The sequence below is a fragment of the Nonomuraea sp. KM88 genome (assembly GCF_052245635.1).
Classification (GTDB): domain Bacteria; phylum Actinomycetota; class Actinomycetes; order Streptosporangiales; family Streptosporangiaceae; genus Nonomuraea.
Window position 1 is genome coordinate 1 of sequence record NZ_JBQQCC010000033.1, and the last position, 56,382, is coordinate 56,382.

58 protein-coding genes, 1 tRNA gene and 1 pseudogene (1 of these 60 only partly in view) are annotated in these 56,382 nt (G+C 69.2%); 37 read left to right on the forward strand and 23 right to left on the reverse strand.

Annotated elements, in window-relative coordinates; translation table 11 throughout:
* Positions 1–140 (forward strand): annotated as a pseudogene (locus tag ACTWPV_RS47420) (inositol-3-phosphate synthase); the annotation flags it as partial.
* A gap of 79 nt (positions 141–219) precedes the next feature.
* Here ACTWPV_RS47420 and idi read toward each other — a convergent pair.
* On the reverse strand, positions 220–804 hold the full coding sequence (gene idi, locus ACTWPV_RS47425) for an isopentenyl-diphosphate Delta-isomerase (RefSeq protein ID WP_347647519.1): 585 nt from the start codon (positions 802–804) through the stop codon (positions 220–222).
* Positions 805–907: 103 nt separating this feature from the next.
* On the opposite strand from idi, the gene ACTWPV_RS47430 reads away from it, so the two are divergent.
* Complete coding sequence (locus ACTWPV_RS47430; protein ID WP_347647518.1) at positions 908–2,194, forward strand: MFS transporter; 1,287 nt, start codon at positions 908–910, stop codon at positions 2,192–2,194.
* On the opposite strand, the gene ACTWPV_RS47435 is transcribed toward ACTWPV_RS47430, so the two are convergent.
* Positions 2,174–3,637 (reverse strand): CCA tRNA nucleotidyltransferase, encoded by a 1,464-nt coding sequence (locus ACTWPV_RS47435; RefSeq protein WP_443156886.1) that lies wholly within the window; start codon positions 3,635–3,637, stop codon positions 2,174–2,176. The genes ACTWPV_RS47430 and ACTWPV_RS47435 overlap by 21 nt on opposite strands.
* Before the next feature lie 80 nt (positions 3,638–3,717).
* On the opposite strand from ACTWPV_RS47435, the gene ACTWPV_RS47440 reads away from it, so the two are divergent.
* The 8 genes from ACTWPV_RS47440 to trxA all read left to right on the forward strand — a co-directional run bounded on the left by ACTWPV_RS47440 (position 3,718) and on the right by trxA (position 12,684).
* A complete protein-coding gene (locus ACTWPV_RS47440) occupies positions 3,718–4,242 on the forward strand; it encodes an aminoacyl-tRNA deacylase (protein WP_347647517.1) in 525 nt (174 codons plus the stop codon).
* A gap of 50 nt (positions 4,243–4,292) precedes the next feature.
* On the forward strand, positions 4,293–6,389 hold the full coding sequence (locus ACTWPV_RS47445) for a DUF6049 family protein (protein WP_347647516.1): 2,097 nt from the start codon (positions 4,293–4,295) through the stop codon (positions 6,387–6,389).
* Positions 6,386–7,993 carry a murein biosynthesis integral membrane protein MurJ gene (gene murJ, locus ACTWPV_RS47450; protein WP_347647515.1) on the forward strand — a complete coding sequence of 536 codons (1,608 nt, stop codon included), beginning with the start codon at positions 6,386–6,388 and terminating at the stop codon, positions 7,991–7,993. The genes ACTWPV_RS47445 and murJ overlap by 4 nt, the downstream gene beginning before the upstream one ends.
* Before the next feature lie 167 nt (positions 7,994–8,160).
* A complete protein-coding gene (locus tag ACTWPV_RS47455; protein WP_443156887.1) occupies positions 8,161–9,672 on the forward strand; it encodes a protein kinase family protein in 1,512 nt (503 codons plus the stop codon).
* Between the two features lie 15 nt (positions 9,673–9,687).
* Positions 9,688–10,323, forward strand: coding sequence for an RNA polymerase sigma factor SigM (sigM, locus tag ACTWPV_RS47460; protein ID WP_347647513.1), 636 nt, complete (start codon positions 9,688–9,690; stop codon positions 10,321–10,323).
* Positions 10,313–11,287, forward strand: coding sequence for a hypothetical protein (locus tag ACTWPV_RS47465; RefSeq protein ID WP_347647512.1), 975 nt, complete (start codon positions 10,313–10,315; stop codon positions 11,285–11,287). Before sigM ends, ACTWPV_RS47465 begins: the two co-directional genes overlap by 11 nt.
* Positions 11,288–11,425: 138 nt before the next feature.
* Positions 11,426–12,358: a thioredoxin-disulfide reductase gene (gene trxB, locus ACTWPV_RS47470; protein ID WP_443156888.1), complete on the forward strand. Its 933-nt coding sequence runs from the start codon at positions 11,426–11,428 to the stop codon at positions 12,356–12,358.
* An 11-nt stretch (positions 12,359–12,369) separates the two neighbouring features.
* Positions 12,370–12,684 (forward strand): thioredoxin, encoded by a 315-nt coding sequence (gene trxA / locus ACTWPV_RS47475; RefSeq protein ID WP_347647510.1) that lies wholly within the window; start codon positions 12,370–12,372, stop codon positions 12,682–12,684.
* A gap of 108 nt (positions 12,685–12,792) precedes the next feature.
* Here the strand turns inward: trxA and ACTWPV_RS47480 are convergent, their stop codons facing one another.
* A complete protein-coding gene (locus ACTWPV_RS47480) occupies positions 12,793–13,410 on the reverse strand; it encodes a GNAT family N-acetyltransferase (protein WP_347647509.1) in 618 nt (205 codons plus the stop codon).
* Positions 13,411–13,564: 154 nt separating this feature from the next.
* Between ACTWPV_RS47480 and ACTWPV_RS47485 the strand changes: the two genes are divergently transcribed.
* The 3 genes from ACTWPV_RS47485 (at position 13,565) to ACTWPV_RS47495 (ending at position 17,533) form a co-directional block, all read left to right on the forward strand.
* Complete coding sequence (locus tag ACTWPV_RS47485) at positions 13,565–14,911, forward strand: aminotransferase-like domain-containing protein (protein WP_443156889.1); 1,347 nt, start codon at positions 13,565–13,567, stop codon at positions 14,909–14,911.
* A 145-nt stretch (positions 14,912–15,056) separates the two neighbouring features.
* Positions 15,057–16,025, forward strand: a complete 969-nt coding sequence (locus ACTWPV_RS47490) for a D-alanine--D-alanine ligase family protein (RefSeq protein WP_347647508.1) — start codon at positions 15,057–15,059, stop codon at positions 16,023–16,025.
* A gap of 464 nt (positions 16,026–16,489) precedes the next feature.
* Positions 16,490–17,533, forward strand: a complete 1,044-nt coding sequence (locus tag ACTWPV_RS47495) for a threonine aldolase family protein (RefSeq protein ID WP_347647507.1) — start codon at positions 16,490–16,492, stop codon at positions 17,531–17,533.
* A 675-nt stretch (positions 17,534–18,208) separates the two neighbouring features.
* On the opposite strand, the gene ACTWPV_RS47500 is transcribed toward ACTWPV_RS47495, so the two are convergent.
* The 8 genes from ACTWPV_RS47500 to rpmH all read right to left on the reverse strand — a co-directional run bounded on the left by ACTWPV_RS47500 (position 18,209) and on the right by rpmH (position 23,765).
* Entirely contained in the window at positions 18,209–19,171 is a 963-nt protein-coding gene (locus tag ACTWPV_RS47500; RefSeq protein WP_443156890.1) for a ParB/RepB/Spo0J family partition protein, read from the reverse strand.
* 257 nt (positions 19,172–19,428) lie between these two features.
* Positions 19,429–20,364, reverse strand: coding sequence for a ParA family protein (locus ACTWPV_RS47505; RefSeq protein ID WP_347650662.1), 936 nt, complete (start codon positions 20,362–20,364; stop codon positions 19,429–19,431).
* A gap of 137 nt (positions 20,365–20,501) precedes the next feature.
* Positions 20,502–21,173 carry a 16S rRNA (guanine(527)-N(7))-methyltransferase RsmG gene (gene rsmG / locus ACTWPV_RS47510; RefSeq protein WP_347650661.1) on the reverse strand — a complete coding sequence of 224 codons (672 nt, stop codon included), beginning with the start codon at positions 21,171–21,173 and terminating at the stop codon, positions 20,502–20,504.
* A gap of 284 nt (positions 21,174–21,457) precedes the next feature.
* Positions 21,458–21,946: a Jag family protein gene (locus tag ACTWPV_RS47515; protein ID WP_347650660.1), complete on the reverse strand. Its 489-nt coding sequence runs from the start codon at positions 21,944–21,946 to the stop codon at positions 21,458–21,460.
* Between the two features lie 20 nt (positions 21,947–21,966).
* Positions 21,967–22,917, reverse strand: coding sequence for a membrane protein insertase YidC (yidC, locus tag ACTWPV_RS47520; RefSeq protein ID WP_347650659.1), 951 nt, complete (start codon positions 22,915–22,917; stop codon positions 21,967–21,969).
* Positions 22,918–22,921: 4 nt separating this feature from the next.
* Positions 22,922–23,203, reverse strand: coding sequence for a membrane protein insertion efficiency factor YidD (yidD, locus tag ACTWPV_RS47525; RefSeq protein ID WP_132632270.1), 282 nt, complete (start codon positions 23,201–23,203; stop codon positions 22,922–22,924).
* A complete protein-coding gene (gene rnpA, locus ACTWPV_RS47530) occupies positions 23,200–23,544 on the reverse strand; it encodes a ribonuclease P protein component (protein WP_443156891.1) in 345 nt (114 codons plus the stop codon). Before rnpA ends, yidD begins: the two co-directional genes overlap by 4 nt.
* A gap of 83 nt (positions 23,545–23,627) precedes the next feature.
* Positions 23,628–23,765, reverse strand: coding sequence for a 50S ribosomal protein L34 (gene rpmH, locus ACTWPV_RS47535; RefSeq protein WP_043614899.1), 138 nt, complete (start codon positions 23,763–23,765; stop codon positions 23,628–23,630).
* Positions 23,766–24,221: 456 nt separating this feature from the next.
* Between rpmH and dnaA the strand changes: the two genes are divergently transcribed.
* The 13 genes from dnaA to ACTWPV_RS47600 all read left to right on the forward strand — a co-directional run bounded on the left by dnaA (position 24,222) and on the right by ACTWPV_RS47600 (position 38,455).
* Positions 24,222–25,802, forward strand: coding sequence for a chromosomal replication initiator protein DnaA (gene dnaA, locus ACTWPV_RS47540; protein WP_347650657.1), 1,581 nt, complete (start codon positions 24,222–24,224; stop codon positions 25,800–25,802).
* Positions 25,803–26,345: 543 nt separating this feature from the next.
* Entirely contained in the window at positions 26,346–27,485 is a 1,140-nt protein-coding gene (gene dnaN / locus ACTWPV_RS47545) for a DNA polymerase III subunit beta (protein ID WP_347650656.1), read from the forward strand.
* Positions 27,486–27,531: 46 nt separating this feature from the next.
* Positions 27,532–28,476 (forward strand): phosphogluconate dehydrogenase (NAD(+)-dependent, decarboxylating), encoded by a 945-nt coding sequence (gnd, locus tag ACTWPV_RS47550; RefSeq protein ID WP_347650655.1) that lies wholly within the window; start codon positions 27,532–27,534, stop codon positions 28,474–28,476.
* A 73-nt stretch (positions 28,477–28,549) separates the two neighbouring features.
* The gene (recF, locus tag ACTWPV_RS47555; RefSeq protein WP_443156892.1) at positions 28,550–29,794 is read left to right on the forward strand and encodes a DNA replication/repair protein RecF; all 1,245 of its coding nucleotides are present in this window, start codon (positions 28,550–28,552) and stop codon (positions 29,792–29,794) included.
* Entirely contained in the window at positions 29,784–30,284 is a 501-nt protein-coding gene (locus tag ACTWPV_RS47560; RefSeq protein WP_347622925.1) for a DUF721 domain-containing protein, read from the forward strand. The genes recF and ACTWPV_RS47560 overlap by 11 nt, the downstream gene beginning before the upstream one ends.
* Before the next feature lie 359 nt (positions 30,285–30,643).
* Complete coding sequence (gene gyrB / locus ACTWPV_RS47565; RefSeq protein WP_443156915.1) at positions 30,644–32,566, forward strand: DNA topoisomerase (ATP-hydrolyzing) subunit B; 1,923 nt, start codon at positions 30,644–30,646, stop codon at positions 32,564–32,566.
* An 84-nt stretch (positions 32,567–32,650) separates the two neighbouring features.
* The gene (gene gyrA, locus ACTWPV_RS47570) at positions 32,651–35,149 is read left to right on the forward strand and encodes a DNA gyrase subunit A (protein WP_443156893.1); all 2,499 of its coding nucleotides are present in this window, start codon (positions 32,651–32,653) and stop codon (positions 35,147–35,149) included.
* A gap of 2 nt (positions 35,150–35,151) precedes the next feature.
* The gene (locus ACTWPV_RS47575; RefSeq protein ID WP_347650651.1) at positions 35,152–35,826 is read left to right on the forward strand and encodes a DUF3566 domain-containing protein; all 675 of its coding nucleotides are present in this window, start codon (positions 35,152–35,154) and stop codon (positions 35,824–35,826) included.
* A 125-nt stretch (positions 35,827–35,951) separates the two neighbouring features.
* Positions 35,952–36,025: transfer RNA gene (locus ACTWPV_RS47580), tRNA-Ile, on the forward strand.
* Between the two features lie 179 nt (positions 36,026–36,204).
* Complete coding sequence (locus ACTWPV_RS47585) at positions 36,205–37,047, forward strand: class I SAM-dependent methyltransferase (RefSeq protein ID WP_443156894.1); 843 nt, start codon at positions 36,205–36,207, stop codon at positions 37,045–37,047.
* 253 nt (positions 37,048–37,300) lie between these two features.
* Positions 37,301–37,657, forward strand: a complete 357-nt coding sequence (locus ACTWPV_RS47590; RefSeq protein ID WP_443156895.1) for a DUF6082 family protein — start codon at positions 37,301–37,303, stop codon at positions 37,655–37,657.
* Positions 37,620–37,964 (forward strand): DUF6082 family protein, encoded by a 345-nt coding sequence (locus ACTWPV_RS47595; RefSeq protein WP_443156896.1) that lies wholly within the window; start codon positions 37,620–37,622, stop codon positions 37,962–37,964. Before ACTWPV_RS47590 ends, ACTWPV_RS47595 begins: the two co-directional genes overlap by 38 nt.
* A gap of 152 nt (positions 37,965–38,116) precedes the next feature.
* Positions 38,117–38,455 (forward strand): VOC family protein, encoded by a 339-nt coding sequence (locus ACTWPV_RS47600; protein WP_347650645.1) that lies wholly within the window; start codon positions 38,117–38,119, stop codon positions 38,453–38,455.
* 24 nt (positions 38,456–38,479) lie between these two features.
* Here the strand turns inward: ACTWPV_RS47600 and ACTWPV_RS47605 are convergent, their stop codons facing one another.
* From ACTWPV_RS47605 to ACTWPV_RS47620, 4 genes are all read right to left on the reverse strand, one after another.
* A complete protein-coding gene (locus tag ACTWPV_RS47605) occupies positions 38,480–38,707 on the reverse strand; it encodes a hypothetical protein (protein WP_347650644.1) in 228 nt (75 codons plus the stop codon).
* A 104-nt stretch (positions 38,708–38,811) separates the two neighbouring features.
* Positions 38,812–39,237 carry a DUF5980 family protein gene (locus ACTWPV_RS47610; protein WP_443156897.1) on the reverse strand — a complete coding sequence of 142 codons (426 nt, stop codon included), beginning with the start codon at positions 39,235–39,237 and terminating at the stop codon, positions 38,812–38,814.
* Between the two features lie 150 nt (positions 39,238–39,387).
* Positions 39,388–40,767, reverse strand: a complete 1,380-nt coding sequence (locus tag ACTWPV_RS47615; RefSeq protein WP_443156898.1) for a serine hydrolase domain-containing protein — start codon at positions 40,765–40,767, stop codon at positions 39,388–39,390.
* Positions 40,713–41,228, reverse strand: a complete 516-nt coding sequence (locus tag ACTWPV_RS47620) for a twin-arginine translocation signal domain-containing protein (RefSeq protein WP_443156899.1) — start codon at positions 41,226–41,228, stop codon at positions 40,713–40,715. The genes ACTWPV_RS47615 and ACTWPV_RS47620 overlap by 55 nt, the downstream gene beginning before the upstream one ends.
* Before the next feature lie 649 nt (positions 41,229–41,877).
* Here ACTWPV_RS47620 and ACTWPV_RS47625 point away from each other — a divergent pair.
* The 5 genes from ACTWPV_RS47625 to tnpA all read left to right on the forward strand — a co-directional run bounded on the left by ACTWPV_RS47625 (position 41,878) and on the right by tnpA (position 45,724).
* On the forward strand, positions 41,878–43,071 hold the full coding sequence (locus ACTWPV_RS47625) for a sensor histidine kinase (RefSeq protein ID WP_443156900.1): 1,194 nt from the start codon (positions 41,878–41,880) through the stop codon (positions 43,069–43,071).
* Complete coding sequence (locus tag ACTWPV_RS47630; RefSeq protein ID WP_347650631.1) at positions 43,068–43,751, forward strand: response regulator transcription factor; 684 nt, start codon at positions 43,068–43,070, stop codon at positions 43,749–43,751. Before ACTWPV_RS47625 ends, ACTWPV_RS47630 begins: the two co-directional genes overlap by 4 nt.
* A 68-nt stretch (positions 43,752–43,819) precedes the next feature.
* On the forward strand, positions 43,820–44,491 hold the full coding sequence (locus ACTWPV_RS47635; RefSeq protein WP_443156901.1) for a class I SAM-dependent methyltransferase: 672 nt from the start codon (positions 43,820–43,822) through the stop codon (positions 44,489–44,491).
* A gap of 186 nt (positions 44,492–44,677) precedes the next feature.
* Complete coding sequence (locus ACTWPV_RS47640; RefSeq protein WP_347650629.1) at positions 44,678–44,971, forward strand: hypothetical protein; 294 nt, start codon at positions 44,678–44,680, stop codon at positions 44,969–44,971.
* 354 nt (positions 44,972–45,325) lie between these two features.
* Positions 45,326–45,724 carry an IS200/IS605 family transposase gene (gene tnpA, locus ACTWPV_RS47645; protein WP_443156916.1) on the forward strand — a complete coding sequence of 133 codons (399 nt, stop codon included), beginning with the start codon at positions 45,326–45,328 and terminating at the stop codon, positions 45,722–45,724.
* Positions 45,725–46,166: 442 nt separating this feature from the next.
* Here tnpA and ACTWPV_RS47650 read toward each other — a convergent pair whose 3' ends face one another.
* Both ACTWPV_RS47650 and ACTWPV_RS47655 read right to left on the reverse strand, forming a co-directional pair.
* A complete protein-coding gene (locus ACTWPV_RS47650; protein ID WP_347650626.1) occupies positions 46,167–46,622 on the reverse strand; it encodes a GbsR/MarR family transcriptional regulator in 456 nt (151 codons plus the stop codon).
* A 46-nt stretch (positions 46,623–46,668) separates the two neighbouring features.
* Complete coding sequence (locus tag ACTWPV_RS47655; protein WP_443156902.1) at positions 46,669–47,295, reverse strand: FMN-binding negative transcriptional regulator; 627 nt, start codon at positions 47,293–47,295, stop codon at positions 46,669–46,671.
* A gap of 34 nt (positions 47,296–47,329) precedes the next feature.
* On the opposite strand from ACTWPV_RS47655, the gene ACTWPV_RS47660 reads away from it, so the two are divergent.
* Positions 47,330–48,658 (forward strand): aminotransferase class I/II-fold pyridoxal phosphate-dependent enzyme, encoded by a 1,329-nt coding sequence (locus tag ACTWPV_RS47660; protein ID WP_443156903.1) that lies wholly within the window; start codon positions 47,330–47,332, stop codon positions 48,656–48,658.
* Between the two features lie 12 nt (positions 48,659–48,670).
* Here the strand turns inward: ACTWPV_RS47660 and ACTWPV_RS47665 are convergent, their stop codons facing one another.
* The 3 genes from ACTWPV_RS47665 to ACTWPV_RS47675 all read right to left on the reverse strand — a co-directional run bounded on the left by ACTWPV_RS47665 (position 48,671) and on the right by ACTWPV_RS47675 (position 50,949).
* Positions 48,671–49,801 (reverse strand): Dyp-type peroxidase, encoded by a 1,131-nt coding sequence (locus ACTWPV_RS47665; protein WP_443156904.1) that lies wholly within the window; start codon positions 49,799–49,801, stop codon positions 48,671–48,673.
* A complete protein-coding gene (locus tag ACTWPV_RS47670) occupies positions 49,798–50,325 on the reverse strand; it encodes a copper chaperone PCu(A)C (protein ID WP_443156905.1) in 528 nt (175 codons plus the stop codon). The genes ACTWPV_RS47665 and ACTWPV_RS47670 overlap by 4 nt, the downstream gene beginning before the upstream one ends.
* Positions 50,326–50,412: 87 nt before the next feature.
* A complete protein-coding gene (locus tag ACTWPV_RS47675) occupies positions 50,413–50,949 on the reverse strand; it encodes an MFS transporter (protein WP_443156906.1) in 537 nt (178 codons plus the stop codon).
* A gap of 77 nt (positions 50,950–51,026) precedes the next feature.
* On the opposite strand from ACTWPV_RS47675, the gene ACTWPV_RS47680 reads away from it, so the two are divergent.
* Together ACTWPV_RS47680 and ACTWPV_RS47685 are read left to right on the forward strand one after the other, a co-directional pair.
* Positions 51,027–51,740, forward strand: coding sequence for a hypothetical protein (locus tag ACTWPV_RS47680; protein ID WP_443156907.1), 714 nt, complete (start codon positions 51,027–51,029; stop codon positions 51,738–51,740).
* A 116-nt stretch (positions 51,741–51,856) separates the two neighbouring features.
* Positions 51,857–52,375, forward strand: a complete 519-nt coding sequence (locus tag ACTWPV_RS47685; RefSeq protein ID WP_347650619.1) for a universal stress protein — start codon at positions 51,857–51,859, stop codon at positions 52,373–52,375.
* Here ACTWPV_RS47685 and ACTWPV_RS47690 read toward each other — a convergent pair.
* Positions 52,331–53,212 carry an aminotransferase-like domain-containing protein gene (locus tag ACTWPV_RS47690; protein ID WP_443156908.1) on the reverse strand — a complete coding sequence of 294 codons (882 nt, stop codon included), beginning with the start codon at positions 53,210–53,212 and terminating at the stop codon, positions 52,331–52,333. The genes ACTWPV_RS47685 and ACTWPV_RS47690 overlap by 45 nt on opposite strands.
* On the reverse strand, positions 53,158–53,478 hold the full coding sequence (locus tag ACTWPV_RS47695) for a GntR family transcriptional regulator (protein WP_443156909.1): 321 nt from the start codon (positions 53,476–53,478) through the stop codon (positions 53,158–53,160). The genes ACTWPV_RS47690 and ACTWPV_RS47695 overlap by 55 nt, the downstream gene beginning before the upstream one ends.
* 177 nt (positions 53,479–53,655) lie before the next feature.
* Here ACTWPV_RS47695 and ACTWPV_RS47700 point away from each other — a divergent pair, with 177 nt between their 5' ends.
* Positions 53,656–54,816, forward strand: a complete 1,161-nt coding sequence (locus ACTWPV_RS47700) for an MFS transporter (protein ID WP_443156910.1) — start codon at positions 53,656–53,658, stop codon at positions 54,814–54,816.
* Positions 54,817–54,862: 46 nt separating this feature from the next.
* Here ACTWPV_RS47700 and ACTWPV_RS47705 read toward each other — a convergent pair whose 3' ends face one another.
* Positions 54,863–55,075, reverse strand: a complete 213-nt coding sequence (locus ACTWPV_RS47705; protein WP_443156911.1) for a heavy-metal-associated domain-containing protein — start codon at positions 55,073–55,075, stop codon at positions 54,863–54,865.
* Positions 55,076–55,565: 490 nt separating this feature from the next.
* Here ACTWPV_RS47705 and ACTWPV_RS47710 point away from each other — a divergent pair, with 490 nt between their 5' ends.
* Positions 55,566–55,685 carry a DLW-39 family protein gene (locus ACTWPV_RS47710; protein WP_020542320.1) on the forward strand — a complete coding sequence of 40 codons (120 nt, stop codon included), beginning with the start codon at positions 55,566–55,568 and terminating at the stop codon, positions 55,683–55,685.
* A 15-nt stretch (positions 55,686–55,700) separates the two neighbouring features.
* Positions 55,701–56,382, forward strand: the 5' portion of a protein-coding gene (locus ACTWPV_RS47715; RefSeq protein WP_443156912.1) for an HAD family hydrolase. 47 nt of this gene lie beyond the right edge of the window; 682 of the gene's 729 nt are visible here — the first part of the coding sequence; the start codon lies at positions 55,701–55,703; its stop codon lies beyond the right edge, outside the window.

Genomic DNA, 56,382 nt, shown 5'->3' on the forward strand with positions numbered 1-56,382 from the left:
AGATCGCCCTCGACCGCGGCATCGCCGGCCCCATCCTGTCAGCGTCCTCCTACTTCATGAAGTCACCACCCGAGCAGTACTCCGACGACCAGGCCCGCGACTACGTCGAGAAATTCATCCGCGGAGAAGTCGAACGCTGACCCCCTGACCGCCCCCAGGGCGCCGCACCCCCGAACGGGCGCGGCGCCTTCCGCATCTCAGGCAGCCCAGAGAGCGGGCTCAGAGGCGGGCGGCCGGAGGCAGCTCGCCGGCGGCGGCCGGCCGCCAGGTGAGCGGGTCGGAGCCGAGCTCCGCCAGCTGCGGCACCTGCTCCCTGCACCACGGCGAGATCGCCAGCAGGCCGTTCAGCACGCCCTCTGTGAACTCCTTCCACGGCATCCACGACACCTCCCCCACCTCGTCGGGGTTGGGCACGGCGGGAGCGTCGACCGTGACCCGGAAGACCGGGCACAGCTCGTGCTCCACGATGCCGTTGGCCATGACGGCGCGGTAGGCGAAGCCGGGCAACATCAGGTCGGCGCGCTCGGCCTTCAGCCCCAGCTCGTAGGAGAGCCGGCGCATGACCGCGCGATCCAGCGGCTCGCCCGGCAGCGGGTGGCCGCAGCAGCTGTTGGTCCAGACGCCCGGCCAGGTGATCTTGTGGTCGGCCCTCCTGCTGAGCAGGACGCGGCCTTCCCGATCGAAGACGTAGCTGGAGAAGGCCAGATGGAGGGGAGTGTCGCGGGAGTGCACCGACGTCTTCGGCGCGGTGCCGAGCGCGTGGCCACTGCGATCGACCAGCACAACGTGTTCCTCAGTCGTCACGCTTCGAAGCGTACGTGATCATGTGTACTGTGCGGAACCCGGTTCACCTGCTGGACCGGCATCCACGCGTCCCAGGCGGCGGGCACGGGGCTAGGCTGACGGAGTGTCGTTCGTCGCCGATCTCCGCGTGGTCCTACGAGGCCGGGACTTCCGGCGCCTGTTCGGGACCCGGCTGGTCTCCCAGTTCTCCGACGGGATCTTCCAGTTCGGCGTGACCGGTTTCGCCTTCTTCAGCCCCGAGAACCAGACGACCGCGCTCGAGGTGGCCGCCGGGCTGGCCGTGCTGCTGCTGCCGTACAGCGTGCTCGGGCCCTTCGTCGGCGTGTTCATCGACCGCTGGTCGCGGCGGCAGATCCTGGTCGTCGCGCCCTTCGTACGCGGTCTGCTGCTGCTCGTGGCCGCCGGGCTGATCGCCGCCGACGTGCCGGATCCGCTCTTCTACGGCGCGGCGCTGCTGGTGCTCGGCGTCAACCGGTTCTTCCTGGCCGCGCTCGGCGCCTCGCTGCCGCACGTCGTCCCCTCTGAGCGGCTGATCGCGGCCAACGCGGTCACCCCCACCTCGGGGACGGTGGCCACGTTCATCGGCGCGGGCGTCGGATTCCTGCTGCGGGAGATCTTCGGCGGCGGCGACTTCGGGGTGGCGCTGCTGCTGGCCACGTCCGGCGTGGTGTTCACGCTGAGCGCGCTGGTGGCGCGGACGATGGAGCGTCAGCTCCTCGGCCCGTGGCCCGACCCCGACCGGCCGCAGGCGCGCCAGGAGCTGCGCAACGTCGTCACCGGCCTGGCCGACGGCGCCAAGCACCTGCTGCGGCACCGGGTGGCCGCCGCGACGCTCGGCGCGATGGCCACGCACCGGTTCCTGTTCGGCATGTCCACCGCGCTCGGCATCATCCTCTACCGCTACTACTTCGCCGACGGCGACGCCGAGACCGCGCTGCGCGGGGTGAGCCTGGTCGTGGTCGGCGCCGGACTCGGCACCGCCCTGGCCGTGATCGTCACCCCGTACGCGACCGAGTGGTTCGGGATCGAGCGGTGGGTGCAGATCGCGATGGCCGGAGCCGGGGTGCTGACGGCGGTGCTCGTCCTGCCGTTCCAGGAGTGGGGGCTGCCGGTGGCCGGGTTCGTGCTGGGCCTGGCCGGGCAGAGCGTCAAGATCTGCGCCGACACGACGGTCCAGCGCGACGTCGAGGACATCTACCGAGGCCGCGCGTTCTCCATCTACGACATGCTCTTCAACGGCATGTACGTGCTCGCCGCCGCCCTGTCGGCGGTGATCCTGCCTCCCGACGGCAAGTCGTACGCCGCCGTGCTGATCATCTCGGTCGGCTATCCCGCGGCGGCGCTCGCCTACCGGATGATCACCACCACGTCACGTGCCGAGGTGGTTTGACCTGGCCCACTCCAGCAGCGCCTCGGTGGCCGCCTCCTTGCCGATCATGCCCTTGTCGAGCCTGAGGTCGAGCAGGAACTTGTACGCCCGCCCCACGACCGGCCCCGGCCCCACCCCGAGCACGCGCTGGATCTCGTTACCGTCGAGCTCGGGCCGGATCTTGGCCAGTTCCTCCTCCTCGGCGAGCCTGGAGATGCGCTCCTCGAGGTGGTCGTACGTCCGCGACAGCGCCGCGGCCTTGCGCTTGTTGCGGGTCGTGCAGTCGGCCCTGGTCAGCTTGTGCAGCCGGTCGAGCAGGTGGCCGGCGTCGCGCACGTAGCGCCGCACGGCGCTGTCGGTCCACTCGCCCGTGCCGTAGCCGTGGAAGCGCAGGTGCAGCTCGACCAGCCGGGAGACGTCGGACACGACGTCCTTCGGGAACTTCAGCTCGGTCATCCGCTTCTTCGTCATCTGGGCCCCGACCACCTCGTGGTGGTGGAACGACACCCGCCCGCCCGGCTCGTGGCGGCGCGTCTTCGGCTTGCCGACGTCGTGCATGAGCGCCGCCCAGCGCAGGATCCGGTCGGGCTTGCCGTCCTCCTCCTGCGCGATGGCCTGGTCGAGCACCGTCAGCGTGTGCTCGTAGACGTCCTTGTGCCGGTGGTGCTCGTCGATCTCGAGGCGCAGCTTGGGCAGCTCGGGCAGCACGTAGGCCGCCAGCCCCGTCTGGACCAGCAGCCCCAGCCCTTCGCGCGGGTGGGCGCCGCAGAGGAGCTTGTCGAGCTCGTCGCGGATGCGCTCGGCCGAGACGATCTGGATGCGCTCGGCCATCGAGGACATCGCCGCGAGGGCCTCGTCGTCCACCTCGAACCCGAGCTGCGAGGCGAACCTGGCCGCCCGCAACATGCGCAGCGGGTCGTCGCCGAAGGACCGCTCGGGAGGCCCCGGCGTGCGCAGCACCTTGGCGCGCAGGTCGCGCAGCCCGCCGTACGGGTCGGCGAACTCGTGCCCGGGCAGCCGCACCGCCATCGCGTTGACCGCGAAGTCGCGCCGCTCCAGGTCGGCCTCCAGCGTCTCGCCGTACATGACCTCGGGTTTGCGCGACTTCGGGTCGTACGACTCGCTGCGGTAGGTCGTGACCTCGATGAGCGAGGCGCCCTTGCGCAGGCCGACGGTGCCGAAGTCGATGCCGATCGTCCACACGGAGTCGGCCCAGGGTTTGACGAGCTCCAGCACCCGCTCGGGGTGGGCGTCGGTCGTCAGGTCGAGGTCGTTGCCGATGCGGCCGAGGAGGAGATCACGTACGGGCCCGCCGACCAGAGCGAGCTCGTGGCCGTGCGCGGCGAACAGGCGGCCGAGCTCGTCGGCCGCCGGCGCGATCTTGCGGAACAGGCCGTGCATGGCCTTCCGCTGGCTTTCGGTCAGAGTTGAGTCGGACAAACTCAGTGGGTCCTTCCGGAACATATCCCCCGAGCCACACCAGGTCCGGGTTACCTTCGGTCATGGGACCGTCGGGGGCCATGGAACGAGGTAAGGAGGACTATATGAAGGACGCCCTCGCGATCCACCGCTGGCTCCTCGCACACCAGGTCCATCATGAGATCGTACGCCTTCCGCGTCCCATGACATCCGCGGAAGAGCTGCCGAGGACGGTCTCCGCGGCACCCGAGAGGTGCCTGATGGTCACCGTGTTCGACGTGGCCACCAGGGTCGGCCGCGAGGTCGTCGTCGCGGTGACCTCCCCCGTCGCCCTGCCGCCCAGCCCTGGAGCCGTCGGCGGTCTGCTCGCGGCGCGCCAGGTGCGCTACGCCCCGGCCCACGTGGTCAACGCGGCCACCGACTACGCCGACGGGCTGGTGTGCCCGCTGCTGCTGCCGGAGTCGCTGCCCGTCTTCATCGACGACCGGCTGCGCGTGGACGAAGGGCCGGTCTTCATGCCCATCGGCGAACGCCACACCGCGCTCTCCTTGCGCGCCGTCGACCTGCTGACACTCCTGCCGGGAAAGCTGGCCGACCTACGGGGCACACGCCTGAGAGGATCACGTGGGGCGGTCGCGCGGCGGCACTGAACCCGTACCATTGCGGGCGTGCGTCGTCGTACTCCAGCTCGGGCATCCGCGTGATCCGTAAGGCCACGCTGCTCGCCGTGCTCTCCGCCGCGTTGCTCGCCCCCCTGGTGGCCGCGACGCCGGGCGCGGCTGCCACCAGCGCGAGCAGGCAGACCGTCACCGTGTCGCTCGCGTCGATCACGCCTGACGTGCCCACCTTGCAGACAGACGAGATCACGTTCACCGGCACGGTCCGCAACGACACCGGCGCGCCCACGCCGGCCCAGCGCGTACGCCTGCGCTACACGCCGCAGAGGTTCACCGACCGGGCCTCCATGGCCACCTACGCGGCCGACCAGAACACCGCAACGCTCCCGGCCAACGTCTCGAGCTCCTCGGCGACGGACATCCCGCCGCTCGCCGCCGGTGAGGAGGCGCGCTGGGAGTTCACCGCGACGCCGGTGCAGCTCGGCTACCGCTCGTTCGGGGTCTATCCGATCGCCATCGACGTGGCCCAGTACGGCGTTCCTGTCTACGCGCAGCGCACTTTCCTCACCTACGCGCCGCCCACCGTGCCCAAGTTGCCGCGCAACCAGCTGGCCATCGCCCTGCCGGTCATCGACCAGCCGCACCGGGCGACCGACGCGTCGCGGTTCGTGGACGACAAGCTGAGCCAGGCGATCACCGGCAAGGGCCGGCTGGCCGACCTGGCCCGCATCGCGCAGGTCGCGCCCAAGACCGTCAGCTGGTTCGTCGACCCGGCGTTGCTCGACGACGTCAACATGATGAAGGGCGGCTACACGGTCAAGACGAAGGACGGCGACGAGCAGCGGCCGGCCAGCGCCGAGGCCGGCACGTGGCTGACGACCATGCGCACCTCGCTGGCCTCCTCACCCGTGGTCGCGGTCCCCTACGCCGACCCTGACGTGACAGGGCTGGCCCACCGCGGCCTCGACGTGCAGCCCAACAGGGCCATCCAGCTGGCCGGGCAGAAAGCCAGAGAGCTGCTGGGCCGCGAGGTGAAGACCAACGTCAACTGGCCGCCGTCGGGCCGGCTCGACCCGGACGCGCTCGACCTGCTCTCGGTCGCCGAGGCCAAGGTCGACCGGGTGCTGCTCGACGCCGGCAACCTGCCGCCGCAGCCGCCCGTCACCTTCACTCCCGACGCCGCGTCCACTCTCGACTCGGTCAACGGCCCCGTCACCGCGCTGGTCGCCGACCCCCAGCTGAGCGCCCTGTTCGAGCCCAAAGGCGCCACGAGCACGCTGCTGAGCACGCAGCGCTTCATCGCCGAGACCGCGATGATCTCCGCCGAACAGGGGCAGGCCGCGCCCAGGTCGCTGGTCATCGCCCCGTCCCGGCGCTGGGACCCCAACCCGGCGCTCGTCTCCGCCCTGATGAAGACCGCGGGCCGCCTGCCGTGGTTGCAGATGACGACACTCGAGTCGATCAAGCCGGGCAAGGCGTCGGTGCCGCGCGCCGGGCTGACCTACACCGACGCCGACCGCAAGGACGAGCTGAGCGGCAAATACCTCAAGCGGGTCAAGGAGACCTGGGCGGAGGCGCAGCTGACCGCCGAGATCACGACGACCACGACGCAGTCGAGCTTCGACGCGGCCGTGCTCAGGCTCTCCTCCTCGGCCTGGCGCGCCAGCTCGCGGACGGGCCGCGCGCTGACCAAGGTGGTGAGCGCGGAGGTCGAGGACCGCCTGGAGAAGGTCGCGATCACCGGGGCCGGCCCCGACAGGCCGCGCACGCTGGCCGGCAGCAACGGCGTGGTGCCCATCAGCGTGAAGAACTCCACGGGCGCCCCCATCGCCCTCTACATCGACGTCCAGTCCAACAACCGCAAGCTGCTGCAGGTGAAGGATCAGGACGAGCTGCTCAACATCGGCGTCGGGCAGAGCGGCACTGTCCAGGTGCCGATGAGCGCCACCAGCAACGGTGACGCGACGGTCACCGTGCAGCTCAAGACCACCGACGGCAAGGCGTACGGCGAGCCGGTGCGGCTGACCATCCGCACCACGGGCTACACGGGCATCGCCTCGGTGATCGTCGGAGCCGCTCTCACCGTTATGCTCGCCGCCGTGGTGACGCGGGTGCTGCGGCGACGGTCGGAACGCAAGCTCGCCAGGGCCGCCAAGAACCGGGAGGTGAGCACGGCATGAGCCGCATGCTGCGGGCCAGCGCGATCATGGCGGCGGGCACGATGGTGTCCAGGGTGACGGGTTTCGTCAGGACCATGGTGCTGGCGTACGCCATCGGCACGGCTCTGCTCGGCGACGCCTACAACGCGGCCTACGCGATCCCGTACAGCATTCTCGACCTGCTGCTGCTGGGCGTGCTGAGCAGCGTCGTGGTGCCGATGATCGTCCGGGCGCAGCAGCACGACGCCGACGGCGGGCGGGCCTACGAGCAGCGCCTGCTGACGCTCGCCACGCTGGCGCTGGCCGTCATCGCGGTCGCCGCCGCTCTCGCCGCGCCGCTGCTCATCGACCTCTACACGGTGTGGGCACCGGACAGCCGGGAGTTCGAGGTCGCGGTCATGCTGGCCCGCTTCATCCTGCCGCAGCTGGCCTTCTTCGGCATGGGCGCGGTGGCGGGCGCCATCCTCAACACCCGCGACCGCTTCGCCGCGCCCATGTGGGCGCCGGTGCTCAACAACGTCGTCGTCATCTGCGCGTTCCTTCTCTTCGCCCTGGTCAGCACCGCGAAGGGCGACATCTCCAAGGTCACCGACGGTGATCTCGTCCTGCTGGGCCTCGGTACCACGGCCGGCATCGTGGCGCAGGCGTCCGTGTTGATCGTGGCGCTCAAGCGCGCCGGGTTCTCCTTCAAGCCCCGCCTCGACCTGCGTAACGCCCGGCTGGGTGAGATGGCCAAGGCAGGCGTCTGGACGATCGGCTACACCGTCGTCACCCAGCTCGGCTTCGTGCTGACCACCAACCTTGCCAGCGCCGCGGGCTCCGTGGTGGAGGGGCACGGCATCAGCCCGTACACCCTGGCGTTCCAGCTCTTCCAGCTGCCCTACGGCGTCATCGGCGTCTCAGTGATCACGGCCATGCTGCCGCGCATGAGCAGGGCCGTCAGCGACGGGCGGTTCGACGACGTCCGCTCCGAGTTCGGGTCGAGCGTACGCCTCATCTGCTCGTTGATGGTGCCGGTGTCGCTGCTGCTCATGGTGCTCGGCCCGGCGATCACCGTGCCGATCTACGGCCACGGCGCCAACAGCGTCGCCGACGCCGTCTACATCGGCAACGTGCTGCAGGTCTACGGGCTGGCGCTGGTGCCGTTCGCGCTCTTCCAACTGCTGCTCCGGGTCTTCTACAGCTTCGGCGACACCCGCACGCCAGTGTTCGTCGGCGCGGGCACGACAGCGGTCAACGCCCTGCTCATGTGGCTTTTCTTCACGCTGCTGCCGGCGCGCTACGCCGTGATGGGGCTGGCTCTCGCGTACGCGGTCGCGTACGCGCTGGGCGCCCTGACGGCGTGGTGGCTGGCCGGCCGCCGGGTCCAAGGGCTGGGCGGATGGAGCATCGGCATGGCGCTGACGAGGATGTATCTCGCCGCTCTGCCCACCGCCGTGCTGGCACTCGGGGCGGTCTGGGTGGTCACGGGGGTCTTCGACGGGCTAGGGTTCGTCAATTCGCTGATCGTTCTGGCCGTCGGTGGCGGCCTTGGATTGATCCTCTATCTCGGCGTTGCGCACAGAATGCGCATCCCGGAGGTCAACTCCATCGTTGGGATGGTCGCGGGGCGGGTAGGTCGGTAAAGAACGCGGGCGGAATCTACTCGGCACTACCATGGAGCCCGACACGCGGCGAATGGAAGCAGGAGGGGCGTGGGCGGATCCACCCGGCATAGCGTGCCTTCGTGGTACACGACCACGCAGGTGAGTCGAGTCATGAGCACGCCCGATCGGCCCAGCGGAGTGAGCCAGTGAGCACGTCGGCCGTCGAACCCGGCACCCGCCTCGCCGAGCGCTTCCGGCTCGAGGACCGCGTCAGCGAGTCCGACGGCGCCACCCTGTGGAAGGCCATCGACGAGATCCTCGCCCGGCCCGTGGCGGTCCACACCTTCGCCCCCGGCTTCCCCCGGGTCCACGAGGTCGTCACGGCCGCCCGGTCGGCGAGCCGGCTCACCGACCCGCGCCTGACCCAGGTGTTCGACGCGGCGGAGGACGAGAAGGCCTCCTACGTCGTCAGCGAGTGGGTCACCGGCGAGAGCCTGACCGACCTGCTGGCCTCGGGGCCGCTGGAGCCGGAGCGCGCGGCGGGGCTGGTCGCCGAGGCCGCCGAGGCGCTCGCGCACGCCCACGAGGCGCAGCTCTACCACCTGTGCCTGCGCCCGTCCCACCTGGTGTGGACGACCGGCAACACGGTCAAGGTGCTCGGCGTGGCCGTCGACGCAGCGATGTACGGACTCACCACCGACCAGCCGGCCCTCGACGACGCCGAGGGCCTCGGCCGGCTGCTCTACGCGGGGCTGACCGGCCACTGGCCCGGCGACGAGGAAGAGGGCGGCCTGCCCGCGGCGCCGATGACCGACGGCCACTTCTGCACGCCTCGGCAGGTCACCGCGGGCGTGCCCGGCTATCTCGACGCGGTGACCGTGCGGGCGTGCCTGCCCGAGGCGCGCAGGGGCCAGGGCGCGCTGGCCACTCCGGCCGAGGTGGCCGATGCGCTGGCCGACGTCGCCAGGCCGATGCCGATCCCGATCTCCTATCCTTCGACTCCCGCGGTGGCCTCCGCCTCCCACACCGAGGGTCTCGACATCGCCCACCGCCAGAAGCTGGCCGTCCCGCCGCCGCAGGCCATGCCGCACCGCGTGCCCAAGGGCGAGGGCAGCATGGTCAACCGGGTGCTGATGACGCTGGTGGTGCTGCTCGTCATCGCCGCCGTCGGCGTGGGCGCGTGGACGATCGGCAGGAGCCTGGGCAGCCCCACCAATCCTGAGGCGCAGCAGACCGTGCCCAGCACGTCGGCGTCGGCGTCCGCAGAGGCTCAGGCCGTCAAGCCCGAGAGCGCCAAGGGCTTCGACCCGCTCGGCGACAGTGACGAGAAGTCCGACATCGCGAAGCTGGCCATCGACGGCAAGCCCAGCACGTTGTGGAAGACCGAGGCCTACACCAGCGCCGACCTGGGCCGGCTGAAGGACGGCGTCGGCCTGCTGCTCGACATGGGCAAGTCCATGCAGATCAGCGACGTGGTGGCCACGCTGGGCGACGCGTCGGGCGCGAACGTGGAACTCAAGGTGGGCGACTCCGCCAATCTCGACGCGATGAAAACGGTGGCGACCAAGAAGAACGCAGCAGGTAAAACCACCCTCACCCCCGAAGAACCGGCAAGCGGTCAGTACGTTTTGATCTGGTTTACGCGCGTTCCGGCAGATGCGGGCAAGTTTCATGGCACCATCTATGAAGTAGTGGTGCACTCTCCCGGATCGGCATAATCAGGAAACTCTCTTGTGAACTCCCCACCCGAGACACCCTCAGCAGCGGAGCGGCCGGCGGTCACAGACGCCGAGCTGCTGTCTGCCCATATCAACGGGGACCCTCACGCCTTCAGCGAAATCGTCAAAAGGCACCGCGACCGCATGTGGGCGGTCGCCCTGCGTACGCTCGGTGACCCTGACGAGGCCGCCGACGCCGTGCAGGACGCCTTCGTCTCCGCATACCGCAAGGCCGCCACGTTTCGCGGCGAGGCGGCCGTCACCACCTGGCTGCACCGCATCGTGGTCAACGCCTGTCTCGACCGGATGCGTCGCAAGTCCGTCAGGCCGGTCGCCGACGACGAGCTGATCGAGGCCGCGGAGCGCGAGACCCCCCTCCCCGACCAGACCGTGGAGCGTGAGGTCTCCATGGAGGTCTCCGCCGCACTCAAACTCCTGCCCGGCGATCAGCGGGCGGCTCTCGTCCTCGTCGACATGATGGGCTATTCGGTAGAAGACGCAGCTCAGGTGCTCCAGGTGCCGAGCGGCACGGTGAAGAGCCGGTGCGCCCGGGGACGCGCGAAACTTGCCCCGATTCTTTCGCATCTGCGGAACCGAACGGACGGCAATCGCGTCTCATCCGCGAAGGGAGCAGAACTTCGTGACGGGTGATACGCACTACGATCTGGACATCCTGGCCGAGCTGGCCGAGGGTCTCCTAGACGTCGACACGGCACGCCAGGTCCGCGGGCATCTCGCGGTCTGCGACCCCTGCGGGGAGCTACTGGCAGACCTGGCGACGGTTCGCGAGGTGCTCGCGGCGACCCCCACACCGGCCATGCCGATGGGCGTCGCACTGCGCATCGACAAGGCTCTGGCCGCCGAGGCGGAGTCCCGGAAGGGCGGAGGCGTCGGCCTCGCGAACGCACCCGACTGGGACGAGCTCATGCGGGACGCCCCGTGGGAGCGCGCAGCCGAGGTGCCGGAGCCCGCACGCTTCGGCAGGCCCGCAGTTCCTGAGCCGGTGTCGACCGATGGCCCAGGAGAGGAAGTCGCCGAGCCGGTGCGCCTCGGGGTGGTCGCCGACGACGGCACCATCGTCCCGGCCAGGCGCACGCGCGCACGACGACGCGGCTGGGCGTTGCCCGCGGTCGCGGCAGCGGCGGCGGCCGTCGTGGTCGGCACGGCGGTGGCCTCCACCAACCTGCTGGCGAGCGGTGGCGGTAACCAGGGCGAAGCCGTCGCCCCACCGGTGGCGCTGCCCACGCAGTCGAAGCCAGTCTCGACACCCTCGCAGGCGGAGCGCGCTCCGCAGCGGGCGAAGTCGTACGCGCTGACCGACAGCCAGCACAACTACAGCGACCACGAGCTGCGGCAGCCGCTCGAAGGCGTCTTCGGACCCGCGCCCATCGTCGGCGGCGGCACGTCCGACGCCGCGAGCGTCGACAAGTGCGTGAGCAGGGTGGCCAACCGGTCGAAGCTGCCGACGTACGCGGTCGACCAGGGGCAGTACAACGGCCAGGAGGCCCTGGTGATCGCCTCGTGGAAGGACAAGGCCGCGCAGAGGCTGCGCATCGACATCGTCGACCCGTTCAACTGCAAGAACCTGCGCAAGCCCGCGCTGGGCCGCTGGTAGGCGAAACCCCACGTCAGAGCCCGCTCCGGCGGGCTCTTTCGTTTTGGGTGGGTGTTGAGGGCAGGGTGGGGAATCATGGCGGCCTAGGATCTGTTGACGCCGATGGCATCAGCACACCAGGAAGGCAGGCGTGAAGCGTTGAGCGACGTGCGTAACGTGATCATCATTGGATCCGGCCCAGCCGGCTACACCGCGGCCGTCTACTCCGCTCGTGCCGAGCTCAAGCCGCTGATCTTCGAGGGCTCCGTCACGGCGGGCGGCGCGCTCATGAACACCACCGACGTGGAGAACTTCCCCGGTTTCCCCGACGGCATCATGGGTCCCGACCTGATGGACAACCTGCGCAAGCAGGCCGAGCGCTTCGGGGCCGAGCTGGTCGCCGACGACGTCGTCGAGGTCGACCTCCAGGCCAATCCCAAGGTCGTCAAGACCCACACCGACACCTACTACGCCAAGTCCGTCATCCTGGCGATGGGGTCCGGCTACCGCGAGCTCGGCCTGGCGAACGAGAAGCGCCTGTCCGGGCACGGCGTGTCCTGGTGCGCCACCTGTGACGGCTTCTTCTTCCGCAACAAGGACATCGTGGTCGTCGGCGGCGGCGACACCGCGATGGAGGAGGCCACGTTCCTGACCAGGTTCGGCCGCATGGTGACGGTGGTCCACCGGCGTGACACGCTGCGGGCCAGCAAGATCATGCAGGACCGCGCGTTCGCGAACGACAAGATCCGGTTCGTCTGGGACTCCAAGGTCGTCGACGTGATCGGCGACACCAAGGTCGAGGCGGTCAAGCTGCGCAACCTCAAGACCGGCGAGGAATGCGAGCTGGCCACCGACGCGTTGTTCCTGGCCATCGGCCACGACCCGCGCACCGAGCTGGTCAAGGGGCAGATCGACCTCGACGAGAATGGCTACATCAAGGTCGCCTCCCCCAGCACCGCCACCAACATCGAGGGCGTCTTTGCCGCAGGAGACGTCGTGGACCACACCTACCGCCAGGCCATCACCGCGGCCGGCACCGGCTGCGCGGCCTCGCTCGACTCCGAGCGCTGGCTGGCCACCATCGAGAAGTGAAGGAGCGCACCGTGAAGGCTGTCACCGACGCCACCTTTGACACCGAGGTCCTCAAGAGCGACAAGCCCGTCCTCGTCGATTTCTGGGCCGAATGGTGCGGTCCGTGCCGCCAGGTTTCACCCATCCTCCAGGAGATCGCCAAGGAGCACGGCGACAAGCTGGAGATCGTCAAGCTCAACATCGACGAGAATCCTGAGGTTCCGCGCCAGTACGGCGTACTCCAGATCCCCACGCTGAACGTCTACAAGGGTGGAGAGGTCGTGAAGCAGATCATCGGCGCCAAGCCGAAGGCCATGCTGCTGCGCGAGCTCGAGGGCATCATCTAGCGCCCTGCGGCGCTGGTAGTTCGCCCGTCGTGGCGCGCTTCGCCCGGCAGAGCCCCCGTCCCTCGCGGCGGGGGCTTTCGCATGGGCGCACGGAGGGCTGAGATGCCGTCAGACGGGACGTAGGGCGCGTTCCGGACTCATGGAGCCGAGCAGCCGTTCCAGCGCCACCTCGACGTCCTCGCGCCACGAAACGGCGGTCTTGAGTTCCAGTCGGAGCCGCGGAAATCTCAAATGCGGACGAACTGTCTTAAATCCAACAGAAAGCAAGTATTCCGCAGGAACTATGCAACTAGGCTCTTCCCACTTGAGGTCGCCAAAAGCTTCTATGGCTTTCACCCCGCGCCGGGTCAGATCTTTGGCGACTCCCTGGACCAGCATCCGGCCCAGCCCGCCGCCCGAGAACTCGGGAATGATGTGGGCCGACATCAGCAGCACCGCGTCAGCGCTGACCGGCGAGGTGGGAAAGGCGAGCGAACGCGGGCTGTAGAGTGGCGGGCTGTAGAGCACGAAGCCCGCGGGCACCCCGTCGACATAGACGATCTTCCCGCAGCTCCCCCATTCCAGGAGCGTGCCGGAGATCCAGGCCTCCTTCTCCAGCCCGGAGTCGCCCGCATCCACCGCGCGCTCACCGTTGACGGGATCGAGCTCCCAGAACACGCACCGCCGGCAGCGCCTCGGCAGATCGTCAAGATTGTCCAGGGTTATGTTGACCAGCCGGCGCGACAACTACCGCCCCTATCGTTGACCCGGAAAAGCGCGCGAAAACCGCGTCCACAGGTGGCATCGTAGCCCAGTGAAGATGCCACCAGCCGACACCACGACGGTCAGCCCCGTCACGGGCGACATGTCCGTCTAGCGTAATCTGGTATTTCAGTCCGATATGACACCTAGGAGGTGGGCCGTGACAGCAGAGCGGGATCACGGTCAGGCACCCGCGACTCACGGGTCGCGCATCGACGCGTACGTCGATCGGTACGCCGCACGAGCTACCGGGATGGTCGCCTCCGAGATCCGAGCTCTCTTCGCCGTCGCGTCGAGGCCCGAGGTGGTCTCGCTGGCCGGCGGCATGCCGTACGTCACGGCGCTCCCCCTCGACATGGTCGGCGAGCTGGTCTCCGACCTGGTCACCAAGCGCGGCCCCGTCGCGCTGCAGTACGGTTCCGGCCAGGGTGACCCGCACCTGCGCGAGCAGATCTGCGAGGTCATGCGGCTGGAGGGGATCCACGCCGGGCCGAACGACGTGGTCGTCACCGTCGGTTCGCAGCAGGCCCTCGACCTGATCACCCGGATCTTCATCGATCCCGGCGACGTGGTGCTCGCCGAGGGCCCCTCGTACGTGGGGGCTTTGGGAACGTTCGCCGCCTACCAGGCCAAAGTGGTTCACATCGCCATGGACGATCAGGGCATCGTGCCCGAATCCCTGGCCCAGACCATCTACGCCCTCGAGACCGCGGGCGCGCCCATCAAATTCCTCTACACGATCCCGACCTTCCAGAACCCGGCCGGCGTGACCCTCAACATCGCCCGCCGCCAGCAGGTGCTCGACATCTGCCAGCGGGCCGGGGTCCTCGTCATCGAGGACAACCCGTACGGGCTGCTCGGCTTCGACGGCGAGCCCATGCGCGCCCTGCGAGCCGACAACCCGGACGGCGTCGTCTACCTCGGGTCCTTCTCCAAGACGCTCGCCCCCGGCTTCCGCGTCGGCTGGGCGCTCGCCCCGCACGCCATCCGCGACAAGCTCGTGCTCGCCATGGAATCGGCCGTGCTGTCCCACTCCTCGTTCACCCAGCTGGCCGTCGGCCAATACCTCGCCACGCAGCCATGGCGCGAGCAGATCAAGACGTTCAAGGAGCTCTACCGCGAGCGCCGCGACGCCCTCCTCGACGCGCTCGACGCCCTGATGCCGCCCGAGGTCACCTGGACCCGCCCCGCCGGCGGGTTCTTCGTCTGGGCCACCCTGCCCGAAGGGCTCGACTCGAAGGCCATCCTGCCCCGGGCCGTGGCCGAGCGGGTCGCGTTCGTACCAGGCACCGGGTTCTTCTCCGACGGCAGCGGGGCACGACACATGCGCCTGTCGTTCTGCTTCCCCGAGCCCGACCGCATCCGTGAAGGGGTACGCCGGCTCGCCGGGGTGATCGAGCAGGAGATGCAGCTGCGCGACACGTTCGGCACCTCGTCGGCCCGCGAACACGCCGGCGTGGACACGCCCGGGCCCGACCTGGCCTGAACGTCACGAAAAGGGCCGGCGCCGGGTGACGCCGGCCCTTTTCATTTCTCCACCCGGCCAGGCGCGCGGACGAAGCCCCTGCCGTACACCATCCACCCCCGGCGCCGGTACGGTTGGACAGCGTGCGATCAGCGGAGGAGTTGTGATGAGCGATCTGGGCCACGTGCTCGTGCTGGCCGGAGGCCTCTCCTATGAGCGAGAGGTGTCTCTGCGGTCCGGTCGCCGAGTCAGCGAGGTGCTGCGCGCGGCGGGCGTCGACGTCGAAGCCCGCGACACCGACGCGTCCCTCGTGCCCTCGATCCTCGCCGACCCGCCGGATGCCGTGTTCGTCACCCTGCACGGCGGCGCGGGCGAGGACGGCGCCATCCGCTCCGTCCTGGAACTGCTCAACGTTCCCTACGTGGGCGCCGACCCCGACGCCTGCCGGGTGGCCTTCGACAAACCCACCGCCAAGGCCGTCGTACGCTCCGTCGGGCTGCACACCCCCGAGTCCGTCACGCTGCCGAAGGAGACGTTCCACGACCTCGGCGCCACCGTCGTGCTCGGCCGCATCGTGGAGCGGCTCGGCCTGCCCCTCTTCGTCAAGCCCGCCCGCGGCGGCTCGGCGCTCGGCGCCTCCATCGTCCGCACCGCGGAAGAGCTCCCCGCCGCCATGGTCGGCTGCTTCGCCTACGGCGACACGGCACTGATCGAGCGGTACGTCGAGGGCGTGGAGGTGGCCGTCTCCGTCGTCGACCTCGGCAACGGCCCTGAGGCCCTGCCCGCCGTGGAGATCGTCCCCGACGAAGGGGTCTACGACTACGCGGCCCGCTACACGGCCGGCCACACCGAGTTCTTCGCCCCCGCCCGCCTCTCCCCCGAGGCCGCCGCGGCGTGCGCGGAGACGGCGGTGACCGCTCACACGGCACTCGGCCTGCGCGACATCTCCCGTACGGACCTGATCGTCGACGCGGCGGGCGTCCCCCATTTCCTCGAGGTCAACGTGGCGCCGGGGATGACGGAGACTTCCCTCCTGCCCATGGCCGCCGAAGCGGCCGGCCAGGACCTGGGCGACCTCTGCCGCGCCCTCCTCCAGAACGCCGCTGCCCGCTTCCGTCCCGAAAACCCCCTCTAGGAGCGCGGCCCCGCAACGCCTTAGGCCAAGGCACGTTCGGAGCTCATCCAAGGCACGGACCCGCGCTCCCTTCGGGCCCACCCAGACACCCAGGCCCAACGCGGGTGCGGACCCATGCCTGGCGTTCGGCCCACGCCCGCGCATGGTGTCCGTCCCAGAGCTCCACCCCCACGAAGACGCGCTCCCGCCCTTCTTCCCTACGCGGATCTGTTCCCGTACCTGAAGTCCGGCCCGGAACCTGAAACGTACCGACGGCACCGGCGTCGCCACTTCCCGATCCCGCTTCCACCCACGACGGCGCCGCCACTGCGATCCGCCGAGCCACGGCAGCGCCGCCAGCCCGTTCGCCACCGGCATGCGGCAGGCAGGAGAACCCGTCGGCAACCGGCCCGTGACGGCTTGCCGGGCGCCCGCCTCCCCTGCCCCGAGGTGGTCCGCGTCGGTTGTGAAAGTAGCCTTGCGGTGTGCTGATCGATTCGACGTACCCCAAGAGCTTCGCCAGCGACAACCACGCGGGCGTGCACCCGGACATCCTGGCGGCCATGGCCGCCGCGAACGACGGAGACGCGCCCGCCTACGGCGGCGACCGCTGGACCGCGGCCTTCGAAGAGGGGATCAAGGAGGTGTTCGGACCGGGCGCGGAAGGCTTCGCGGTGCTCAACGGAGCGGGCGCCAACATGGTCGGCCTCGCCCTGATGCTCGGCCGCTACGACGCCGTTCTCTGCGCCGACAGCGCCCACATCGCCACCCACGAAGCAGGGGCAGCTGAGCGGCTGCTCGGCGTGAAGTTGATGACGATCCCCACCGCGCAGGGCAAGCTCCAACCCGACGACATCAAGGCTCGCCTGGGCGGTGTCGGCAACCACCACGAATCCCAGCCCGCCGTCGTCTCCATCTCCCAGTGCACGGAACTCGGCACCACCTACTCCGCCGAAGAGATCGCCGCCCTCGCGGAGACGGCACACGAGGCCGGACTCCGCCTTCACGTGGACGGCGCACGGCTCGCCAACGCCGCCGCCTTCCTGGACTGCGATCTGAAAGCCATCACCACCGACGTGGGAGTGGACGTCTTCAGCTTCGGCGGCACCAAGAACGGTGCGCTGGCCGCCGAAGCCGTGGTGGTGCTCGACTCCGGGCTGACCCAGGCCGTGCCTTTCCTGCGCCGCCAGTCGCTCCAGCTCGCCTCGAAGATGCGCTTCATATCGGCCCAGCTGTCGGCGCTCCTGACGGATGACCTGTGGCGGCAGAACGCTGATCACGCCAACCGGATGGCGACGCGACTGGCGGACGGCCTGGAGGGCATCGCCGGCGTGTCGCTGGCTTATCCCGTGCAGTCCAACGCCGTCTTCGCTGCCTTGCCGCCGACGGTGGCCACGACACTCCTGCAGCGCTACCGGTTCCACTACTGGGACGAGGCCACCGGCGTCGTCCGCTGGATGACCGCCTTCGACACGACTCCTGGCCACGTCGACGACTTCCTCGACGACATCCGCAAGGCCGCCATGTGACTCCCCGCGTGTTTCACGTGAAATACGGGAGGATGCCCGCCAGAGTTCCTGGCACATCCATCGAGACCGTTGTTTCACGTGAAACACCGCAGCACGCGTCTAGCTCCTCGCTTCCACGAGGTCCGTCCGGGGGATCCTTCTTCGCAGCGGGCTCTCAAGCACCGCCTCTCGCGCTGGCGCATCGTCGTGGGGGGTGTACTTCGGTCACTCAGTTAAATCCGCCTCTGCGCAGTCGTCGAGTGCCGCGAACGTCGCTCCCACGCGGCAGGCACGACGACTGCCAACCGCCGCACGCACCGAACCGTTAAGACCAACGCCCTTCCCCCGCGTCCCCGCGTCCCCGCGTCCCCGCGTCCCCGCGTCCCCGCGTCCCCGCGTCCCCGCGTCCCCGCGTCCCCGCGTCCCCGCGTCCCCGCGTCCCCGCGTCCCCGCGTCCCCGCGTCCCCGCGTCCCCGCGTCCCCGCGTCCCCGCGTCGAGGATTATCGCGGTGGCTGGACGTACGTGAGCTGCGCACGTTTGACTCCGCGACGGTTCATCGCTCTCGGCGCTTCCATCTCCCGTCGAGGGTTGCGACGACGACCTGCCCGCTCTCCCTGGCGTGTGAAGCGAGGACGAGTGTTTCACGTGAAACAGCGCCTTACTCTCGGCGTGGTTTCACGTGAAACAGCCGTCGGTCACTCCTGCGCGTCCCGCATTGCCCGTACGGCCTCAGGCACCATGGTGTCGATGATGCGCTCAAGGTCATCGATCGTCGCGAACTCCACGACGATGCGGCCCTTGCGGCGTCCCAGATCGACTTTGACCTTGGTCTCGAAATGGTCGGAGAGGCGGTCGGCGAGATGCGTGAGCTCGGGGGCGGTGGGCTTGGCGGCCTGGCGTTCACGGGGGGCCTTCTGGGCGGCCTGGGCGCTCCCCATGGCGACGATCTCTTCGACCGCCCGCACCGAAAGGAGCTCCGCCACGATCCGCTGCGCGAGCTGGATCTGCTCCTCTACGGAGCTCAGCCCCAGCAGAGCTCGGGCATGGCCGGCACTGATGACACCGGCGGCAACCTTGGGCTGGATCTCGGGCGGGAGGTTCAGCAGGCGGAGGGTGTTGGTGATGTGAGAACGCGAGCGGCCGACCTTCTGTGCCAGCTGGTCGTGCGTTGCCTGGAAGTCGTCAAGAAGTTGCTGGTATGCCGCGGCCTCTTCCAGCGGGTTCAGCTGCTCACGCTGAAGGTTTTCGATGAGGGCGTCCCGCAGGAGGTCGGTGTCCTGCGTGTTGCGGACAATCGCGGGGACCGGGTCGAGACCGACCTGCTTGCACGCCCGCCAGCGCCGCTCCCCCATGATCAGCTCGTACTGTCCGCCGCCGACGGACCGCACCACGATCGGCTGCAGGAGCCCCACCTCGCGGATGGACTTCGCAAGCTCCTCAAGGCGTTCGCCGTCGAAGACCTCACGGGGCTGGCGCGGGTTGGGGACGATCGCCTCCAAGGCGATCTCCTTGAAGTACGCCCCGGCGACCGGCTTTGGGCCCGTCTCCGCCGTTGACCCGTTGGCCGGGGCCGGAACCGCCCCCGTGCCGTCAACGATGGGACCGGTCGGGATGAGCGCCCCGAGCCCCTTGCCCAATCCCCGCCGCTGCTGACTCACTGCGTCTCCTCATCCAGCCGGTCCATTCCGGTCACTCCTGGAGAGGTTACCGTTGCGCGCCGGACGGAGTGTCCGCTCGCCACACACCGTCCCGTTGGATTTACCCCGAGACGATCACAAATCTGCCCAACTCATGACCGCCCCCACGATCTCACGCTTCTCCCCCGCCCCAGCCGGCATCAGGTGACGTGAACGGGCGTGGCGCGCTCGGACGACGGTCGAGGCGCGGCGACCACGCCCTGGGGCAGGGCGTGAAGTCAGGCGACCGTGGCGCGGTGAGCGATCTCCCGGGCGGCGTCACTGTAGGCCATCGCACCGCTGGACCCCGGGTCGTACGTCATGACCGACTGGCCGTAGCTGGGCGCCTCCGACAGGCGGACGCTGCGCGGGATGACCGTGTTGAGCACCGTTTCGCCGAAGTGGGCCCGCACCTCGTCCGCCACCTGCGAGGCCAGCCGGGTGCGGCCGTCGTACATCGTGAGAACGATCGTCGACAGGTTGAGAGTCGGGTTGAGGTGCGCCTTGATCAGGTCAACGTTTCGCAGGAGCTGGCCGAGGCCTTCCAGCGCGTAGTATTCGCACTGGATGGGGATCATGACCTCGTCGGCGGCCACCAGGGCGTTCACGGTCAGGAGCCCCAGGGAGGGCGGGCAGTCGATGACGATGTAGTCGAGGTCGATCGCGTCGTAGGCCGCCAGCGCGCGGCGGAGGCGGGCTTCCCTCGCCACCAGGGAGACCAGCTCGATCTCCGCACCCGCCAGGTCGATGGTCGCCGGAGCGCAATAGAGGTTGGGCATGTCGGGCACTTGCTTGACGATGTCGGCCATAGGCAGGTCGTCCACAAGCACCTGATAGACATCAGGCACGTCGCCGCGGTGCTCCGTGGCCAGCGCGGTGGAAGCGTTGCCCTGAGGGTCGAGATCGACCACGAGGACTCGCTGGCCGTGCATCGACAGGGCGGCGGCGATGTTGACCGAGGTGGTGGTCTTGCCCACGCCGCCCTTCTGGTTGGCCACCGCGATCACCCTCGTCTTGGCCGGGCGAGGCCAGCTGCCGTCGCCGCCATTGGGGCTCTCGCCGGACTGGACGGCCGTGGGGGTTGCGGATGTTTCACGTGAAACCACTGAGCTGAGCGCCTCTCGTACCAACGGCGATTCGCCGGGGTTCAGGGGGGTCTGGGTCACGATGGCCATCCTTTCAACGAGTGGTGTGCCGGTGCCGGGAATTGGCTGTCGCGACACGCCCAATTCGGGCCAGCCAACTCCGGTTGGACTCTCGGACGGACGGCTGTCCGGCCAGCCAAGACCGCTTGACGCGACTGGCACAACCGTCACCTCCTTCGTCGCCGCCCGGCTCGCTCCGGCGCGCGACCCGCTACCACCCGAACCAATGTTGCAGGCGGCTCGACCTTACCGCGCCCGACGGTCACGAGCTCAGCCGTTCGGGCCCCGGTGGCGCGCAATTCGGCCTCCGCCTCGGCGAGCTCGCCCGCGGCACGCTCCCCCTTCATGGCGATCAGCTCGCCGCCTTCGCACAGCAGCGGCATGGCCCATCGGAGGAGGCGTTCGAGCGGGGCCACCGCGCGAGCGCTGGCGATGTCGTACTCGCGCTTGCCCGCCAGCTCCTCCGCCCGCCCGCGCAGCACCTCGACGTTACCGAGCTTGAGCGTGTCGACGCACTCCTGCAGGAACACGGTACGCCGAAGCAGCGGCTCCAGGAGTGTGACCGTGATGTCCGGACGGACGATCGCCAGCACGAGCCCCGGCAGCCCGGCGCCGGAGCCGATGTCCACCAGGCGCACATCAGGCGGCACGACCTCCGCCACGACCGCGCAGTTGAGCAGGTGGCGATCCCAGATCCGCGGCACCTCCCGCGGGCCCAGCAGCCCGCGGACGACTCCAGGACCCGCCAGCAGCTCGGCGTACGTGTTAGCACGCCCCCAAGCCTCCCCGGTGAAGACGTCACGCGCTATCTCCGGCGGCTCCGGAAGCTCATCGCTCACTGGTCGGTGGCCCTTTCTTGGTGCTTGGTCGAAGCCGGACGCCGATCGCCCTCGGGACAGCGAGGACGTCAGGAGTTCGTCCCCCACCCAAGGCTAGATGTGCGATCACAGGGGAAGACTAGCGGGCTGTCTCGCGGCTGACGCCGGGCCGCGCGAGCCGCGGGACCCGCGCGGCCGAGCGCGTCGACGTGGGTGCCCGCGTGGCGGCCGGTCACGATGGCTGAACATGCGAACGGCCGCCTGCCCCGCGTTCAGGCGGTGGGCAGGCGGCCGGTTGGGACGTGTCAAGCAGGCAGGACCACGACGTACCGCTGAGGCTCCTCGCCCTCCGACTCGCTGCGGAGCCCGGCGGTCGCCACGGCGTCGTGGACGATCTTGCGCTCGAACGGCGTCATCGGGTGCAGGGACTTCGGCTCGCCGCGCTCCCTGACCTGGTTGGCGACCTCGGTGCCGAGCTTGGTCAGCTCCGCCCTGCGGCGCTCGCGGTAGCCGGCCACGTCGAGCATCAACCTGGAACGCTCGCCGGTCTGCCGGTGCACGGCCAGGCGGGTCAGCTCCTGCAGCGCTTCGAGGACCTCTCCCCCGGGCCCCACCAGCTCCGTGCCCTTGAGCCCGACCACGGATACCAGGGCGCGGTCGCCCTCGACGTCCATGTCGATGTCGCCGTCGATGTCGGCGATGTCGAGAAGGCCCTCGACGTAGTCGGCAGCGATCTCGCCTTCCTGCTCCAGCGCGCTGAGATCAGGAGCCTTTTCCTGCTCGGCCTCGGTCATGGCCGGCCTCTCCTTCGTGTTCACGACTTCTTGCTGCCGGTGCGCTTGCTGCGGGACTGGCGGCTCGGCTGTTGCCTGATGATCTTAGGCTCCGGCGGGGGCGGCGGCGCCTGCTCCTCAGGGGGTGTCTTGCGAATCTTCGCGATCAGACCCTGCTTCGGCGGCACGGGGATCACGTTGCCCTTGGCGTCGTACTGCGGCATCGGGTGCCGGCTGTAGAACCAGTGCTGCTGGCCGAGCGTCCACACGTTGGTGGTGACCCAGTAGAGGATCAGGCCGAGGGGGAAGTTGAGGCTGAAGATGGCGAACAGCGGCGAGATGTACATCAGGATCTTCTGCTGCTGCGCCATGGGGTTGTCCGGCATCTGGGCCATGGACCGGGTGACGCTCTGCCGCACGGTGAGGAACGTGGTGAGCGAGCTGATCGCCACGAAGATGCCCAGCACGATCTTCGTCTGCACCGCGCCGGCCTGGAACGTCGCGAGCTGCTCGGCCGACATCCAGAAGTGGGCGGGCAGCGGGGCGCCGAAGATGTGGGCGCTTCTCGCGCTGTCGACCAGCTCCTGCGTCATGCCGTAGTCGGGCTCGCCGTTGGCCATCTTCTGGAGCACGGTGAACATGGAGATGAAGATGGGGAACTGCGCGACAACCGGCAGGCAGCCGCCGAGGGGGTTGGCTCCGGCGCCCTGGTAGAGCGCCATGACCTCCTGGTTCATCCGCTGCTTGTCGTTCTTGTAACGCTTGCGCAGCTCCTGCACCTTGGGGGCGAGTTCCTGCATCTTCCGCGAAGATCGCATCTGCTTCAGGAAGAGCGGGAAGATCAGGATCCGCATGAACACGGTCAGCGTGATGATCGTCAACGCCCAGGTCAGCCCGCTGTCCGGGTCGAGGACCGTGCTGAATGCAGTATGGATCCAGATGATGACTTGGGCTACGGCTTGGTACAGCCAGCTCAGCCAGGACAGCTCCACCGAGCTATCTCCCTTGCGTTTCGTGGGACCGGACCGGGCGTGGGGGCACCGGGTCAATACCTCCGGGATGGAATGGGTGGCACCGCCCGATGCGCCGGACAGTCAGCCACGTGCCGCGCAATGCTCCGTGCACGGCGATCGCCTCGAGTCCGTACGCGCTGCACGACGGATAGAACCGGCAGCGCGGACCGAGCATCGGGCCGATGAAGGCCCGGTAGAACCGGATGGGGAGGATGAGCGCCCGAGCGGCGGGGCTCGGCGCCACCACTTGCGGCTGCTCTGTCATCTCTGCTGTCCACCCGTCGAGGACTCGTGCCGCCTGAGCAAACGTTCCAGTGCGGAGTCGAGCTCGGCGGCCAGCTGCTCGAATCGCGCGGACGCGGCCGGTGGATTGGCGCGTACCACCAGAAGGCTACCTCGCGGCAGCCGGTCAAGACGGTCCCGCATCAGGTGTCGGAGCCGTCGCTTGACCTTGTTGCGCGTCACGGCGTCACCGACGGCCTTGCTCACCACGAAACCCACCAGGGGTTCGTTCTCCCCGGAAATGGTGAAATGCACCACTAGAGTCGGTCGGCCGGCGCGCTTGCCGCGCCGTACCGCCGCCTCGAACTCGTCCCCGCGTCGCATGCGGGATTGACGGGACAGCACCGTATACGCCTAACGCCCGCCGGCGAGATGCACCGGCGGGCCGACTATCAGGCGCGGGTCGATCAGGCCGACAGCTTCTCGCGGCCCTTACGGCGGCGAGCGGCGAGGATGGCGCGACCGGCCCGGGTGCGCATCCGCAGCCGGAAGCCGTGGGTCTTCGCGCGGCGACGGTTGTTCGGCTGGAAAGTACGCTTGCTCACGGGTGGGCTCCAGGCTTGATGATGCGCCACGACGGCGCTTAACACACAGGATGGCCTGTCAGGAAAGCGAGGGCACGCGAAATAGCCGTCGCGTGACAAGCCGACCGTCGTACGTTACGGGGGAAGCGCGGCCCAGGTCAAACCAGACCGGTTGTCCACTAATCCACAGGCGACTTTTCCACTGCCGCGCCAGCGTCCACAGTATGTGCACCCAGGTGCCACTACGCTGTGGACAACGCCTTGAACGCAGCTGTGCACATAGATACTGTCGGCCCTTCTGGGCCTGCTCCAAGGCTGTGCACAACCTGTGGATCTCCTGTGGAGGGCCTGTGGAGGCCGGGACGAGAAGCCCGGCAGCCACGCTGTGGACGAAGGGGTCGCCGAGAGCCGGAGGCGGCCCCGCCATGTGGATAACGATCGCGGGGGGCCGCGAGAGGGAGGAGGGGGAGCCGCATCATGAACGCTGTCGACCTCGGCACGGTATGGGCGAGGGCCTTGGCCAACTTCCTCAATGAGAACGTGCCGGTGCAGCAGCGCACATGGCTGTCGATGGTGCGTCCGATCGCCCTGGCCAACGACACGATCGTGCTCGGCGTCCCCAACGACTTCCTCAAGGACCTCATCGAGGGCAAGCTGCGCCCGCTCGTCGCGCACGCGCTGTCGCAGGAGCTCGGCCGGACGATGCGGCTGGCGGTGATGATCGACACGACGGCGCCTGAGCAGCCGCCCGGGGACGTTCATCAACAGCCTGTGACTCACAGTTATCCCCAGGATGTGGAGAGTCAGCCGCGTTATGCACAGCCTGCGCAACCGCAGCACAACCAGGCTTCCGAGCCTCCACAGTTCTATTCTCCACAGCCCGAGCCGCCCCAGATATCCACCGAATATCCACAGCAGAGCTTCTCTTTTGAACAGGCGCAGCCGTACACACCGCCTGTGGAAAAGAGCCCCGAGCCGGCGCCGAACCGCTGGGAGGCCAAGAGCAACAAGCCCAGCGAACCAGCCCGTCTCAACCAGAAATACACATTCGAGACATTCGTCATCGGCGCCAGCAACCGGTTCGCCCACGCGGCGGCCGTGGCGGTGGCCGAATCCCCCGCGAAGGCGTACAACCCTCTCTTCATCTACGGCGATTCGGGGCTGGGGAAGACGCATCTGCTGCACGCGATCGGGCACTACGCCCAGAGCTTGTACGACGGAGCGCGGGTCAGGTACGTGAGCTCGGAGGAGTTCACCAACGACTTCATCAACAGCATCCGCGACCACAAGGCCGACGGGTTCCGCGGCCGCTACCGCGCGATCGACATCCTGCTTGTGGACGACATCCAGTTCCTGGAGGGCAAGGAGCAGACGCAGGAGGAGTTCTTCCACACCTTCAACACGCTCCACAACGCCAACAAGCAGATCGTCATCTCCAGCGACCGGGCGCCGAAGCAGCTGATCACGCTGGAGGACCGGCTGCGCAACCGGTTCGAGTGGGGCCTGATCACCGACGTGCAGCCGCCCGAGCTGGAGACGCGGATCGCCATCCTCAGGAAGAAGGCCATCCAGGAAGGGCTGGCCGCGCCGCCCGAGGTGCTCGAATACATCGCGAGCCGCATCTCCACCAACATCCGCGAGCTGGAAGGCGCCCTGATCAGGGTCACCGCGTTCGCCAGCCTCAACCGGCAGGGCGTCGACCTGCAGCTCGCCGAGGTGGTGCTGAAGGACCTCATCACCTCGGAGTCCGACACCGAGATCACCATCGCGGCGATCATGAGCGAGACCGCCCAGTACTTCGGCATCAGCATCGACGACCTGTGCGGCACCTCCCGCAGCCGGGCGCTCGTCAACGCCAGGCAGATCGCCATGTATCTCGCCCGCGAGCTGACCGAGCTGTCGCTGCCGAAGATCGGCCAGCAGTTCGGGGGGCGCGACCACACCACCGTGATGCACGCCGAGCGCAAGATCCGCTCGCTCATCGCGGAGCGAAGGTCGATGTACAACCAGGTCAACGAGTTGACAATGCGGATCAAGCAGACACCCCGTGGATCTTGAGTTCATACACAGCCTGTGGAAAACACTGTGGACCAGCGGAAACGCAAAAATTCACTCGCCGTTCGCCCAACAATGCTGGGAAAAATCCGTCCACAATGGTTGGGGACAACGGTGGGGACATCCTGGGGAGAACCTGGGGACTACCAGTGGACAGTGTGTGGACAGACTGTGAACAACGGATCTGGGGCTCCAGAAGGGCCCTTAATACCCCGTGGATAACCTGTGGAAACCTCGTGGATAACCCCGGTCCGGCCGTGGATGAAGGCACCAAGATCTGGGGACGGCCTGTGGGCGAAGAATCTCTGTCCCCAGGCACGGAAGTTCTCCCCAGGCGTCACCCACAGCGGCAGTGGATGAAAATATGGCCGTTGACCTGCCAAGACGCTGGTTGTCCACAGGATCCACAGCCCCTAGTGTGATGACCTCCTATCTCTCTTACTAAGAAACTCAAAGACCCATAGAGGGGTTCTCCCGGAGCGCGAGTCCGGGAGGGTGGATCCTTGAGATCCTTGAAGCAACGACGAACCCAGGAGGCTGATCACCGTGATGTTCCGAATCGAGCGAGACGTCCTCGCTGAGGCGGTGGCATGGACGGCACGCAGTCTCCCGGCGCGGCCGTCGGTGCCCGTGCTCGCCGGCATGCGCCTCGAGGTCACCGACGAGCAGCAGCTCAAGCTCTCCGGATTCGACTACGAGGTCTCCGCCGAGGTGACGCTCGAGGTCCACACCGGCGAGCCGGGGGTCGTGCTCGTCTCGGGCAAGCTGCTCGCCGAGATCACCCGGTCGCTTCCCGCACAGCCTGTGGATTTCGTGGTGGACGGCGCCAAGGCGGTCGTCACGTGCGGCAGCGCGCGATTCACCCTGTTGACCATGCCTGTGGAGGACTACCCGTCGCTCCCCGCCATGCCGCCGGCCGCGGGCCGCGTCGGCAGCGACGTGTTCGCCTCGGCCGTCGGCCAGGTCGCCGTCGCCGCGGGCCGGGACGACACGCTGCCGATGCTCACAGGCGTGCGCATGGAGATCGAGGGCGACACGGTGACCCTCGCCGCGACCGACCGCTACCGGCTGGCCGTACGCGAGCTGAAGTGGCAGCCGGGGCAGCCCGACTTCTCCGCCATCGCGATGATCCCCGGCAAGACGCTCGCCGACACCGCCAAGGCGCTCGGCGCAACCGGTGCCGAGGTGGAGGTCGCGCTCAGCTCCGCCGGAGGCACCGGCGAAGGCATGATCGGCTTCTCCAGCGCCGGGCGGCGCACCACGACCCGGCTGCTCGACCCCGAGTTCCCCAAATACCGTTCGCTCCTGCCCACCGAGTTCTCCGCCCGCGCCGAGCTGTCCACAGGCCCGTTCGTCGAGGCGGTCAAGCGCGTGGCCCTGGTCGCCGAGCGCAACACCCCCGTACGGCTGGCGTTCAGGAGCGGCGAGGTCGTGCTGGAGGCGGGCAGCGGCGACGAGGCGCAGGCCGTCGAGGCGCTGCCCGTCGACTACGAGGGCGAGGAGATGAACATCGCCTTCAACCACCAGTTCCTGCTGGAAGGGCTGGGCGCCATCGACTCCGACGTGGCCCGGCTGCAGATGACCACCTCGACGAAGCCCGCTATCCTCACCGGTGGCAAGCCTGTGGACGACGCGGCCGCGGCGGACTATCGCTACCTGATCATGCCCATCCGCCTGTCAGGCTGACCCGGCCTTCGGGGATGATGGAAGCCTGACTAGGGGGTAGAACAACATGCAGATCGGCATGGTCGGACTGGGCAAGATGGGCGGCAACATGGCCGAGCGGCTGCGCCGCGGCGGCCATGAGGTCGTCGGCTACGACCGTGACCCGGCGATCAGCGACGTGGGCAGCCTGAAAGAGCTGGCCGAGCGCCTGCGAGCGCCCCGCGCCGTCTGGGTGATGGTGCCCGCGGGCAAGCCCACCCAGTCCACGATCGACGATCTCGGCGAGCTGCTGGACGAGGGCGACATCGTCGTCGACGGCGGAAACTCCCACTACGGCGACGACCAGAAGCACGCCGGCGAGCTGGCGGAGAAGGGCATCGGGTTCGTCGACTGCGGCGTGAGCGGCGGTGTCTGGGGCCTGGAGAACGGCTACGCGCTCATGTGCGGCGGCGACTCCGCCAACGTCGAGCGGCTGATGCCGATCTTCGACACGCTCAAGCCCGAGGGCGAGGACGGCTTCGTGCACGCCGGCGACGTCGGCGCCGGGCACTTCGCGAAGATGGTCCACAACGGCATCGAATACGGCATGATGCAGGCGTTCGCGGAGGGCTGGGAGCTGCTCGAGGCCTCCGACGTCGTCAAAGACGTCAAGGGCTCCTTCAGCAGCTGGCGCACCGGCACTGTGATCCGCTCCTGGCTGCTCGACCTGATGGTGCGCGCGCTCGACGACGACGAGCATCTCGACCAGCTCCGCGGCTACGCGCAAGACTCCGGCGAAGGCCGGTGGACGGTGCAGGCGGCCGTCGACCACGCCGTCCCGCTGCCGGTCATCACCGCCGCGCTCTACGCCAGGTTCGCCTCGCGCCAGGACGACTCCCCCGCGATGAAGGTCGTCGCGGCGCTGCGCAACCAGTTCGGCGGGCACGCGACCACCGCGGCGGAGGGCAGCACGGACAAGGGCGCCGACGCGCCGGGCGCCGACGTCACGCCGCCCCGCGAGAGCGAACGCTAGCCGTCACGGCCCCCGCCCGCCTTTCGCGAGCCGGTGACCCCGGGGGCGCGCGTGGCCCACTAACCTTCGTGGGGTGCATGTCGCCCACCTCTCGCTGACCGACTTCCGGTCCTACGCGTCCGTGGAGCTCGGCCTGGAGCCGGGCGTCACGGCGTTCGTCGGGCCCAACGGCCAGGGCAAGACCAACCTGGTCGAGGCCCTCGGCTACGTCGCGACGCACTCCAGCCACCGGGTGGCCGGCGACGCGCCCCTCGTCCGGCAGGGCGCCACGCGGGCGGTCATACGCTGCGCCGTGCAGCGCGACGACCGGCGGGCGCTCATCGAGCTGGAGATCAACCCGGGCCGTGCCAACCGTGCCAGGCTCAACCGCTCGCCCGTGCCGAGGGCGCGCGACGTCGTGGGCCTGCTGCGCACCGTGTTGTTCGCCCCCGAGGACCTGTCGCTGTCCAAGGGCGACCCGTCGGAGCGCCGCCGGTTCCTCGACGAGCTGCTGGTGGCCAGAGCTCCCAGGTTCGCCGGTGTGCGCGCCGACTACGACCGGGTGCTCAAGCAGCGCGGAGCCCTGCTCCGTACGGCCGCGCAGGCCCGCAGAGGCAGCAGGAGCGCCAGGAGGGCGGAGAGCGACACCGGGTTCGCCGCGGCCGGCGCGGGCGACGTGCTGAGCACACTGGAGGTGTGGGACGCCCACCTCGCCAGGCATGGCGCCGAGCTGTTGCGGGCCCGGCTCGAGCTCATCGAGGCGCTGCGCCCGCTGGTCGCGGGGGCCTACGCCGCGCTCGCCCCCGCCAGCGCGCCGGCGACGCTGGCCTATCGCAGCACGTTGTCCACAGGTGGGGATGACGGTGAGGGCGGCGGACTGCTCGAAGACGCCGGTGAGCGGGGATCTTCCGCTGCACAGACGTTATCCACAGACCTGGGGAAAACCCTTGAGGAGCGCATCCGCGAGCGCCTGCTCGAGGTGCGCCAGTCCGAGCTGGAACGAGGAGTCACACTCGTCGGCCCCCACCGCGACGACCTGATCCTCGGCCTCGGCGACCTGCCCGCCCGTGGCTACGCCAGCCACGGGGAGTCCTGGTCGTTCGCGCTGGCGCTGCGGCTGGCCGCCTACGACCTGCTGCGTGCCGACGGCGGCGATCCCGTGCTGATCCTCGACGACGTGTTCGCCGAGCTCGACACCCAGCGCAGGCGCCGCCTCGCCGAGATCGTCGCGCCGGCCGAGCAGGTGCTCATCACGGCAGCCGTGCCCGACGACGTGCCCAAGGAGCTGTCAGGAGGCAGATACGACGTCGCTGAGGGGGGAGTGACCCGTGTCCGCTGACGAGAACGCCACCGCCAGGGGCGCCGCGATGGCCAGGGAGAAGCTCGCCCAGGCCAAGGCCGACGCGGCCAAACGCGGCCAGCTCCCCCGGCGCGAGCCCAGGCGTAGGGCGGCGGGGCCGCGCCGTGAGGGCGGTGACCCCCAGCTTTTCGGTCGTGCCATCGCCGACCTGCTCGCCGACCGCGGCTGGGAACGCCCGGCGGCCGTCGGCGCGGTGTTCGGGCGCTGGGCCGACATCGTGGGCCCCGACCTGGCCGCCCACACCAGACCCGAGTCGTTCGACGACGGTGAGGTGCTGATCGCGGCCGACTCGACGGCCTGGGCCACGCAGGTACGGCTGCTCGCGCGCACCCTCGTACGCAGGCTCAACGAGGAGCTCGGCGACGGCACGGTGACGAAGGTCAAGGTCAGGGGGCCGCAGAACGCACCGCGCCCGTCAGGTGGATTGCGGGTGACCGGAAGTCGGGGTCCCGGCGACACTTATGGGTAGCCGCGCGCGACGTGTGCCCGGACGTTGTGGATAGGGGCCAAGGGCGATCAGAAAGCCACAGACGCGATAAGCCCCCCTATCCGGAGGGGGGATGCGGCCTGGGGGGCCAAACGAGCTAGCGGGCATCACAGGCGCGTTCATTGCCACCTTGAGGCTCCGGAGGCGGTAGAATGAAAAAGGATTCCGGACACGTCCGCTTGCGTGTCACCCCGGCAGCAAGCCGACTCCCCTGGGTGACCGCGCATCGGGGCACTCACGACGGTGACGGGCACGGCAGGGGCAGCTTGTGACATTCATGGCGACCCCCGCCGCGTGTCCGCGGCAGGAGGATTTCGCAGTTGTCCTACGACGCTAGCTCAATCACCGTACTCGAAGGGCTTGAGGCGGTTCGCAAGCGCCCGGGTATGTATATCGGCTCCACCGGGGAGCGAGGTCTGCACCACCTGGTCTACGAGATCGTGGACAACGCGGTGGACGAGGCCCTTGCCGGGTTCGCCAGCAGGATCGACATCACACTGCTCGCCGACAACGGTGTGCGCGTGGTCGACGACGGTCGCGGCATCCCCACCGGCATTCATCCTGTGGAGAAGCGCTCGGCGGTCGAGGTCGTGCTCACCACGCTGCACGCGGGCGGCAAGTTCGACAGCCAGGCCTACGCCGTCTCGGGCGGCCTGCACGGCGTCGGCTCGGCCGTCGTCAACGCGCTGTCCACCGCGATGGACGTCGAGGTCAAGCAGAACGGCCACTACTGGCGCGTGCGCTTCGACATGTCCAAGCCCACGGCGCCGCTGGCCAAGGGCGAGGCGACCGACGAGACCGGCACCACGATCACGTTCTGGCCCGACGCCGACGTCTTCGAGACCACGACGTGGAACTACGAGACGCTCTCGCGGCGCTTCCAGGAGATGGCCTTCCTCAACAAGGGCCTGACGATCACCCTGACCGACGAGCGCCCCGAGTACATCAACGGCGAGCCGCGCAAGGTCACCTACCTCTACGAGGGCGGCCTGGCCGACTTCGTCAAGCACCTCAACACCAAGAAGGAGCCGGCGCACGCGTCGATCATCTCCTTCGAGGAGGAGGGCGACGGCATCGCGGTCGAGATCGCCATGCAGTGGAACAACTCCTACTCCGAGTCGGTCTACACCTTCGCCAACACGATCAACACGGCCGAGGGCGGCACCCACGAGGAGGGCTTCCGAGCGGCGCTGACGTCGATCGTCAACCGTTACGCCCGCGAGCAGAAGTTCCTCAAAGAGGGCAAAGACGACAACCTCTCCGGTGAAGACGTCCGCGAGGGCCTGACCGCGATCATCTCCGTCAAGCTCTCCGACCCGCAGTTCGAGGGCCAGACCAAGACCAAGCTCGGCAACACCGAGGCCAAGTCGTTCGTCCAGAAGGCGTGCAACGACCACCTGCGCGACTGGCTCGAACGCAACCCCGGCGAGGCCAAGGACATCATCAACAAGTCGCTGCAGGCCTCCCGCGCCCGCCTCGCGGCCCGCCAGGCCCGCGACCTCACCAGGCGCAAGTCACTGCTCGAGTCGGGCAGCGGCCTGCCGGGCAAGCTGGCCGACTGCCAGTGGAACGACCCGGAGCGGTGCGAGTTGTTCATCGTCGAGGGCGACTCGGCCGGCGGCTCCGCCAAGGGCGGCCGCGACTCGCGTTTCCAGGCGATCCTGCCCATCCGCGGCAAGATCCTCAACGTCGAGAAGGCGCGGATCGACAAGGTCCTGAAGAACAACGAGGTCCAGGCGCTGATCACCGCGCTCGGCACCGGCGTCCACGACGAGTTCGACATCACCAAGCTGCGCTACCACAAGGTCATCCTGATGGCCGACGCCGACGTCGACGGCCAGCACATCAACACGCTGCTGCTGACGCTGCTGTTCAGGTTCATGAGGCCGCTGATCGAGGCGGGGCACGTCTACCTGTCCTGCCCGCCCCTCTACAAGATCAAATGGGACCGCAAGGGCGAGGACGCCTCCTACGCCTACTCCGACCCCGAGCGCGACGCGGTCATCGCCGAAGGCATCGCCAACGGCAAGCCCGACCCCCGGCCGCGCGACAACGTACAACGCTTCAAGGGCCTGGGCGAGATGAACGCGGCCCAGCTCTGGGAGACCACGATGAACCCGGAGACCCGGCTCCTGCGCCTGGTCACGCTCGACGACGCGGCCCAGGCCGACGACCTGTTCAGCGTGCTCATGGGCGAGGACGTCGAGGCCAGGCGCGACTTCATCATCCGCAACGCTCGCGATGTCCGTTTCCTCGACGTCTGAGCGACCGGCCGTGGGTGCAGATTCGGCTATTCGCGGTGAGCCGCAGGACATGGCTCGCCGTTCCATGAAGAAGGACCTCAACCTGTGACGGACGTGAACACCACTCCCCCGGCTGACCGCATCGAGCCTGTGGACATCCAGTCCGAGATGCAGCGCAGTTACATGGACTATGCGATGTCCGTCATCGTGTCCAGGGCGCTGCCGGACGTGCGCGACGGGCTCAAACCGGTGCACCGCCGGGTGCTCTACGCGATGTACGACGGTGGCTACCGTCCCGACCGCGGTTACTTCAAGTGCGCCCGCGTCGTCGGCGACGTGATGGGCACCTACCACCCCCACGGCGACACCTCGATCTACGACGCGCTGGTGCGCCTGGCGCAGCCGTGGTCGCTGCGCTACCCGCTGGTCGACGGGCAGGGCAACTTCGGCTCGCCGGGCAACGACCCGGCGGCGGCGATGCGTTACACCGAGTGCAAGCTCGCGCCCATCGCCATGGAGATGCTGCGCGACATCGACAAGGAGACCGTCGACTTCCGGCCCAACTACGACGGAAAGTCACAGGAGCCCGACGTCCTGCCGGCGCGTTTCCCGCAGCTGCTGGTCAACGGCTCGGGCGGCATCGCCGTCGGCATGGCCACCAACATCCCGCCGCACAACCTGCGCGAGGTCGCCTCGGCGGTCAAGTGGGCGCTGGAAAATCCTGAGGCGAGCGACGAAGAGCTGCTCGAAGCCTCGATCAGGCTGGTCAAGGGGCCCGACTTCCCCACCAGCGCGCTGATCGTGGGCCGGCGCGGCATCGAAGACGCCTACCGCACCGGGCGCGGCTCGATCACCATGCGGGCCGTGGTCGAGGTCGAGGAGGACAAGGGGCGGCAGGCGCTCGTCGTCACCGAGCTGCCCTACCAGGTCAACCCTGACAACCTGGCGCTGAAGATCGCTGAGCTGGTGCGCGAGGGCAAGCTGACCGGCATCGCCGACGTACGCGACGAGAGCTCCTCGCGGGTCGGGCAGCGCCTGGTGATCGTGCTCAAGCGCGACGCGGTCGCCAAGGTCGTGCTCAACAACCTCTACAAGCACACCCAGCTCCAGGACACCTTCGGCGCCAACATGCTGGCCCTGGTCGACGGCGTGCCGCGCACGCTCAGGCTCGACCAGTTCATCCGGCACTACGTGGCCCACCAGATCGAGGTCATCGTCCGCAGGACCCGCTACCTCCTGCGCAAGGCCGAAGAGCGCGCCCACATCCTGCGCGGCCTGCTGGCGGCGCTCAACCGGCTCGACGAGGTCATCGCCCTCATCCGGGCTTCCGAGTCCGCCTCGGCCGCCCAGCAGGGCCTCATGGGGCTGCTGGCGATCGACGAGATCCAGGCGCAGGCCATCCTCGACATGCAGCTGCGCAAGCTGGCCGCCCTGGAACGGCAGTCGATCCAGGACGAGTACGACTCCCTGATGACGCAGATCGCCGAGTACAACGCGATCCTCGCCAGCGAAGCCCGCCAGCGCGAGATCGTCAACGACGAGCTGGCCGAGCTGGTCGGCCGGTACGGCGACGACCGCAAGACCGAGATCATCGCCTACGACGGCGACATGTCGATCGAAGACCTGATCGCCGAAGAGGAGATCGTCGTCACGATCACCCGGGGCGGCTACGCCAAGCGCACCCGTACCGACCTCTACCGCGCCCAGAAGCGCGGAGGCAAGGGTGTACGCGGCGCGCAGCTGCGCCAGGACGACATCGTCGACCACTTCTTCGTCACCACGACGCACCACTGGCTGCTGTTCTTCACGAACAAGGGCCGGGTCTACCGGGTCAAGGCGTACGAACTTCCCGACGCCGGCCGCGACGCCCGCGGCATGCACCTGGCCAACCTCCTGGCCATGCAGCCCGACGAGACCGTCATGGAGGTCCTCGACCTGCGTGACTACAACGTCGCCCCCTACCTGGTCCTCGCCACCCGCAGCGGGCTGGTCAAGAAGACGCGCCTGGCCGAGTACGACTCCCCCAGGTCCGGCGGTCTGATCGCGATCAACCTGCGCGACGACGACGAGGTCATCGGGGCACGCCTGGTCTCCGAGGAAGACGATCTGCTGCTCGTCTCCAAGGGGGCGCAGTCGATCCGGTTCACCGCTTCCGACGACGCGCTGCGGCCCATGGGCCGGGCGACCAGTGGGGTCATCGGGATGAGGTTCCTCGAAGGTGACGAACTTCTTGCCATGAATCGCATCGCCGACGGTCAACACGTGCTTATCGCCACGAAGGCTGGGTACGCAAAACGGACGCCAGTGGAGCAATATCCAGTTCAAGGACGTGGCGGTAGAGGCGTGCTTACTGCGAAAATCGTATCCTCCCGTGGCAAGCTGGTCGGAGCCGTCATGGTCAATCCAGAGGACGAGGTCTTCGCGATCACGTCAGCCGGCGGGGTGATCCGGACGAGTGCCGGTGAGATCAAACAGTCCGGCCGTCAGACCATGGGAGTGCGATTGATGAATCTCGCTGAAGGCGACAGCGTGGTGGCCCTCGCCCGGAACGCGGAGTCCATGGAGACTCCGATGGAGAGTGAGGAAGTCGGGGGAGGAGAATAGTCATGAGCGCCCAAGGTGGCTCCGCCAGAACAAAGGCGGCTTCGGGTAACGGACAGCAACCGAAGCGGCCCGCAGAGAAAGAGACCTTCGACGAAAGCCGGGACACCTCGCCCGCGCAGGGCAGGCCCTTCCCGGCCAAAGACGACTCCAAGCCCGCACCGCCACCTCCGCAGCCGCAGGCGCCGCAGCAGCCGGAGGGCAACGACACCGTCCGCATCCGCCCGTCGCTGGCCACGGAGGCTCCGCCGCCCGCGGTCGAGCTGCCCAAGAAGAAGTCGAGCGGCGCGGGGGCGCGGCTCCCCCGCAAGGCCCATCTGGTCCTGCGGCGCGTCGAACCGTGGTCGGCCATGAAGTTCAGCTTCGTGGTGTCCCTGGTCTGCTTCGTGGTGCTGTTCGTTGCGGTGGCCGTGCTCTACGGCGTGCTGTCGGCCCTGGGGGTGTTCGACTCGATCGTCGACCTGGTCAACCAGCTCGGCCAGGGCGAGCAGGGCCAGAACTCGATCCCGATCGACATCGCGTCCTGGTTCGAGCCCGTACGCATCCTCGGCTACACCGCCCTGATCGGAGCGGTCAACGTCGTGCTCATCACGGCGCTGGCCACGCTGGGGGCGGTCATCTACAACGTCGCCTCCGACCTGGTCGGGGGCGTCGAGGTGACCTTCAGCGAGGCCGAATAGCCCGTGGGCTCGCGCCGTGCCCTTCGCCGGCACGGCGCGAGCAGCACGCCGGACACGGTAAGCTCTTCTCGACCGAACAACCGGTTCGCCTCCGATCGCCGGATGCGATAACGTTCGGTGTGCACGGGGCTATAGCTCAGACGGTTAGAGCGCTTCCCTGATAAGGAAGAGGTCCCAGGTTCAAGTCCTGGTAGCCCCACCCAGCTCAGAGGCCGTTTCCGGAGATCGGAAATGGCCTTTTTGATCTTCTGAATGTCTTACTGCGTGATTACGGTTCCCAGCGATCAGCTCCGACGGCGAAGCGTCCTCTCTGGGCTTTGGAGCTGACCCCCGGAAATTCCATCGACCGGCGATCATGCTTCTTGTCATCATGTCGCCATGACGATCGAGTCGCGGCGACAGGTGCGCCGATACTTCGACGCGTTCGGGGACGCCGAGTGGCACCGTCTCACCGGTGACGTGGCGAGCCGCGTCAGCCTAGAGGTGCACCGCCGCTTTCTCGCCCGATTCGTCTGGCCGGGCCATCGGGTCCTGGAGGTGGGCGCGGGCCCGGGGCGGTTCACCGCCGAACTGGCCGCGTTGGGGGCGAGCATCGTGGTCACGGACCGCTCCCCCGTGCAGCTGGAGCTCAACGAGGAACGCCTGCGAGGCGGCGCGGCCGACGCCTCGGTGGAGCGCCGGGAGATCGTGGACGTCTGCGACACCAGCCGGTACGCCGACGGGGAGTTCGACCTGGTGCTCGCGTACGGTGGCCCGCTGTCGTACGCCTTCGAGCACGCCGAGGACGCGCTGCGCGGCCTGCTGCGCATCACCCGGCCGGGTGGTCTGGTCGTTGGCTCGGTCATGTCCTTGCTGGGGTCGTGGCGGCACTTCCTGCCCGGCGTGGTCAAGATGGCCGAGGCCATCGGCGAGGACGCCAACGACCTGATCCTGCGCACCGGGGACCTGCGTCACAAGGGGGACCAGGACGGCCATGTCTGCCGGATGTTCCGCCACCGCGACCTGGCCGCCCTCGTCCGGGCCGCCGGTGGAGAGAGCGTTGCGGCCGCCGCCAGCAACTGGGCCACCCCAGGCGACCCGGACACGCTCGCGGCGCTCGAATCCGATCCTGACCGGTGGGCACGCTTCCTGGAGCACGAGATCGCCGCCTGCCAGGAGCCCGGCGCCGTGGACGGTGGCACGCACATCCTGTTCGCCTGCGCTGCCCTGAGGACTGGATGACTGCCCAGCCCCACCTGGTCTGATCAGACAAACAGCCGCTTCTCGATCTCCGAGCAGAGGCTGTTTGCTGTCTGCGGGGTTACTGCTCCGCCTTTCGGTTCGGAGGGACCTCGCGCAGATAGCGGTGATGGTCCTTTTTGTACGGCTTGCTGTAATGCGGTCGCGGTGGAAGTGGTTGTAATCGAGAGTGAGGCACCCTTCGGGAAGGGCGGGGTCATGGCGAGGACCGTCGCGAAGTGGGACGGTCCTGCTCATGCTCCTCGGGTCGCCGCTCGTGCTCGATCGGCTTGCCGGCGGGACGAGTGTCGATTGGGCCTCGCTCGCCGACGTCGGTGAAGCGTACGGCGCCGCCGTAGCCCTGCTGACCGCGGCGTCGCTCCTGGCGCTGGCGGTTTCGGTGGCGTTTCAGGCGCGGACGGCGCGGGTCTCCTCGGAGACCACCGTGCGGATGCTCCATGTCGAGATGATGCGTTTCGTGATGGAGTACCCGTCCCTCATGCAGGTGGAAGGCGCGCAGTGGGACGGGACTGAGGAGGGCGCAGAGGTGATGCGGCGGTTGGGTATACGCCAACATGCAACTCGCGCTCCTGCGGTCGTTCTACGCGCTTAAGGAGACCTCGGCGTCGGAGCTGCGGATGGTCATGGCCGGCAGGTTCAGGTCACGGATCGGCCGGGAGCACTGGGAGTTCAACCGGACCTGGTTCGGTGCAGGCGAACGGAACCGTCGTGACCGGAGGTTCGGCAAGATCATTGATGAGGAGTATTACAAGGCCGTTCAGACGGGCGAGCCGATGGTGGAACGTTCACGCGTGTCCCCTGGCGGGCTGTCTCGGAAGCTCATGGTGGGTGGGGTGGTGGCGGTTGCCGCCGTCGGAGCCGGGGTCCTTCTCGGCAAGAGGCGCGCCGATCGGCTCTGATCACCGGGTAAGCAGCGGCGCCCGGCGACGGGAAGGGCTCCGACAGTGACGCCTCGGCGCGTCTGAGAGCGAGGTGGCGGTGGCGGCGATGAGTTTTGGGCGCTTGCGGGGTCGGTATCGGTGACACATCGACCGTGCCTATGGAGGACGACATGGGGCAGTACCTCTTCGCCGGCATCCCCGTCACCGACTACGCGGCGGCGCTGCCGTGGTATGAGCGGCTTTTCGGCGGGCCGCCCTCGTTCCTGCCGAACGACATCGAGGCGGTCTGGGAGACGGCCGAGAACCGCTACATCTACATCATCCAGGACCCGGAGCGGGCGGGGAACGCCTTGGTGCTGCAGTTCGTCGACGACGTGGAGGGGCGGGTCGCCGAGATCGCCCGGCGCGGCATCGAGCCGGCCGGGCGCGAGACGTACGAGAGCGTGACCAAGGTGATCTACCGCGACGCGGAGGGCAATGAGATCAGCTTCGGCGGCGGCCCGGGATGACGTTCCCCGGCCGCGTGGGCTGTTTCAGCTGCGGGAGTCGTCGCCGTGCTCGATCAGGTACTGCTCTTCCAGGCCGGCCGTGTCCTCGCCCTCGGCTTCGTAGAGGCTGGTGGACCAGGGGATCGCACACGGTGGACGATGGCCGGGGTCGGGGCACAGCAGGCGCTGCACCTGCTCCTTGATCTCCCGTGCCTGCTCCTCGGTGGCGTACATCTCCACGTGCAGGTCCCACCGGGTTCTGTCGTCTGCCATGCCTCTATCATCGCGGGCGGTCGGGAGTGTCCGGTTCGTGGCTCGCGTGCCGGTTCCGGACACTCCCGCCTGCTCCGCCAGGGATCACGTGGCGTCGATCATGGCTAGCACCAGGCCTTGACGTTGATGGTGACGGGGTTGGACTCGGTCCGCGTGCCGTCCGAGGCGGTTAACAGCGACTCGTACGTCCCGGCCGGTAGCGGCGGGAACGTCAGCCCGATCCAGCCGTTGATCGTGGTGGATCCGTCCTCCGGGTCGGTGTAGTTGGATCCGGGTGGGATCGGCGCGCTCTCGTCGGTCGAGCCGGGGGGCAGATTCTTCATCCCCATGTGGATGGTCGTGGACCAGCTTCCGACGACCGCGGCAATGAGGTAGGTGCTGTGGCTGTAGTTGGCTTGCACACATATCTTCTGGTGGGAGTGCTTCAGTTCCCATGTGCTCGCCTGGGCCGGGGTGGTGCTGGACAGTGCGAGTGCCGCGCCGGCCGTCGCGCCGAGCGCCAGCCTGGCGGTTCGCTTGATCGTTCGCACGGCTTCCTCCTTGGTGTCTCTGCTTCGGACGTCCTTGCCTGTTCAAATTTAAACTAGTCAAGGATCAAGGAAAAGGCCCTTGCCGCCTCGCGGTAGCCGGACCTTCAACCCGTTCTCCGGGAGTCCCGCGTCGGCTGCCGTCCGTTTCGGTCAGGACCATCCGTAGACGGATCTGACGGCGGCGGCGATCTCGTTCACCAGGCCGAAGTCGTCGCCGTTGGCGAGGATCGCGTAGCCCGCCCCCAGCTCCGGATAGCCCTTGAACACCGACTTGAAGCCGTAGTTGGAGCCGTCATGGGTGTAGGCGAAGTTCTTGGTCCCGACGCCGGAGACGAACAGGCCGCGGCCCATGCCGCTCTGCGGACCGGGGCTGAGCAGGCTGCGCACGGACGCCCGGTTGAGCGGGCCGGCCACGTCGCCGGAGGCGGTCCAGGCCTTGTTGAGGTAGCACACGAGCCGGCACAGGTCCTGCACGGTGGTGTAGAGGCCGGCGGCGGCCGACTCGGGGTAGCGGTTGCGCCTGCCGGGAATGACCGCGCCCGTGGTGGTGTGGCCCGCGGCCCGCTCGAAGCCGGGCTCCAGCGCGTACGAGCTGGTCCTCATGCCGAGCGGGGTGAACACCTGCTGGTCCATGTACTGCGTCAGGGACTGTCCGGTCTCTTCCTCGATCATCCGCTGCAGCAGGACGAAGCCGGCTCCGGAGTAGTGGTATCCGGTGCCGGGATCGGTGGTGAGCTCGATCTCGGGGGTGTTGCCCTGGCCGTTCATGACCTGCAGCAAGGACGGCACGGTGACGCCGGGGCCGTACCCGGGGAAGCCGCCGCCCCCGGAGGAGAAGCCGGAGCAGGCGTCGAGCGGGTAGGTGGAGCCGCGCCCGGCGATGCCGGCGCGATGGGTGAGCACGCGCTCGATCGTCGGCGTCGCCTTGAGGGTGACGCAGTCGCGGCGTGGCAGCGTCCAGCCGAGGTAGGGGCGGATGTCGTCGGTCAGCGGCTTGCCGAGCGTCTGCATGAGGCGCAGCACGCCGACCGCGGCGACGGCCTTGCTGATCGATGCGGCCTGGAAGGCGCTCTCGGGATGTACGGCCGCCGCGCCGCCGGCCTCCAGCCGGCCGTAGCCGGTGGACCAGGCGATGCGGTTGCCGGTGACCACCGCGACGGCCACGCCGGGCGTCTTGTAGGTGCTCATACGCCGCCAGATGTCGGCGCCGCCCACCGCGTTCTCCACCTTGCGCACCGGGTCGGCCGGCAGGGCGGGCAGCGTGCCGCGCGAGCACAGCGACCAGCCGTCGTTCGCCGGCGAGAAGGCCACGTTGTGCACCTCCCAGCCGGCGGCGATCATGTCCTTCAGCTCGGTGCGGCACTCACCGTCGATGTCGCGGCCGCGGAACTCGTCCTGCGCGACGACCAGCCATCCTCCGGTGTACGGGAACGCGACCCGGGTGACGCGGCGGCCGCCCTGCTCCAGGTTGCGCATCATCTGGTAACACTCGTCGTCGATGCCCCGGGCGAAGGTGTCCCTGGCGGCCACCACCACCCCCGGTTGCCGCCTGACGGCGGGAAGGCGACGTGCCCCACCTGCTGTCCCGCGGCGTAGTAGGCGGTGATGCGCTGGTGGCACTCCTCCGGGATGTTCCGCGCCGACACCCCCTTGTCCGTGGTGATCAGCCACCGGTCGCCGCCCTCGGGCGGGAATGCCACGCAGTGGATGCGCCGGCCCGCGGTGACCAGCTTCTTCAGCTCGGTGAAGCAGGCGTCGGGGATGCCGCGGGCGAAATAGCGGCCGTCGGCTGTGACCATGACCCAGCCGTTGGACGGGGTGAAGGCGAATGAGGTGATGCGGTAGGGGGCCAACTCCTTCATCTTGACGTGCGCCTCTTCGGGGATCCGCCGGTTGAACGACGGGTAGCCGGCGGCCAGCGCGGGCTCCGCGAGCCCTCCGACGGCGGCGCCCGCGGCTCCGGCCAGCGTGAGAAAACGTCTCCTGTCCATCTGGGGTCACTCCTCAAGGTCAACGTTTGTCCTCGGGAATGCTGGCATGGAGGAGGCGGGTACGGGGAAATCTCGTGGCGCCCGCGCTGCCGGATGGGACACGATCTTCCCCATGACGACGCCCACCGTTCAGGTCCGGCCTGCCACGCGGGGCGATGCCGCGCGGCCGTTGTAGGGGTCGACGGACACCGGAAAGGAGGCAGGCTGCCCCGGTCTCCACAGTGGCAAAAGTGGGGATGAATTTCGTCGCCGTGCGGCGTTGCGGGGAACAGCCGGCGCTCCTGTCGAGTTTCCGCGTTTTCGCAGTGAAACGCCGCGTGCCTCAGTTTCCCGTGGAGTTGGACGCCGTCACCGCACCGACCCGCAGCTGGGTCTCTTCCACCTTCACCATGACCGGGCGTCGTTTCATCGCTGCCCCTTCGTTGGATGGGTTCTCTGCCCTATCCTTGCCCACGCGCGGTCCATTGACAAACTTCACACCTGAATTGTCATCTGCATAGTCATCACATTCACGAATGGATTCCCCCGTGGCCGGTCGATTTCCATCCGGCACGGCGTACGCGCTTGACACAGACTGATCGGAGAGGGCTGACGCGCGAGGCAGGGAGATCGGGTGAGTGACCGGGTGAGACATGGTGCGCGGTGGGTCTTGGCGTTCGACGCGGAAGGCGCGGAAGGCGCGGGGCTCGCCCTGCCGCTCCGCTCGGCGGTGACCCTGCCGCTGGTGGGCGCTCTCGGGGTGGTGCTGGCCGCGATCGTCTGGCACACGCTGCTCGACGACTACGGCGTACGCAACGTGACGGCCGGCACGCTGGGGCTGGCGACGGCGATCGCGCTGATGGTGTCCCGCTTCCGGCCCAGGGCGGCGTGGTGGTTGTCGCTGGTCGCGGCCGTGGCGGCGGCGGTGACGTCCCATGCCCAGCTGGACGGGATGGTGTGGCCCGCACCCGTGCTGGTCGCGCACGTGTCCGTGCTGGGCCTGGTGGGGTTCGGGTCCAGGCACGTGCTGCTGGCCGAGATGTGGCTCGGCACGCTGGCGGCCGGGATCGTCCTGTGGGCGGGGCTGCCGGGCGAGCAGACGCTGGTGAGCCTGATGGACATGTCGTTGTTGTCGGGCATGGTGTTGATCACCGTGGGAGCGCTCGGCGGTCATCGGGAGGCGTTGCGCCGGGTGGCCCTGGCGGACCAGAAGGCGCTGGCGGAGCAGACCCGCTCCGCCCTTCTGGAAGAGCGCGCCAGGATCGCGCGGGAGCTGCACGACGTGGTGGCCCACCACATGTCGGTCGTCGCGGTGCAGGCCGAGGCGGCACCCTACCGGGTGCCCGATCCTCCCCCGGAGCTGGCGAGGAGCTTCGCCACGATCAGGTCGAGCGCGGTGGAGGCGCTCACCGAGCTCCACCGCATTCTCGACCTGCTAAGGAACGGCACGGACGAGGCGAGCCCGCAGCCGACCCTCCACCGGCTGGGGGAGCTCGTGGGCCGGCTGCGGGCGGCCGGCACGCCGGTGACCCTGCGCGTCGACGGCGAACGCAGGCCGCTCCCTCCGGGGGTGGAGCTGTCGGCGTACCGGATCGTGCAGGAGGCGCTGAGCAACGCGCTCCAGCACGCTCCGGGGGCACAGGTCGGCGTCGAGGTGGCGTACGAACCTGGCGATCTTCGCATCCGCGTCGAGAACGACCCGCCACCCCACCCGCCTCCCCCGTCCGCCCGACCCGGGCACGGCCTGCTCGGCATGCGCGAGCGCGTGGCCATGCTGGCCGGTGACCTGTGGGTGGGGGCGCGGCCGGACGGAGGCTACGAGGTGACGGTACGGTTGCCGCTCGGCGGGACGGAGGCCAGGTGAGCATCCGGGTGCTGATCGCCGACGACCAGTCGATGGTCCGCGAGGCGTTCGCCGTGCTGCTCAACGCCCAGCCTGACATCGAGGTGGTGGGCGAGGCCGTCGACGGCGACGACGTGCTGGTCAAGGCCGCCGCGCTGACGCCCGACGTCGTGCTGATGGACGTGCGCATGCCGGGGACCGACGGGCTGGAGGCCACGCGCCGCCTCGCCGGGCGGACCAAGGTGCTGATGCTCACCACCTTCGACCTCGACGAGTACGTCTACGAGGCGCTGCGCGCCGGCGCCAGCGGCTTCCTGCTGAAGAAGGCCACGGCGCGGGAGCTGAGCGACGCCGTACGCATCGTCGCGAACGGAGACGCCATGCTGGCGCCGTCCGTCACCCGCCGGTTGATCAGTGCCTTCGCCCGGCTGGGCCCGCCACGGCCGTTCACCGGGGAGGCTCAGGGCCCGCTGACCCCGCGGGAGAGCGAGATCCTGACGCTCATCGCGCACGGCCTGTCCAACACCGAGATCGCCGGCAGTCTCGTCATCGCGGAGCAGACCGTGAAGAGCCACGTCAGCAACATCCTGACGAAGATCGGGGTGCGCGACCGCACCCAGGCGGCGGTGTACGCGTTCCAGACCGGGCTGGTCACCCCCTACGGCGGAGCTAGATCCCACGATCCCCCTGCAGCGCCATGACATGCCGGCGGTGCCGCTCGTAGGTTCGGGGCACGATCACTGCCGCGAAAGGTCTGGTGTCGTATCCCGTGTCCCGAATCCCCGAGCTGCTGCATCGCACCCTTTTCCGGACCGTCTCCCTTCTCGGCCCGCGGGCTCAGGGGAAGGTGCTGCACCGGTATTTCGACTGGTGGCATCGCCGGCCCGACCCGTGGTCGCTCGCCACGGACTCGTACGAGCGCCGTAAATACCGGGCCACGCTCGACCAGCTGCCCGAGGGGACGTACGCCCGCATCCTGGAGGTGGGGTGCGCCGAGGGCGTCTTCACGCAGATGCTGGCGACGGCCTGGCCGGATGCCGGGATCACGGGGCTCGACGTGTCGGAGAGGGCGCTGGGACGCGCCAGGGAGCGCGCGGTCGGGGATGGCGCGCGTGTCCGGTTCGTCCACGCCGACCTGCTCGGCTACGAGGAGCGGGACCGGTACGACCTGGTGTTCTGCGCGGAGACCCTCTACTACATCGGCCGTGGCGACAGGTTGCGCAGGGCCTCGGAGCGGCTGCGTTCGCTGCTGGCGCCTGGAGGTGTCCTCGTTCTCGTGCACCCGTGGCCGGAGGCGGAGCGGCTGCACGGGTTCATCGAGGGAAGCCGGGCGGTCACGAAGCTCGCCGAGCGGGTGGAACGGGACGCTTCACGGCCCTATGCCGTCTCCGTCTACCGGGCCGGCCCATCCCGCCCGCAGCTGACCGGGGTCGTCTCGTGACAGGGCCTCGGCCACCTCGCCAACGCCTACCATAGACGGAGATATCACCTCTAAGTAGTCAGTCGATGACATAGGGCAATGTAGCGTTCACGTGTGGTCTCCGGCTCAGGAAGGATCGAGCGGCCTGGACGGAAGCGGTGGTTGACCCTTCTGATCGGGGTCGTCCTTTGTGTGGGCGTGTGGCCGATGCCGTGGCAGCCTGTGCACGCCGCCTCGGTCATCCACGGAGACTCCGTCCACGTCGACCACGGTGACGGGCGGGACGACTCGTGCCCGCCTCGACGCTCGGCGTTCAAGCGGCACGTCGGAAAACCGGCGGGCGGCAGGTGCGCCGGCGGCGGGGTTCTGGCGCCTCTGCCCTTTCCCGGACGCGATCACGAGCCTCCGCGTGCCCGGTTCAAGCCACCGCGCCCGCGGCTCGTCAGGCACTGGCGTACGGGCGTCGACCGGCTCACCCACCTGGGCATCTGGCGCATCTAGGCCGGCGGGAACACCTTCCTGCCCGTCTGACCGCGCCGATCCCAGGAGGCGATTCCTCGTGCGCGAAACCGATTCAACTGTCGAGATCTGGTCATTCCAGTGCCAGAACTGCCACACCATCTGGCAGGACACCTACGAAGCCCGGCACCATGCGGACTTCGGCGGCGAGTTCATCGTCTGGCGGCACCGCGGCGCCATCAGCATGCCGCCCTGGTTGCACGCCGGCTGTTCCGCCTGCCCGGGCGCGTCCGTCAAGGTGATCCCGCTCGGGGGCACCACCAGCCTCATCATCGAACACACTATCAAGAGGTCCATGTCACCGCCGGTTATCAGGGCGGGGAACCCGACCCCGAGATCCGGCGGGGGCGTAACGTGGTCCACAGCCTGCATGCACATGTGGTCTTTACGCCCAAGTATCGGCGGAAAGTGTTCACCGACGAGATTCTCCGCCGGTGCGAGGACATCATGGTCGAGGTGTGTGACAGCTTCGGTGCCACGCTGGTGGAGTTCAACGGCGAACACGACCACGTTCACCTGCTGGTGCGCTACCCGCCCAAAGTCGCGCTCTCGACCTTGGTCAACTCCCTCAAAGGTGTCTCGGCCAGGCTGCTACGGAAAGAGTTCCCGGTCCACATCCGCCGGTACCTATGGGGTGGCCACTTCTGGTCCACCTCGTACCTCGCCGCCTCCTGCGGCGGCGCACCTCTGTCGATCATCAAGGAGTACATCGACAACCAGAAGCGGCCAGACTGAGCGCCGCACGAAGACCGAAGATCAGGGCACCGCCCGGGCCTGGCGGCCCTCCCGCGCTGTCGTTTCCTCCCGGGTGTAAACGCCCGGGGTTCCACACCAGATCACGCTGAAGGCGTGGGGAAACGATGGACCTGGTGACCCGTGCCTGACGGACTGGTTGTCCACAGGGTTGTGGACAGGCCGGCGCACGGTGGACGGAGCCCTTGTCAGCCCATTCGGGCGAGGCGATATCAGGTTGTTACGCGCCAGACCCGGAGCGTGACGAATCATCGCATTAGGTGATGATGCAAGGTCAAAGGGGGTGTGCGGCGGATCGGGCGACGGGTTCTCCGGTCGGCGTGGAGACCACTGGCCTTGACCCTGCCCGGCTCCGCCGGGCAGGGTCAAGGCTCCCGAGGTGACGGTGTTATCCACAGGGAGGGCTGGTTATCCACAGCGTTGTTCACTCCGCCCCCGCCTCGACCTGGTGGAGCGCATCGGCGATGGATTTCCGGGCGGCTCGGATGCGCGCCGTGCGGGCCAGGTCGCGCCAGCCCAGCCGTAGGCCCTCGGCGGCCAGCTCGTCGAACGCGGCGAACACGGCCAGCTTCTGCCGGACGATCTTGGCCCAGGCGTCGTCCTCGATCGCGTAGTAGACGTTGCGCTCGCCGGTCTTGCGGAAACGGCGGATGAGCCTGTGGGACGTCAGCAGGTGCAGGTTGGTCGTCAGGGACGCGCGGCTGGCCCCGATGGTCCCGGCGATGTCGGACGCGGTCTGCTCCGGCGGGTCGCACACCATGAGCCAGCCCAGGATCCGGCCGCTGATGGGGGCGAGTCCCCACTCCTCGGAGACGAACGCCGCCACCCGCTCGACCCAGGCGAGGACCCGCTCACGGCCGGGACCATCCTGCTCGCTCATACGAACATTGTAACGCTAAGCAGTCATATCGGTACTTTCTGCTGTCTCATACCGCCCTGCTCAGCCGCCTGAGCTGCTGCTCCCTGGCGCCCGCGTCGTGCGGCAGGTCGCGCGCGGCGAGTTCGGCGGCGATGCGCTCGCGCTGTTCCACCGGCCGGTGGTCGTCGAACTTGAACTTGGCCCGCACCCCCACCACCTCCAGCCGCAGCCCTCGAATGGCCGGCAACATCCGGTGGTACGGCCCCGAGTCCGCGCGCGTCTCGCCGTGGTCGCCGTCCGGCTGGTGGTGGGCGAGTTGGCGGCGCAGAATCTCCATCTTGCCCTCCTTGCCGTCCACGATCTCGGCCACGCAGGTGAGCTGCACCGACGCGTAGTAGCTGGTCGGCACGCCGGTCTCGGGCGAGTCGGCCCGCCAGCCGGTGGGGATGTAGGCGTAGTCGTCGTGCACGCTCACCACCACCGTGGGGCAGGCCTCGATCGCCGGCCAGATCGGGTTGGGCCTGGCCAGGTGGAGCACGACCTCCTTGCCGCCGTCGAACAGGAAGTGCGTGGGCACCAGGATCGGCGGGCCGCCGTTCACGCCGTTCGCGGCGAGCTGGCCGAAATCCCGTGTACGGAGCCAGGTCTGCCACTCTTCCCTGTCGCGGGCCGCGTCCCACGGATGAATCAGCACCCGAACCTCTTTGTATTAGTACATAATTAGATTTGTGCTAGAAACATACACGATTGCCGGTGGGTCGGCCAGCGAGATAGCGGCGGGGGTCGAGGCCGCCGTGTCCGAAGGGCGGCTGCCGCCCGGCCGCATGCTGCCACCCGTGCGCGAGGCGGCCGCGTCGGCCGGGGTCAGTCCCGGCACGGCGGCGGCGGCGTACCGGCTGCTGCGCGAGCGCGGGGTCGTCGAGACGGCCGGGCGGCGTGGCACGCGGGTCAGGCCGCGCCCGGCCAGCACGTTCCGTGAGGAGATCCGCATCGAGGTGCCTCCGGGGGTGCGCGACCTGTCCCAGGGCAACCCCGACCCCGCCCTGCTGCCGGCCCTGCACGAGGCCCTCGCCGCCGCGGCCCGCGCGCACGAGGAACGGCCCGCGCTGTACGGGACGGACGACGACGAGGAGCTGCTCGCCCTGGCCGGGGCCCGCCTGCAGGCGGACGGCCTGCCGCCCGCGCCGCTGGCGATCACCTCCGGCACCCTCGACGCCGTCGAACGGGTGCTCGCCGCCCACCTGCGCCCCGGTGACGCGGTCGCCGTCGAGGACCCCGGCTGGACGTCCCTGCTCGACCTGGTCACCGCCATGGGGCTGCGGATCGTGCCGATGCGGCTGGATGACGACGGGCCGCTGCCGGACGAGCTCGGCCGGGCCCTGCGGGCGGGGGCCCGCGCCGTGGTCGTCACGGCCCGCGCGCAGAACCCGACCGGCGCCGCCGTCTCCGCCGACCGCGCCGCCGCCCTGCGCGAGCTGCTGGCGGCGCACCCGGACGTGCTGCTCGTCGAGGACGACCACGGCTCGGGCTTCGTGGACCTGCCGCTGCACCCGCTGGCCGGCGTCACGCGGCGGTGGATCCTCGTCCGCTCGACCGCCAAGTCCCTCGGCCCCGACCTCCGCCTCGCCCTGGTCACCGGTGACCCGACCACGCTCGACCGGCTGCGCGGGCGCCAGCGGCTCGCGACCGGCTGGGTCAGCCACCTGCTGCAGCGCGCCGTCGCCCACCTCTGGCGTACGGAGGCGGTCGACACCGAGGCGGTGGCCGCGGCCTACGCGCGGCGCCGGGACGGCCTGGTGGAGGCGCTGGCCGTGCGCGGCATCACCGCGCACGGCCGCACCGGGCTCAACGTGTGGGTCCCCGTCGCCGACGAGTCCACGGCGATCACCCGGCTGCTGGCCCGCGGCTGGGCGGCCGCCCCCGGGGCCCGCAACCGGGTGGCCACGCCGCCGGCGCTGCGCCTCACCGCGGCCACGCTCGGGCAGGACGAGATCGGCGTGCTGGCCGACGACCTCGCCGCCGCCCTGCGTCCCACCTCGACGGGCCGGTACGGCTGACCCGCTCCCCGGCTACCCCAGCAGCCCCTCCCCGATCCAGCCGCCGGGCGCGCACCCCGGCGGGATGGCGAAGACGGCCGAGCCGATCGCGGTGACCCACTCGTTGAGCAGGTCACCCTCGGCCAGCCGCCGCTGGATCGGCACGAACTGCCGCTCGATGTCCGCCTGGTAGGAGGCGAACAGCAGCCCGGAGTCCGACTCGCCGTCCTCGGTCAGACCCTCGTCGTAGTTGTACGGCCGGCGCAGGATCCGCTGAGCCGGATCCGCCACGTGGGCCCGCCTGATGTGGGCGTACTCGGAGATGACCGGGAACCCCAGGTGGTTCTTCCGGTCGAAGTCGGGCTCGTCGTGCTCGGCCCCGCCCGTCAGCGGGGCGCCGGTGTCGAGCCGCCGGCCGATGGTGAACTCCCTGGCCACGCGGTCGGCGGCGTCCCACGTCTCCAGGTGCATGCGCATCCTGCGCAACACCATCGTGGTGCCGCCGCGCATCCCGGCCGGGCCCTGATCGATCCAGACGGCCCTGTCCAGGTCGGTGGGGTTCACGGTGCCGTCGACCTGGCCCATCAGGTTGCGCTGCGTCCCCTCGCCGGCCCCGCCACGGAACCCGCGCTGGGTCCAGCGCACCCGGGTGAACGACCGCGCGTCCTTCACGATCATCCGTACGGCGTGCGCGACGGTCAGACCGTCGTCGGCGCACACCTGGACGAGCAGGTCGCCGCCGTTCCACCGCCTGTCCAGCTTGTCCGTCTCGAACGCGGGCAGCGGGCGGACCGGCGAATCCACCCCGGCCCTGTCGAACAGCCCCTCCCCGAACCCGAAGGTGATCGTCAGCCCGGCGGGGGCGGCGGCCAGCTCCGGCTCGGTGTCCGCCAGGGCGGGCCGGCCCTGGGTCAGGCGGGCGGCGTCGTCGGTGAGCAGCTGGAGCAGCCGGACGACGGCCTCCCCGCGGATGCCCTTGCGCAGGTCGAACCCGACGAACACGGCGTGGACCTGCGGCGCCGTCGCCACGCCCGCCTGGTGCGGGCCGTGGAACGGCTCCACCCTCGCCCGCTCGGCGTGGGTCGGCGGCGGGGTCTCGCGGCGGGTGAAGGCGCCCGCCGCGGTGGCGGCTCCCCCGGCCAGCAGCCCTCTACGGCTGATCATTCGTGCCCCGGCTGGTAGTCCTCCTTGCCGCCGGCGAAGTCCTTGCCGACGGCGCTGAACTCGAGCGGCTGCCCGCCCTTCACCTGGAGCGTGAACGGCACCTTCGCCCCGGGCTTCACCTCTTCCGTGACGCCCATCAGCATGATGTGGTCGCCGCCGGGCTGGAGCTGGTGCGTGCCGCGCGCGGGCACCACGAACCCGCCCTCCTTGGGCCGCATGACCATCTTGCCGCCGGACTCGACGACCTCGTGCAGCTCGATGGTCGGCGACAGCGGCGACGCGCCGGACACGATGGTGACGTCGGTGTCGCCGTTGTTGACCAGCGTCCCGAAGGCCGCGGTCATCCCCTTCTTGACGGTCTTCACCCAGGGGTCGGTGATGGAGAGCCCGGCGGCCGCGGCCGCGGCCGCTGTCGTGGCGGTGGTGGCGGCGGGCGCGGACGCGGTGGTCGAGCCGCCGCCGCAGCCGGCCAGCGCCACCACGGCGGCGGCGAGCACGAGGGCATGACGAGAGAACATGGGCATGGCCTTTCTCCGCCCGGCATGCCGAAGCAGGCCCTGCCGGGCGTGGGGTTGTCTATGGGAAGAAACCGTCCTGCCGCGACCCGGAGGTCAGGCGGCGACAACCCGCGGCGGACCCCTCCTGCTGACCACGTGGCGCAGCACGGCCGGGCGGAGCTCGCGCGGCTCCGCCGTCCACAGGGGTGTGGAGAAAGGAGTCGTGAGCGGCGGCAGCCAGATGACCAGCAGCCGCACGACCAGGCGTCGCAGCAGCGACCAGAGCGCGGCCTCGCCTCGGGCCAGCCACAGCGCGGTCATCGCGACCGCCCACCCGTGGGCGACCAGCATGCCGAGGTCGGGGACCAGCCCGGAGTGGAGGTGGCCGGCCGGCTGGTGGGGTGTGGCCGCGTGCGACATCGAGAACAGCACGTGCATGACGACCTGGAGCGCCGCCAGCAGCGGCAGGATCACCGTGATCGAGCGCTCGCGCCCGGCCAGCGCGTACGCGGCCACGAGCGCCACCGCCAGCCCGCCCGCGGCGGCCGGAGCCGGCACGGGGGCGCCGCCGAGCACGTGGGCCGCCACGCCCAGGCCCAGGCAGACCACGGCGAACACCGTGGTGCGGGCGAGGCGGAGCGGCGCGGCCATACGCTTAGCATTCCATGGGGTCAGGCCGGTCCGTTCGGCACTCCTCCATCCCCTTACACACCGGCATAATCCACCTGATGCCGAAATTTCATGACCTGTCGGAATATGCGGCGACGATCGCCCCGATCATCGACGCGGCCCACGTCAACCTGCACGCCGCGGCACTCCGATCGGTCACCGACCTGGCCGAGTCGTCAGGCGTGACCCCCGGCCTGCTGGTCGACCTGCGGTTCACCCTCCCCCTGCGCCCGCTCACCCGGCCGCAGCTGGCCACGCTCTACCGCTACGGCGACGCCGCGCTCCGCGAACTCGACGACCACCTGGGCGAGGGAACCATGACCGAGGACCCCGGCGGCCTGCTCCGGCCGACGCGCGAAGGGCTCGCGTTCATCCACAGGCTGTACGACCTGCACGCCGCCGCGGCCGAACGTGCCTGGGCCGGCCACGACCTGCCCGCGCTGGCCGGCCTGGCGGGACGGGTGCTCGACTCGGCCGAGCGCGTGCCGGGCGGCGCGCTGGAGGTGGCGGTGCCGCCGTACGAACCGGAGGGGACCTCGCCGGGGGTGCTGCTGTTCAACCGCATCGCCGCGCTGCGCCACCACCGCGCCGACGCCCACGCCACGGCCTGGCAGGCGCAGGGCCTGACCGCGGCCGGGATCGTCGCCCTGGCGGACGGGCCGCTGCGCGCCAGGATCGAGGCGGACACCGACCAGCGGGCCGCGGCGGCGTACCGGACCCTGTCGGCGGACGAACGGGACACCCTGCACGGCGGCCTGCTGAAGCTGGTTTGAGCACGCCGGGAACTTCCCTCTGGTTTTCCACGCGGCGACGCCAAGGTTCCAAAATGCCACCTCCCGGTAATCGACGGGTAGGCGCACTATGGTCGTACTTCTCAACAGGAGGCACCGTGGAACAGGAACTGCCCGTCGGTGCGAGGCTGATCGTCGGGGTCGACGAGTCGCCGTCATCGCGCTGGGCGCTCGCCTGGGCCATCGGCGCGGCCAGGCTGCACCGGATGGCCCTGGTCGCCGTGCACGTCAGCCGCGCGCCCGTCCACCCGTTCCCTGAGGCGCTGCCCGTGCAGCACGCCATCAGAGCGGGCGAGGAGGCGCGCTGCTCAGAGGTGATCACCGGCGTGTTCGACGACGTCGCGGGCGGAGTGCCCGAGGATCTCACGACGGCGGTGGTCGGCCGGGTCGGCGACCCCGGCTACCACCTCGTGGATCTGGCCCGCGAAGGTGATCTGCTGGTGCTGGGGCGGGGGAGACGCGGGCTGTTCAGCCGCATCTTCATGCCCTCGACCAGCATGTACTGCGCGCGACACGCCCGCACCACCGTAGTGATCGTGCGACAACCGACGTCGCCGGACGACCCGGAGATGTCAGGGGAGCGGGTTCGCGGGTTCTGGAGCCGCCGACATCCGTGACCGCAGCAGGCGCAGCCCATCGGGGATGGCGTCCTTCGTGATCGCGCCGTAGCCCAGCACCAGCCCGGCCTGGGCCGGTGCATCCCCGCAGTACGCCTCCAGCCGCTCCACCGCCAGCTCCGGCGCGGGGCGTACGGACACGTCGGGCGCGAGGCGGGCACACAGGTGCAGGCCCGCCGTGGACGGCACCGGAAGCAGGCGGTCGTCGGCTGCCAGCGCCTCGGCGACCAGGGCGTGCCTGGCGGCGTACTCACGGGTGGCCCTCCTGATGTGCCTGGCCAGCAGGCCCTCGTCGATGAAGCGCGCCAGCGCCGCCTGCGTCGGCACCTCCCCGTGCCAGTCCGACAGCCGCCTGGCCGCGCGCAGCGCAGGCCCGAGCGAGGCGGGCGCCACCAGGAAGCCGAGCCTGAGCATCGGAAGCAGGATCTTGGAGAACGAGCCCACGTAGACGACGCGGCCCGCCCGGTCGAGGCTCTGGAGGGGTTCGAGCGGGCGCTCGCCGAACCGGAACTCGCTGTCGTAGTCGTCCTCGATCACCACCGCCCGGCGGCGCTCCGCCCAGGCCAGCAGCGCGGCGCGGCGGGCCAGGGACATGGGCGTGCCCAGGGGGAACTGGTGCGACGGCGTGACGTACACGATGCGGGCGGAGCCGGGGATGGCCCGCACGTCGATGCCCTCGGCGTCGACGGGCACGCCCGCCACCCGCGCACCGAGCGAGCGGAACAGCAGGCGGGCGGGCGGATAACCGGGCTCCTCGACGGCCACCGTGTCACCCGGCTCGATCAGGACCCGGCCGACGAGGTCGAGCGCCTGCTGCGCGCCGCCCGTGATGAGCACGTCGCCGGGGCCGCCCTGCCCCTGACCGGCTCCGCCGACACGAACGTCCCCGCGCCCGCCCGCCCCACCAGGAACCCGTCGGCGACCAGGCGGTCGTAGGCGAGCGCGACCGTGTTCCTGGAGATCTCCAGGCTGCGCGCCAGCTGCCTCGTCGGCGGCAGCCGCTCGCCCGACCTGAGCCGCCCGTCGAGGATGGCGTCGAGCAGTTGCCGGTAGACCTGCGCGGCCAGGTCACCCCTGCCGCCGAGGCTGATGTGAACGTCCATCTTGGCCCAATCATCTTGCCAGAAATTGGAGCTTATCCCGGGACAAGTTGCGCTCCAAGATGGCTGCATGACCGCACGAATGGACCTCGGGACGCAGGCCATGGCCGGCTCGGACGCCATCAGCGCCTGGAACCGGATGGGCGTCGCCATCCGCATGACGCCGGAGTCGTACAAGCCGTGAACCCCCGCCGCAACCTGGCCCGCGCCCAACTCGCGAACTCCGTCGGCGACGGCGTCTACCTCGTCACCTCCGCGTTCTACTTCGCCAGGATCGTCGGCCTGCCGCCCGCCCAGATCGGCCTCGGCCTCACGCTGGGCTGGGCGGTCGGCGCGGTGGCCGGCCTGCCGCTCGGCCACCTGGCCGACCGGCGGGGCCCGCGCGGCGTCGCCGTCCTGCTCGCACTGACGACCGCCGCAGCGGTCGCCGCGTTCATGTTCGTCCGCTCCTTCGAGCTCTTCGTGCTCGTCGCCTGCGTGTACGGCACCGCCCAGACCGGCCTGTCCGCCGCCCGCCAGGCGCTGCTGGCCGGGCTGGTGCCGCCGGAGCAACGCACCGCGGTACGTGCCGTCCTGCAGGCCACGCTCAACGGCGGCATCGCCGCCGGCGCCGCCCTGGGCGGGCTCGCACTGCACGTCGACACGCCGGAGGCATTTCTCGCGGCGTTCGCGCTCGACGCCCTGGCCTTCGTGACCGCCGCAGCCGTGCTGCTCCGGCTGCCCTCCGTACACCCCGCGCCGGCCCCCACCGGGCCACGGATGGCCGTGCTCGGGGACCGGCCGTACGCGCTCGTCACGCTGATCAACGCGGTGATGCTCTTCTACATGCCGCTGCTCAGCATCGTCGTGCCCCTCTGGATCGCCACCCGTACCTCAGCGCCCGCCTGGGTCGTCTCCGTCATGCTCGTGATCAACACCGGCAGCGTGCTGCTCTTCCAGGTGCGGGTGGCCCGGAGGGTGAAAGGCCTCGACGACGCCTCCGCGTCGGTGCGGCACGCGGGGCTGGTGATGTTCGCGGCGTGCGCGGTGTTCGCGCTGAGCCCGTACGGATGGGTGTTCCTGCTCGTCGCGACCGGCCTGCAGGTGCTCGCCGAGCTGCTGCTCGCGCCGGGCGCCTGGGAGATCAGCTTCGCGCTCGCCCCCGAGGACCGGCAGGGCCAGTATCAGGGCTTCTTCGGGACGGGCGTGCCGGTGGCCAGGATGCTCGGGCCCGTCGTGCTCACCACGCTCGTGCTCGACGGCGGAACGCTCGGATGGCTGTTGCTCGGCGGCGCGTTCGCGGCGGCCGGCGCCGCGATGAGGCCGGCCGTCGCCTGGGCCCGCAGGCCACAGCCCGTCTGAGGGGGGCGCAGAGCGCATGGGCGGTGCCGGCCGCCCGGAGACCCCGTCAGGCCTGCCCGGTCATCTCGTAACCGGCTTCCTTCACCGCCGCGGCGACCTCGGCCGCGTCGACAGGACCGTCACTGCCCACCGTCAGCAGGCCACCCGCCAGGTCGACCTCCACGGACGTCACGCCCGCCACCTCGCTGACCTCTTCCTTGACCGAGCTCACGCAGTGGTCGCAGGTCATGCCGGTGACGGTGAAGGTGGCAGTGCTCATGACGATCTCCTCAGGAAGTGTGCGAGTGTTTCGATCACCATACCCCCCTGTGGTATCGTGACGAAACCGGACACGAGCATGTTCGTTCTGAGCCGACATGTCGCGCCTCCGTAATCCGAATCCGACCCCCAAGCGGCTGGCAGGCATGCTCACCTCGGGTTACCCTCCTCCAGGGCACACATTTACCAGGATCAGGCTCACCAGCCTCCTCCCAGCAAGCACGAGCTGACCCCCGGCACGGACGTTTCGCGCATCCGCGCCGGATATTTGGCATGATCGAGCTGTTGCCCATGAGGGTTGCCGACAGATGGTTGGTCGAAGTTCGTCCGAGATGGGACAGCATTCGGGTCCCACCTGGGGCCGAACACTCGTCCATCGCACATTCCACACATCCGCAACACAGGTAGCGCAGCCATCCCTTGCTAGGCTGCTTGTCAACCGTTGGGTCTCACCCCGGCAGGTGAGACCGTCGAAGAAGTGGGGTCACACCGTGAAGAAGCTGCTCGTTCTGGCGCTGATCGCCCTTGGGGGGTTGCTGATCTGGCGTAAGGTGCAGGCCGACCGCGCAGAGCTTGATCTCTGGACCGAGGCGACCGGCAGCGAGAACTAACCGACCGGCGAGGCGATGAGTGACGTCGTCCCCATCAAGCTGGTGTGCCTGGACCTGGCAGGCACCACAGTCGGTGACATCGCCATGGTCGAGCGCGCCTTTGCCGAGGCGATCGCGACCCAGGGCATAGTGCCCGGGACCGGGGCTTACGCGCGTGCCATGGTTCACGTGCACCGGTCCCGGGGATGTCCCACGATCGATGTCTTCCGCGGGATCTTCCCCGGGAACGAAGCCCAGGCCCAGGCGGCGAACCTGACGTTCGAACGCTCCTACGAAGGCGCGCTCGAGCGGGCAGGCCTGACGCCCGTGCCCGGAGTCATGGAGGTCCTCGACAAACTCCGTGGCAACGGCCTCCAACTAGCCCTGATCACCGGCTTCAGCCGCGTCACGTTGAGCCGCGTGCTGAGCGTGCTCGGCTGGCACGACAAGATCGACCTGGCCATCTCCCCGGAAGACGCCGGCGGCCGCGGCCGCCCCTGGCCCGACATGGTGCTGCACGCGGTCCTCCGTACGGGGGTGGCGGACGTACGGCACGTGGCGGTGATCGGCGACTCGGAGAACGACATGCTGTGCGGCACGCGAGCCGGAGCATCGATCGTGGCCGGCATCCTGACGGGCGTCCACAGCCGGGAGCGCCTTCTGAAAGGCGGCGCCACCCACCTCATCGACTCGATCGCAGACTTCCCGAGCCTGGTGT

Bases quoted from the DNA above. Each gene is read 5' to 3' on its own strand.
- ACTWPV_RS47675 (WP_443156906.1), bottom strand. From the start codon at position 50,949: ATGGCCGCGCCGCTCCGCCTCGCCCGCACCACGGTGTTCGCCGTGGTC.
- murJ (WP_347647515.1), top strand. From the start codon at position 6,386: ATGAGCCGCATGCTGCGGGCCAGCGCGATCATGGCGGCGGGCACGATG.
- ACTWPV_RS47680 (WP_443156907.1), top strand. From the start codon at position 51,027: ATGCCGAAATTTCATGACCTGTCGGAATATGCGGCGACGATCGCCCCG.
- ACTWPV_RS47515 (WP_347650660.1), bottom strand. From the start codon at position 21,946: ATGACCGAGGCCGAGCAGGAAAAGGCTCCTGATCTCAGCGCGCTGGAG.
- ACTWPV_RS47695 (WP_443156909.1), bottom strand. From the start codon at position 53,478: ATGGACGTTCACATCAGCCTCGGCGGCAGGGGTGACCTGGCCGCGCAG.
- ACTWPV_RS47575 (WP_347650651.1), top strand. From the start codon at position 35,152: ATGAGCGCCCAAGGTGGCTCCGCCAGAACAAAGGCGGCTTCGGGTAAC.
- ACTWPV_RS47585 (WP_443156894.1), top strand. From the start codon at position 36,205: ATGACGATCGAGTCGCGGCGACAGGTGCGCCGATACTTCGACGCGTTC.
- ACTWPV_RS47600 (WP_347650645.1), top strand. From the start codon at position 38,117: ATGGGGCAGTACCTCTTCGCCGGCATCCCCGTCACCGACTACGCGGCG.
- ACTWPV_RS47440 (WP_347647517.1), top strand. From the start codon at position 3,718: ATGAAGGACGCCCTCGCGATCCACCGCTGGCTCCTCGCACACCAGGTC.
- ACTWPV_RS47650 (WP_347650626.1), bottom strand. From the start codon at position 46,622: ATGAGCGAGCAGGATGGTCCCGGCCGTGAGCGGGTCCTCGCCTGGGTC.
- dnaA (WP_347650657.1), top strand. From the start codon at position 24,222: ATGAACGCTGTCGACCTCGGCACGGTATGGGCGAGGGCCTTGGCCAAC.
- ACTWPV_RS47640 (WP_347650629.1), top strand. From the start codon at position 44,678: ATGCCGTGGCAGCCTGTGCACGCCGCCTCGGTCATCCACGGAGACTCC.
- ACTWPV_RS47595 (WP_443156896.1), top strand. From the start codon at position 37,620: ATGCAACTCGCGCTCCTGCGGTCGTTCTACGCGCTTAAGGAGACCTCG.
- ACTWPV_RS47670 (WP_443156905.1), bottom strand. From the start codon at position 50,325: ATGCCCATGTTCTCTCGTCATGCCCTCGTGCTCGCCGCCGCCGTGGTG.
- ACTWPV_RS47435 (WP_443156886.1), bottom strand. From the start codon at position 3,637: ATGTTCCGGAAGGACCCACTGAGTTTGTCCGACTCAACTCTGACCGAA.
- ACTWPV_RS47620 (WP_443156899.1), bottom strand. From the start codon at position 41,228: ATGGACAGGAGACGTTTTCTCACGCTGGCCGGAGCCGCGGGCGCCGCC.
- rnpA (WP_443156891.1), bottom strand. From the start codon at position 23,544: ATGCGACGCGGGGACGAGTTCGAGGCGGCGGTACGGCGCGGCAAGCGC.
- ACTWPV_RS47490 (WP_347647508.1), top strand. From the start codon at position 15,057: ATGAGCGATCTGGGCCACGTGCTCGTGCTGGCCGGAGGCCTCTCCTAT.
- yidD (WP_132632270.1), bottom strand. From the start codon at position 23,203: ATGACAGAGCAGCCGCAAGTGGTGGCGCCGAGCCCCGCCGCTCGGGCG.
- ACTWPV_RS47605 (WP_347650644.1), bottom strand. From the start codon at position 38,707: ATGGCAGACGACAGAACCCGGTGGGACCTGCACGTGGAGATGTACGCC.
- ACTWPV_RS47665 (WP_443156904.1), bottom strand. From the start codon at position 49,801: ATGATCAGCCGTAGAGGGCTGCTGGCCGGGGGAGCCGCCACCGCGGCG.
- ACTWPV_RS47485 (WP_443156889.1), top strand. From the start codon at position 13,565: ATGACACCTAGGAGGTGGGCCGTGACAGCAGAGCGGGATCACGGTCAG.
- ACTWPV_RS47590 (WP_443156895.1), top strand. From the start codon at position 37,301: ATGCTCCTCGGGTCGCCGCTCGTGCTCGATCGGCTTGCCGGCGGGACG.
- gnd (WP_347650655.1), top strand. From the start codon at position 27,532: ATGCAGATCGGCATGGTCGGACTGGGCAAGATGGGCGGCAACATGGCC.
- ACTWPV_RS47705 (WP_443156911.1), bottom strand. From the start codon at position 55,075: ATGAGCACTGCCACCTTCACCGTCACCGGCATGACCTGCGACCACTGC.
- ACTWPV_RS47505 (WP_347650662.1), bottom strand. From the start codon at position 20,364: ATGGCCATCGTGACCCAGACCCCCCTGAACCCCGGCGAATCGCCGTTG.